This is a genomic window from Microbacterium lacticum, from assembly GCF_006716815.1.
Taxonomy (GTDB): Bacteria; Actinomycetota; Actinomycetes; order Actinomycetales; family Microbacteriaceae; genus Microbacterium; species Microbacterium lacticum.
In genome coordinates this window covers 1-56,779 of sequence record NZ_VFPS01000007.1, presented here as the reverse complement: position 1 = coordinate 56,779, position 56,779 = coordinate 1, and the positions used below count along the sequence as shown (strand labels likewise).

At 73.3% G+C, this 56,779-nt stretch carries 51 protein-coding genes and 1 pseudogene (1 of these 52 cut by a window edge); 15 read left to right on the top strand and 37 right to left on the bottom strand.

Annotation, left to right across the window (positions count from 1 at the left end; translation table 11 throughout):
* Positions 1-485, bottom strand: the 5' portion of a protein-coding gene (locus tag FHX68_RS14180) for a 2-phosphosulfolactate phosphatase (protein WP_141380769.1). The gene continues 172 nt to the left of window position 1, outside the view; only the first 485 of its 657 coding nucleotides appear in the window; the start codon lies at positions 483-485; its stop codon lies off the left edge, out of view.
* Positions 486-557: 72 nt separating this feature from the next.
* On the opposite strand from FHX68_RS14180, the gene FHX68_RS14175 reads away from it, so the two are divergent.
* Complete coding sequence (locus FHX68_RS14175; RefSeq protein WP_141380770.1) at positions 558-1,118, top strand: hypothetical protein; 561 nt, start codon at positions 558-560, stop codon at positions 1,116-1,118.
* Positions 1,119-1,288: 170 nt separating this feature from the next.
* Here FHX68_RS14175 and FHX68_RS14170 read toward each other — a convergent pair whose 3' ends face one another.
* The 5 genes from FHX68_RS14170 to FHX68_RS14150 all read right to left on the bottom strand — a co-directional run bounded on the left by FHX68_RS14170 (position 1,289) and on the right by FHX68_RS14150 (position 6,241).
* Positions 1,289-2,668 (bottom strand): ABC transporter permease, encoded by a 1,380-nt coding sequence (locus FHX68_RS14170; protein WP_141380771.1) that lies wholly within the window; start codon positions 2,666-2,668, stop codon positions 1,289-1,291.
* Positions 2,669-2,787: 119 nt separating this feature from the next.
* Entirely contained in the window at positions 2,788-3,549 is a 762-nt protein-coding gene (locus FHX68_RS14165; protein WP_141380098.1) for an ABC transporter ATP-binding protein, read from the bottom strand.
* Between the two features lie 206 nt (positions 3,550-3,755).
* The gene (locus FHX68_RS14160; protein WP_141380097.1) at positions 3,756-4,415 is read right to left on the bottom strand and encodes a response regulator; all 660 of its coding nucleotides are present in this window, start codon (positions 4,413-4,415) and stop codon (positions 3,756-3,758) included.
* Complete coding sequence (locus FHX68_RS14155; protein WP_141380096.1) at positions 4,412-5,641, bottom strand: sensor histidine kinase; 1,230 nt, start codon at positions 5,639-5,641, stop codon at positions 4,412-4,414. Before FHX68_RS14155 ends, FHX68_RS14160 begins: the two co-directional genes overlap by 4 nt.
* A gap of 144 nt (positions 5,642-5,785) precedes the next feature.
* Entirely contained in the window at positions 5,786-6,241 is a 456-nt protein-coding gene (locus FHX68_RS14150; RefSeq protein ID WP_141380095.1) for an Lrp/AsnC family transcriptional regulator, read from the bottom strand.
* Positions 6,242-6,312: 71 nt separating this feature from the next.
* Here FHX68_RS14150 and FHX68_RS14145 point away from each other — a divergent pair, with 71 nt between their 5' ends.
* Positions 6,313-7,698 (top strand): DUF6421 family protein, encoded by a 1,386-nt coding sequence (locus FHX68_RS14145; protein WP_141380094.1) that lies wholly within the window; start codon positions 6,313-6,315, stop codon positions 7,696-7,698.
* Positions 7,691-8,368, top strand: coding sequence for an SDR family NAD(P)-dependent oxidoreductase (locus FHX68_RS14140; RefSeq protein WP_141380093.1), 678 nt, complete (start codon positions 7,691-7,693; stop codon positions 8,366-8,368). Before FHX68_RS14145 ends, FHX68_RS14140 begins: the two co-directional genes overlap by 8 nt.
* On the opposite strand, the pseudogene FHX68_RS14135 reads toward FHX68_RS14140, so the two are convergent.
* Positions 8,337-9,275: pseudogene (locus FHX68_RS14135) on the bottom strand (MFS transporter); the annotation flags it as partial. The gene FHX68_RS14140 and the pseudogene FHX68_RS14135 overlap by 32 nt on opposite strands.
* Positions 9,276-9,464: 189 nt before the next feature.
* Here FHX68_RS14135 and FHX68_RS14130 point away from each other — a divergent pair.
* A complete protein-coding gene (locus tag FHX68_RS14130; RefSeq protein ID WP_141380091.1) occupies positions 9,465-10,544 on the top strand; it encodes a threonine aldolase family protein in 1,080 nt (359 codons plus the stop codon).
* Positions 10,545-10,620: 76 nt separating this feature from the next.
* Here FHX68_RS14130 and FHX68_RS14125 read toward each other — a convergent pair whose 3' ends face one another.
* From FHX68_RS14125 to FHX68_RS14110, 4 genes are all read right to left on the bottom strand, one after another.
* A complete protein-coding gene (locus FHX68_RS14125; protein ID WP_229661540.1) occupies positions 10,621-11,964 on the bottom strand; it encodes a DivIVA domain-containing protein in 1,344 nt (447 codons plus the stop codon).
* 189 nt (positions 11,965-12,153) lie between these two features.
* A complete protein-coding gene (locus FHX68_RS14120; RefSeq protein ID WP_141380090.1) occupies positions 12,154-14,109 on the bottom strand; it encodes a M3 family metallopeptidase in 1,956 nt (651 codons plus the stop codon).
* Positions 14,110-14,207: 98 nt separating this feature from the next.
* Positions 14,208-14,501 carry an early set domain-containing protein gene (locus tag FHX68_RS14115; RefSeq protein WP_141380089.1) on the bottom strand — a complete coding sequence of 98 codons (294 nt, stop codon included), beginning with the start codon at positions 14,499-14,501 and terminating at the stop codon, positions 14,208-14,210.
* Between the two features lie 52 nt (positions 14,502-14,553).
* Positions 14,554-15,240: an NUDIX hydrolase family protein gene (locus FHX68_RS14110; RefSeq protein WP_141380088.1), complete on the bottom strand. Its 687-nt coding sequence runs from the start codon at positions 15,238-15,240 to the stop codon at positions 14,554-14,556.
* A 77-nt stretch (positions 15,241-15,317) separates the two neighbouring features.
* Between FHX68_RS14110 and FHX68_RS14105 the strand changes: the two genes are divergently transcribed.
* The 5 genes from FHX68_RS14105 to FHX68_RS14085 all read left to right on the top strand — a co-directional run bounded on the left by FHX68_RS14105 (position 15,318) and on the right by FHX68_RS14085 (position 24,186).
* The gene (locus FHX68_RS14105; protein ID WP_141380087.1) at positions 15,318-16,013 is read left to right on the top strand and encodes an alpha/beta hydrolase; all 696 of its coding nucleotides are present in this window, start codon (positions 15,318-15,320) and stop codon (positions 16,011-16,013) included.
* Positions 16,014-16,405: 392 nt separating this feature from the next.
* The gene (locus FHX68_RS14100) at positions 16,406-18,136 is read left to right on the top strand and encodes an ABC-F family ATP-binding cassette domain-containing protein (RefSeq protein ID WP_141380101.1); all 1,731 of its coding nucleotides are present in this window, start codon (positions 16,406-16,408) and stop codon (positions 18,134-18,136) included.
* Between the two features lie 223 nt (positions 18,137-18,359).
* Positions 18,360-23,192 carry an Lhr family ATP-dependent helicase gene (locus FHX68_RS14095; protein ID WP_141380086.1) on the top strand — a complete coding sequence of 1,611 codons (4,833 nt, stop codon included), beginning with the start codon at positions 18,360-18,362 and terminating at the stop codon, positions 23,190-23,192.
* 26 nt (positions 23,193-23,218) lie between these two features.
* Positions 23,219-24,001 (top strand): DNA-formamidopyrimidine glycosylase family protein, encoded by a 783-nt coding sequence (locus FHX68_RS14090; RefSeq protein ID WP_141380085.1) that lies wholly within the window; start codon positions 23,219-23,221, stop codon positions 23,999-24,001.
* Entirely contained in the window at positions 23,980-24,186 is a 207-nt protein-coding gene (locus tag FHX68_RS14085; protein WP_141380084.1) for a type II toxin-antitoxin system VapC family toxin, read from the top strand. Before FHX68_RS14090 ends, FHX68_RS14085 begins: the two co-directional genes overlap by 22 nt.
* A 6-nt stretch (positions 24,187-24,192) precedes the next feature.
* Here FHX68_RS14085 and FHX68_RS14080 read toward each other — a convergent pair whose 3' ends face one another.
* Complete coding sequence (locus FHX68_RS14080; RefSeq protein WP_141380083.1) at positions 24,193-24,855, bottom strand: YitT family protein; 663 nt, start codon at positions 24,853-24,855, stop codon at positions 24,193-24,195.
* A gap of 89 nt (positions 24,856-24,944) precedes the next feature.
* Here FHX68_RS14080 and FHX68_RS14075 point away from each other — a divergent pair, with 89 nt between their 5' ends.
* Both FHX68_RS14075 and FHX68_RS14070 read left to right on the top strand, forming a co-directional pair.
* Positions 24,945-25,352, top strand: coding sequence for a transferase (locus FHX68_RS14075; protein ID WP_141380082.1), 408 nt, complete (start codon positions 24,945-24,947; stop codon positions 25,350-25,352).
* Between the two features lie 351 nt (positions 25,353-25,703).
* Positions 25,704-26,237: a LysR substrate-binding domain-containing protein gene (locus FHX68_RS14070; protein WP_229661532.1), complete on the top strand. Its 534-nt coding sequence runs from the start codon at positions 25,704-25,706 to the stop codon at positions 26,235-26,237.
* Between the two features lie 254 nt (positions 26,238-26,491).
* On the opposite strand, the gene FHX68_RS14065 is transcribed toward FHX68_RS14070, so the two are convergent.
* Genes FHX68_RS14065 through FHX68_RS14050 form a run of 4 tightly spaced genes read right to left on the bottom strand, consistent with a single transcriptional unit; the run spans position 26,492 to position 31,928 of the window.
* Positions 26,492-29,011, bottom strand: a complete 2,520-nt coding sequence (locus FHX68_RS14065) for a CHAT domain-containing protein (RefSeq protein ID WP_141380080.1) — start codon at positions 29,009-29,011, stop codon at positions 26,492-26,494.
* A 45-nt stretch (positions 29,012-29,056) separates the two neighbouring features.
* Positions 29,057-30,724, bottom strand: coding sequence for a S8 family peptidase (locus tag FHX68_RS14060; RefSeq protein WP_141380079.1), 1,668 nt, complete (start codon positions 30,722-30,724; stop codon positions 29,057-29,059).
* 39 nt (positions 30,725-30,763) lie between these two features.
* Positions 30,764-31,285: a hypothetical protein gene (locus tag FHX68_RS14055; protein WP_229661525.1), complete on the bottom strand. Its 522-nt coding sequence runs from the start codon at positions 31,283-31,285 to the stop codon at positions 30,764-30,766.
* Positions 31,275-31,928, bottom strand: coding sequence for an RNA polymerase sigma factor (locus FHX68_RS14050; protein ID WP_141380078.1), 654 nt, complete (start codon positions 31,926-31,928; stop codon positions 31,275-31,277). Before FHX68_RS14050 ends, FHX68_RS14055 begins: the two co-directional genes overlap by 11 nt.
* Before the next feature lie 107 nt (positions 31,929-32,035).
* On the opposite strand from FHX68_RS14050, the gene FHX68_RS14045 reads away from it, so the two are divergent.
* Complete coding sequence (locus FHX68_RS14045) at positions 32,036-32,761, top strand: glutamine amidotransferase-related protein (RefSeq protein ID WP_141380077.1); 726 nt, start codon at positions 32,036-32,038, stop codon at positions 32,759-32,761.
* Positions 32,762-32,766: 5 nt separating this feature from the next.
* Here FHX68_RS14045 and FHX68_RS14040 read toward each other — a convergent pair whose 3' ends face one another.
* The 16 genes from FHX68_RS14040 to FHX68_RS13970 form a co-directional block, all read right to left on the bottom strand.
* Positions 32,767-33,588, bottom strand: a complete 822-nt coding sequence (locus FHX68_RS14040) for a tryptophan-rich sensory protein (RefSeq protein WP_141380076.1) — start codon at positions 33,586-33,588, stop codon at positions 32,767-32,769.
* Positions 33,589-33,651: 63 nt separating this feature from the next.
* On the bottom strand, positions 33,652-35,436 hold the full coding sequence (treZ, locus tag FHX68_RS14035; RefSeq protein ID WP_141380075.1) for a malto-oligosyltrehalose trehalohydrolase: 1,785 nt from the start codon (positions 35,434-35,436) through the stop codon (positions 33,652-33,654).
* A gap of 53 nt (positions 35,437-35,489) precedes the next feature.
* Positions 35,490-35,672: a hypothetical protein gene (locus FHX68_RS16040; RefSeq protein ID WP_229661526.1), complete on the bottom strand. Its 183-nt coding sequence runs from the start codon at positions 35,670-35,672 to the stop codon at positions 35,490-35,492.
* Positions 35,639-36,508 carry a M20/M25/M40 family metallo-hydrolase gene (locus tag FHX68_RS14030; protein WP_229661527.1) on the bottom strand — a complete coding sequence of 290 codons (870 nt, stop codon included), beginning with the start codon at positions 36,506-36,508 and terminating at the stop codon, positions 35,639-35,641. The genes FHX68_RS16040 and FHX68_RS14030 overlap by 34 nt, the downstream gene beginning before the upstream one ends.
* Complete coding sequence (locus tag FHX68_RS14025) at positions 36,505-37,152, bottom strand: VOC family protein (RefSeq protein ID WP_141380074.1); 648 nt, start codon at positions 37,150-37,152, stop codon at positions 36,505-36,507. The genes FHX68_RS14030 and FHX68_RS14025 overlap by 4 nt, the downstream gene beginning before the upstream one ends.
* 66 nt (positions 37,153-37,218) lie before the next feature.
* Positions 37,219-37,833 carry an alkylhydroperoxidase domain protein gene (locus FHX68_RS14020; RefSeq protein ID WP_141380073.1) on the bottom strand — a complete coding sequence of 205 codons (615 nt, stop codon included), beginning with the start codon at positions 37,831-37,833 and terminating at the stop codon, positions 37,219-37,221.
* On the bottom strand, positions 37,830-38,462 hold the full coding sequence (locus FHX68_RS14015) for a CMD domain protein (protein ID WP_141380072.1): 633 nt from the start codon (positions 38,460-38,462) through the stop codon (positions 37,830-37,832). The genes FHX68_RS14020 and FHX68_RS14015 overlap by 4 nt, the downstream gene beginning before the upstream one ends.
* Entirely contained in the window at positions 38,459-39,541 is a 1,083-nt protein-coding gene (locus tag FHX68_RS14010; protein ID WP_141380071.1) for a putative FMN-dependent luciferase-like monooxygenase, read from the bottom strand. Before FHX68_RS14010 ends, FHX68_RS14015 begins: the two co-directional genes overlap by 4 nt.
* Positions 39,538-41,289, bottom strand: a complete 1,752-nt coding sequence (locus FHX68_RS14005) for a dipeptide ABC transporter ATP-binding protein (RefSeq protein WP_141380070.1) — start codon at positions 41,287-41,289, stop codon at positions 39,538-39,540. Before FHX68_RS14005 ends, FHX68_RS14010 begins: the two co-directional genes overlap by 4 nt.
* Positions 41,286-42,158 (bottom strand): ABC transporter permease, encoded by an 873-nt coding sequence (locus FHX68_RS14000; protein ID WP_206694326.1) that lies wholly within the window; start codon positions 42,156-42,158, stop codon positions 41,286-41,288. Before FHX68_RS14000 ends, FHX68_RS14005 begins: the two co-directional genes overlap by 4 nt.
* Positions 42,155-43,219 (bottom strand): ABC transporter permease, encoded by a 1,065-nt coding sequence (locus FHX68_RS13995; protein WP_229661528.1) that lies wholly within the window; start codon positions 43,217-43,219, stop codon positions 42,155-42,157. Before FHX68_RS13995 ends, FHX68_RS14000 begins: the two co-directional genes overlap by 4 nt.
* Positions 43,220-43,225: 6 nt before the next feature.
* Positions 43,226-44,881, bottom strand: coding sequence for a TIGR04028 family ABC transporter substrate-binding protein (locus FHX68_RS13990; RefSeq protein WP_141380069.1), 1,656 nt, complete (start codon positions 44,879-44,881; stop codon positions 43,226-43,228).
* A 126-nt stretch (positions 44,882-45,007) separates the two neighbouring features.
* On the bottom strand, positions 45,008-47,569 hold the full coding sequence (gene treY / locus FHX68_RS13985) for a malto-oligosyltrehalose synthase (protein ID WP_255314013.1): 2,562 nt from the start codon (positions 47,567-47,569) through the stop codon (positions 45,008-45,010).
* 5 nt (positions 47,570-47,574) lie between these two features.
* Entirely contained in the window at positions 47,575-49,785 is a 2,211-nt protein-coding gene (gene glgX / locus FHX68_RS13980) for a glycogen debranching protein GlgX (RefSeq protein WP_141380067.1), read from the bottom strand.
* 177 nt (positions 49,786-49,962) lie between these two features.
* Complete coding sequence (locus tag FHX68_RS13975) at positions 49,963-50,478, bottom strand: glutaminase (RefSeq protein WP_141380066.1); 516 nt, start codon at positions 50,476-50,478, stop codon at positions 49,963-49,965.
* Positions 50,475-51,164, bottom strand: a complete 690-nt coding sequence (locus FHX68_RS13970) for an SDR family oxidoreductase (RefSeq protein ID WP_141380065.1) — start codon at positions 51,162-51,164, stop codon at positions 50,475-50,477. Before FHX68_RS13970 ends, FHX68_RS13975 begins: the two co-directional genes overlap by 4 nt.
* Before the next feature lie 261 nt (positions 51,165-51,425).
* Between FHX68_RS13970 and FHX68_RS13965 the strand changes: the two genes are divergently transcribed.
* Positions 51,426-51,722 (top strand): hypothetical protein, encoded by a 297-nt coding sequence (locus FHX68_RS13965; RefSeq protein ID WP_141380064.1) that lies wholly within the window; start codon positions 51,426-51,428, stop codon positions 51,720-51,722.
* 96 nt (positions 51,723-51,818) lie between these two features.
* Here FHX68_RS13965 and FHX68_RS13960 read toward each other — a convergent pair whose 3' ends face one another.
* Complete coding sequence (locus FHX68_RS13960; RefSeq protein WP_141380063.1) at positions 51,819-52,358, bottom strand: YaeQ family protein; 540 nt, start codon at positions 52,356-52,358, stop codon at positions 51,819-51,821.
* Between the two features lie 78 nt (positions 52,359-52,436).
* On the opposite strand from FHX68_RS13960, the gene FHX68_RS16035 reads away from it, so the two are divergent.
* A complete protein-coding gene (locus tag FHX68_RS16035; RefSeq protein WP_229661529.1) occupies positions 52,437-53,168 on the top strand; it encodes a TetR/AcrR family transcriptional regulator in 732 nt (243 codons plus the stop codon).
* 21 nt (positions 53,169-53,189) lie between these two features.
* On the opposite strand, the gene FHX68_RS13945 is transcribed toward FHX68_RS16035, so the two are convergent.
* The 4 genes from FHX68_RS13945 to FHX68_RS13930 are packed head-to-tail and all read right to left on the bottom strand — an operon-like array spanning position 53,190 to position 56,390.
* Positions 53,190-54,167 (bottom strand): J domain-containing protein, encoded by a 978-nt coding sequence (locus FHX68_RS13945; protein ID WP_141380062.1) that lies wholly within the window; start codon positions 54,165-54,167, stop codon positions 53,190-53,192.
* 8 nt (positions 54,168-54,175) lie between these two features.
* Positions 54,176-54,589, bottom strand: a complete 414-nt coding sequence (locus FHX68_RS13940; protein ID WP_141380061.1) for a hypothetical protein — start codon at positions 54,587-54,589, stop codon at positions 54,176-54,178.
* Entirely contained in the window at positions 54,586-55,269 is a 684-nt protein-coding gene (locus tag FHX68_RS13935; RefSeq protein WP_141380060.1) for an LssY C-terminal domain-containing protein, read from the bottom strand. Before FHX68_RS13935 ends, FHX68_RS13940 begins: the two co-directional genes overlap by 4 nt.
* Before the next feature lie 29 nt (positions 55,270-55,298).
* Positions 55,299-56,390 carry an enoyl-CoA hydratase/isomerase family protein gene (locus FHX68_RS13930; protein WP_229661530.1) on the bottom strand — a complete coding sequence of 364 codons (1,092 nt, stop codon included), beginning with the start codon at positions 56,388-56,390 and terminating at the stop codon, positions 55,299-55,301.
* A gap of 114 nt (positions 56,391-56,504) precedes the next feature.
* On the opposite strand from FHX68_RS13930, the gene FHX68_RS13925 reads away from it, so the two are divergent.
* A partial coding sequence (locus FHX68_RS13925; protein WP_141920318.1) for an ATP-binding cassette domain-containing protein occupies positions 56,505-56,779 on the top strand: 275 nt, incomplete at its 3' end.

Below are 56,779 nucleotides of genomic sequence, written 5' to 3'. Positions count from 1 at the left end.
GCGGCCGCGGCCTCGGGGGAGGTGTGGTCGATGCCGCGCACGCCGAGGGCGTCGACGATCGCGCCGGCGCCGAGCAGGTCTTCGACCGCGAACCGGCGAGCGGTGCGGGCGGCGGCACCCGCGTCGGCAGGGACGAGTTCGTCGCCGGCGATCAGCGCGATGCTCGTGCGCGCGCCGCGGCGGCGCTGCTCGTCGGCGATGGCCTCCGCGACCGCCGACGCGTTCCGCAGACATCCGAGCAGCACGATCGGTGCCGGATCGAGCGCGGCGGCCGCGCGGGAGGTCGCCGCGCCGTTCAGCGAGACGGCGTGCGCCGCGGCATCCAACGGCACGGCGCCCCCGGCCGCGACGCGCGTCGTCACGATCGATGAGAACCGGAGCACGTCGACCACGACGACGACGTCGGATGCCGCGAGCCGCGCGAGCCCGTCGTCACCCCATTCGAGGCGCACCTGATACCGCGACTGATCGAAGGGGGAGCTCACCCTTCCAGGCTAGGCGCCGTCGCCGGGTTCCCTCGCCGTCGACTTCCGAGGGCGCGGTGCGAGACTGGGCGCATGCGGATCATGCTGAAGCTCATCCTCGACTGCGACGCCGACGCCGCCTGGCGGGCGCTCCACTCGCCGCGCGCGATCGCCGATCTCTACGGACCGCTGCTCGATCTCGCCCCGATGGACGCGGCGGGCATGCCCACGCGCCTCGAGCCGGGCGCCGACGTGCCGGTGCGGATGACGCTCGGGGCGGTGGGCGGCGACGGCGCGCGCGGCGGCCTCCCCCTCGGCGATCAGCTGATCCACGTGAGCGAGCGCACCGTGCGCGACACCCGCGGCGCCGTGCGGATCTTCCGCGACAGCGGCATCCCGCTCACCGGCCCGCTCGCCGCGCTCGACGTGTGGGACCACCAGATGGCGGTCAGCCCCGGGCCGGGCGACGGCACCCGCACGCTCTGGCGCGAGCGCCTCGTGATCGGCGGCCGGGCGGCGCCGGCCCTGTGGCCCGTGCTGTGGGCGACATGGCAGTGGCGCGGAGCGCGGCTGCGGAGCCTCGCGCGCACGTGGGCGCACGACCCCGAGCTCGCCGGCGGCGCGGCTGACGACGCCGCCGAGGACGCTCGGTAACGGGGTACGGCCGGGACGTCCGCCGCAGACGACGTCCGCCGCGGAAGACGTCCGCCGCGGAAGACGTCTGCCGCACAAAACAGGGATGCCGCGGTCGAAGCCTGCCCGCGGCATCCCGCACATCGGCGCGTCGCGCGGCACCCGAAGCCGCGAAGCGATGCCGCCGGGATCTATTCGGCCAGCGCCTCGACGGCGGTGACCCGGGTCGCCACACGCGTGGGCACCACGGCCGCGACGACGGTGAGCACCGCGGTGGCGCCCACGACGACGAGCACCGGCAGCCAGGGCACCGCCGGCGCGACCAGCGTCGGCGCCTCCCCCGCGGGCGGCACGCGCACCGCGCCGAGGAGCGACTGCGCCGCGATCCAGCCGTAGAGGATGCCGAGGACGAGGCCGAGCGCGAGCGACGTGATGGTCACGTGCACGGCTTCGAGCAGCACCACCCGCCGCACCTGCCGCGAGGTCAGCCCGAGCGCGCGCAGGAGGCCCAGCTCGCGCCGACGCTGCACGACGCCGATCGTCAGGAGGTTCACGAGACCGACGGCCGCGATGACCGCCGAGACGGCGACGAGGCCCATCATGATGGCCGCGAAGGTGTCCATGAGCTGGTTCATCTCCGCGGGCGGCTCGCCGCCGGCCGAGGCGGAGAGCACGGCCTTCACCGACTCGTTCGCCACGGCGAACATCACGACGAGGGTGACGCCCATCACGACGCCGATCGCCATGCGACTCGACCGCTCGGGGTAGCGCAGCGCGTTCTCCGCCGCGAGACGCGCGGCCGCCGACCGGCCGAACAGGCGCCCGGTGAGGCGCAGCAGCGGCGGCATGATCAGGACGGCGGCGAGCGCGAGCCCGGTGAACGACAGCACTCCGCCGAAGAACGCGACGACGACCCCGAGCGGGCTGACGAGTCCGACCACCACGCCGAGCGCGAGCAGCGCCGCGCCGAAGAGGAGGAGGAGGATCGCGCCGACGCGGCGTCCGCGCGCGCCGGCGAGATCGTCGTGCGAGCGGGGCGTCGACCCCGAGATCGCCTGCAGCGGCGTCACCGCGAGCACCCGCCGCGAGCCCGACCAGGCGCCGGCCCAGGTCGTCAGCGCGACGACGACCGCGGGGATGACGAGAGTCGGCTGCAGCACGGCGTAGTCCGAGGTGATGCCGAGCGAAGCATCCGCCCACCGCAGCAGCACCGCGGCGGCGGCGGTCCCGCTGACGAGCCCGATCACGGCGCCGATGACGCCGACGGCGAAGCCCTGCCCGGCGACCGTGCGACGCTGCGAGCGCGCGGTCGCGCCGATGAGGCGCAGGAGCGCGATGGTGCGGGTGCGTCCGGCGATGATCGTCGCGAACGTGTTCGCCGTCACGATCGACGCGACGTAGACCGCGACGCCGACGAGCAGAACGCTCAGCACCCCGATGATCGCTGTCACCATGTCGCTGCCGCCGAGCGTGGGGTCGGCCGCGAGCCAGGCGCCGATGTAGCCCGTCGCGCTCAGGAGCAGCACGCCGAACGCCGTCGAGATCGCCGCGACGAGCACCGTAGCGCCCATGCCGCGCTCGCGCAGCCACGCCCCCGAGCCGGCCCCGCGGGGCGCCGCGCTGCCGGATGCCACGTCGGGGGATGCTGAGGTTCGCGGCGCGGCGGGCGCCCGCCGCGTCACGGGGGCGCTCACGCCGACACCTCGGCCGCGAGCATGAACGCCGCGATCTGCTCGGCGCTCTGGCGCGGCTTGTCGGCGACGACCCGCCCGTCGCCGAGGAAGAGCACCCGGTCGGCGTGCGAGGCGGCGACGGCGTCGTGGGTGACCATCGCGATCGACTGACCGTGCTCGCGGCTGGCCGCGGCGAGGAGCGTCAGCACCTCGCGCCCGGCGCGCGAGTCGAGGTTGCCGGTCGGCTCGTCGGCGAAGACGAGGTCGGGCGCGGTCGCGAGGGCCCGGGCGATCGCGACGCGCTGCTGCTGACCGCCGGACAACTGGTGCGGGCGGTGGTTCAGCCGGCCGCCGAGCCCGAGCGTGTCGACGAGACCGTCGATCCGTGCGCGCTCGAGCGCGGTCGGGCGACGCCCGTCGAGGTCGAACGGCAGCAGGATGTTGCCGATCGCGTCGAGGGCCGGGACGAGGTTGAACGCCTGGAAGACGAAGCCGACCCGCCGGCGGCGCAGCAGCGTCAGTTCGAGGTCGGACAGGCCCGTGATCTCGCTGTCGCCGATCCAGGCACGTCCGGATGTCGGGGCATCCAACCCCGCCATGATGTGCATGAGCGTCGACTTGCCCGAGCCGGAGGGCCCCATGATGGCGGTGAACTCGCCGCGACGGATGCCCACGGTGACGTCGTCGAGGGCCGCGACCGAGGTCTCACCCGCGCCGTAGGTCTTGCTGAGGTTCTGCACGCGGGCCGCGAGCCCGAGCTGAGTGGTCGTGATCTCCATGCCTTCGACGCTACGAACACGGCGGCATCGCGCGCGTCGGTCTGCGGGTCGCACTCCCGTACATCTCGAGGATGATCTCGCCACGCCCTGAGAAACCACTTCGCGAGCGAGAAGCCACGCGTGCCGTGGTTTCTCGCGGTAGAGGCGGGACGGGCGCGGGCGACGGGGGGCGCGGGCGGCGGGGGCGAGGCGGGGCGGGCGCGGGGTCAGGCGAGGCCGTGCTCGAAGGCGAAGACGACCAGCTGCACGCGGTCGCGCAGACCGAGCTTGGCGAGGATGCGGCTGATGTGTGTCTTCACCGTCGCCTCGGAGAGGAATTCGCGCTGGGCGATCTCGGCGTTGGACAGTCCGCGCGCGGCGAGCGCGAAGATCTCGCGCTCGCGCTCGGTCAGCTCGGCGTAGGAGGGCGGCACCTCCGCGGTCGCGGGGCCGGCGAAGTGGGCGAACAGGTCGCGCGTGGCCGATGCGGCGATGACGGCCGACCCGGCGTGCACGGTGCGGATCGCGGCGAGGAGGAACTCGGGGTCGGCGTCTTTCAGCAGGAACCCGCTCGCCCCCTGCTGGATGGCGCGGGCGGCCGCCTCGTCGAGGTCGAACGTCGTCAGCATGACGATGCGTGGCGGCGCGGCGCCCGGCGCCCCGTCGGCGAGCAGCTCGGCGGTCGCGGCGAGGCCGTCCATCACGGGCATCCGGATGTCCATCAGCACCACGTCCGGCCGCGCGGCGCGCACGACGCGCACGCCTTCGGCCCCGTCGCCCGCCTCGCCGACGACTTCGAGGTCGGGCTGCGAATCGATCACCATGCGGATGCCGGCGCGGAAGAGCGCCTGGTCGTCGACGAGCACGACGCGGGTCGGTTCGGTCATGCGCCGCCCTCCCGGGGAAGCGCGGCGCGCACGACGAAGCGGCCCGCACCGTCGGGGCCGGCTTCGAGGGTGCCGCCTACGAGCTGCGCGCGCTCGCGCATGCCGATGAGCCCGTGCCCGCGCGCGGCGCCGTCGGGCGCGGCCGCCGCACCGATCGGGTTGGTCACGACGACCTCCACCCGCTCATCGTGCCACGAGAACCGCACGTCGACACGGCCGCCGCGGGCTCCCCGGTCGCCCACGGCGCCGTGGCGGAGGGCGTTGGTGAGCGCCTCCTGCAGGATGCGGTAGACCGCCAGCTGCAGGGATGCCGCGGTCTCGCCACGCGGCATCGGGTCGACCTCGACGGCGAGGTCGACGCCCGCCGCACGCACCTGCGCGTAGAGCTGTTCGAGGTCGGCGAGGCTCGGCTGCGGCCCGTCGGCCTGCGTGTGGCGGAGCTGCGTGAGGAGCATGCGCACATCGGCCAGCGCAGCGCGCGCGGTCTGCGAGATGGTCCCGAGCGCGCTCGCGGCGGCGTCGGGATCGGCGGCCGCCGCGTAGCGCGCGCCGTCGGCCTGCGCGATGACGACCGCGAGCGAATGGGCCACGACGTCGTGCATGTCGCGGGCGATGCGCGTGCGCTGCGCCTCGGCGGCGGCCTCGGCCTCGGCGAGCTGCTGCGCGTGCCAGTTCTCGCGGGCACGGATGCCGGTGCGGACGAGCGCCCCGATGGTCCAGGCGAGCAGCAGCGCGAGTGCCGACGCGACGAAGGTCATCACGAAGGCGAAGACGTGCGTCGCGACCGAGGAGGGTTCGCGGTCGCCGGGGACCTGCACGAAGCCCGGGACGATGAGGTACAGCGTCATCGCGGCGGCGCCGCCGAGCGCCGAGGCGAAGCCCGCCCAGAACACCCGTCGGGTGCCGTAGGCGGCGGTGGTGTAGAGCACGGGAAAGATCGCGAGGTTCGCCGGCAGCGGCGGCAGCCCGGTGGCCATCTGGACGAGCGCCGCGCCCCACGAGATCGCGAGGGCGAGGGCCGGAGAGCGGCGTCGCAGCGCCAGCGCGACCGCATAGACCGCCGTCAGCAGCACCGCCACGACGGCCGCCACCCGCTCGTCGACGACGCCCGACCCCACGCCCGAGGATGTCCACGGGATCAGCGTCGCGGCGAGCGCGAACAGCCCGAACAGGGCGGCGACGACGATGTCGACGCGCTGCTGCGTGCGGGTGAGCGGGCGGAACACGCTTCGACGCTACGCGAGTGGGCGCGGCGCGGCATCCGCCGCGGGATGTATCCGCCGTCGCGCGGACCGCGTGCGGCGGGCGCGGGCGCGCGGGCTGAGGCTGGCGCTGGGGCTGCCGGCGGTCGTGGCGGGCGGCTCCGCGGATCAGTCGCCCGCGGCGGGCACGAGCGGCCGGTGCTCGTAGAAGGTCTGCAGCACGACGGTGGTGCGGGTGCGCACGCCCGCCGCGTGACGGATGTCGCGCACGAGGTCTTCGAGGGCGCGCGGCGAGGCGACGCGCGCGAACAGCATGTAGGCGGCGTCGCCGGCGATGGAGTGGCAGGCCTCGATGGCGCCGAGGTGCTCGAGGAGCTCCGGCGCATTGTCGGGCTGGGCGGGGTCGAGCGGCGTGATCTCGATGAAGGCGGCGAGCGGACGACCGACCGCCTCGGCGTCGACCGTGGCGCGGTAGCCGGTGATCACGCCGCGGGCCTCGAGACGCTTCAGGCGTGCCTGCACCGCCGACACCGACAGGCCGACCGCGGCGGACAGGTCGGCGAGCGTCGCCCGACCGTCGCGGGACAGCTCGGCGACGATTCTGGTGTCGACAGCATCTTCCATACATGAAATACTAACGGCGTTCTTACACTCTCGCAGGAAATATTCCTGCACATCGTCGATCGGAGGTTCACATGTCGCTCGCCACTTCGTCCGCGACGTCCATCATCGGAGAACCCGAGGTCGTCGAGGACGGCCGATCCCTCGACCAGCAGCCCGCGTGGCTCGCGCTGAAGACGGCCGCCACGTCGCTGCACGACCTGCAGGCGCAGGACGGATCGATCCCCGACGGAGGCGACCACGAGCGCGCACGCGCGCTCGCGGCGACGATCACCGCGGCGATCGGCGCGCTCGCACCGCTCTTCCCGCACGACGAGGCCTACCTCGCGGCATCCGTCGTCGATGTCGACCGCTGGGCGGACGGCGGCTTCGGCGTGCCCGACTTCCTCGACTCGCTCGTCGCGTTCCAGCCGCAGCAGCACCGGGTCGACGGGCTGGCGCACCTCGTGGTCTTCCCGATGTACACGCAGAACGGCTCGCGCAATCGGTTCGTCGAGGCGGTGCTCTGCGAGGTCATCTGGCCCGAGCTGATCGCCGACATCGAGCAGACCTACACGAACGGCCTGTTCGTGAGCCTGCGGCTGATCGATTTCACGCCGGGATACGACACGAACTCGGCGGTGCTCTTCCCCGAGACCGTCGCGATCCGCGAGATCCCCGCGTTCACCTGGGGCGCGATCTTCCAGGACCGCGAGGCCGCGCGCTTCCGCCGCGTCGTCGGCGCGGCGGCCGAGGTCACGAAGCTCGACGTGCCCGCGGGCACGGCGCGCCTCCTCGCCGACCAGCACCTCGCCGAGGAGACGTTCGTGATGTGGGATCTCATCCACGATCGCTCACACATGCGCGGCGACCTGCCGTTCGACCCGTTCATGATCAAGCAGCGGATGCCGTACTTCCTGTACTCGCTCGAGGAGCTGCGGTGCGATCTCACCGCGTTCCGCGCGTGCGTGACGCTCGGCGAGCGGACCGACGCGGTCGGCGATCGCGCGCGCCTCGTGCAGGAGGCGGTCATCTTCGACCGGATCTTCCGGTTCGCGATCACGGGGTCGCGGGTGCGAAACTACGACGGTCTCGGCGGTCAGCTGCTGTTCGCGTGGCTGCACCAGCGCGGGGTGCTGCACTGGACCGACACGCAGCTCGCGTTCGACTGGAACGAGGTGCCGGCGGCCGTGCTCGCACTGTCGGATGCCATCGACCGCCTGTACTGGGAGTCGATCGATCGTCCGAAGATGGCGCACTGGCTCGCCGCGTACGACCTCGTCGCCTCGGCGCTGACACCGCATCCCGCCTCGCAGTGGGAGCGCGGGCTGCCGGACGAGGTGCTCGCGGGGGCGCCGAAGGGGTACACCGACGCGGTGCTCGACGACGAGTTCCCGCTGTCGATGTTCTTCGAGGCGCTCGACAAGAAGATGCAGGGCGTCATCGCCTCCACGGCGGGGATCACGGGGCGGGATGCCTGAGACGCCGCACGGCGTGCGGGGCCGCACGGTGCTCGTGGCGGGGGCCACGAGCGCCAGCGGCCACGCCGCCACGGGCGCGCTCATCGCGGCCGGCGCGACGGTGATCGCGGCCGGCCGCGACGAGGCCCGACTCGCGCCGCTGGGGGCGCTCGGCGCGCGCACCGCCGCTCTGGACCTCGCCGACGCCGCCTCCGTGGAGGCGTTCGCAGAACAGGTGGATGCCGAGGGCGTGCGCCTCGACGGGATCGTGCACCTCGTCGGCGGGTGGCGCGGCGGGGGCGGTCTGCCCGGACAGACCGACGCGGACTATCGCGCGCTCGAGGCGGGGCTGACCGCGCTCCGCCACGTCACGCGGGCTTTCTGGGACGACCTCGTCGCCTCTCCCGCGGCGCGGGTCTCGATCGTGTCGTCGACGGCCGTGGCGCGCCCGCTGGCCGGCGGCGCGAACTACGCCGCCGTGAAGGCGGCGGAGGAGACGTGGGTGCGCGCGATGGCGCAGGGTTTCGCGAAGGCGGCGCGCGAGGCCGGGGAGCCGCTGCGGGCGGCGGCGGTCGTGTTCCGCGTGCGGGCGCTCGCCGGCCTCGAAGACGATCTCGCGGCGCGGGTCGTGCGTCTGTGGGATGCGGCGGCGGACGAGATCAACGACACCGTGATCCCGCTCGGGGACTGATCCGGATCACTCCTGACTCGACACGCCCCCACGCGCCTGCGTCGCGGACGCGGGACCGGGTGGGCGTGCGGGCGGTCGAGGCGAGGATCGCGGCGATCACCATCGCGATGCCCGCGAAGACGAACACGAGGGCGATGCCGCGCGCCTCGCCGTCGCCGAGCAGCCAGCCCCAGGCCTGCCGGCCCACGTCGGTCTCGAGGTACGGGATGATCCAGAACTGCGCGATCGGGGCGATGAGGAACGAGGTGATGGGCGCGGCCGAGACCTCGAGCGCGGTCGCGGCGCCGAACACGCGCCCCTGCTTCTCGAACGGCACGACCTTCTGGATGACCGTCTGCTCGGCCGACTCGACGACCGGGATGAGCATCATGTAGAGCCAGATGCCGCCGGCGTAGAGCCACCACCAGTCGCGCAGTGTGAAGACGGCGCCGAGCACGCCCATCAGCGCGACCGCGAGCAGCAGAGTGCGGATGGGATTGCGGCCGAGGCCCTTCGCGGCGACGACGGCGCCGCCGATGATGAAGCCGGTCGACGACACGGCGAGGACGACGCCCCAGATCTCGACGGGGAACAGCTCCAGCCCGTACGGGGCCATGAGGGCCATGTACACGCCGCCGATGAGGTTGTTGAACGTCGAGAAGATGATGAGGGCGAACAGTCCGGGAACGGCGCGGATCGCCGCGACCGCGCCGCGGACGTCGACGAACGCCGCCTTCCCCGTTCGCTCCGGGTCCTTCTCGGGGATGCGCAGCGCGAGCAGGTGCACGAGCGCGACGACGGTCAGCCCGATCGCGATCGCGAGCGTCCATCCCATGCCGAGGAGGCCCACGGAGAAGCCGGAGAGCACGCTCGTGACGAGGAACGCGAGGCCGCCCACGGTGCCGACGAGTCCGTTGGCGTTCGCGTGCGGTGTTGACGAGCACGTGCAGGAACGTGCGCATGCCGTTCGGCGGCACCGTGCGCGCGGCCGCTGCCGACGCCTCCGGCACGCTCTCCCCCGGCTCCTCGGACATGCCGACACGGTAGCGCCGCCCTCCGACATCGGACACCCCTGGCGTCGGACAGTGCCCGGACGCGCGAACTAGGCTGGATGCCCGTGACCACCCTGCATGACACGGCCGTGCGCGGCTTTGCGAGCGACAACTACTCCGGCGTCCACCCCGAGATCCTCGCGGCGATCGCCGCGGCGAACGACGGCCATCAGATCGCCTACGGCGAGGATGCCTACACGGCGCGTCTGCAGGAGGTGTTCGCCCACCACTTCGGTGCGGGCGCGCAGGCCTTTCCGGTCTTCAACGGCACGGGCGCGAACGTCACGGGGCTGCAGTCGATGCTGCCCCGCTGGGGCGCGGTCATCGCGGCATCCACCGCCCACATCAACGTCGACGAGGGCGGGGCGCCCGAGCGCGTGGCCGGGATCAAGATCCTGAACGTGCCCACGGACGACGGCAAGCTGACGCCCGAGCTCGTCGACCGCGAGGCGTGGGGCTGGGGCGACGAGCACCGCGCGCAGCCGCTCGTCGTGTCGATCACGCAGTCGACCGAGCTCGGCACGCTGTACACGCCCGACGAGATCCGCGCGCTCGCCGATCACGCGCACGAGCGGGGCATGCGCCTGCACCTCGACGGGGCGCGACTGTCGAACGCGGCGGCCGCCCTCGACCTGCCGCTGCGCGCGTTCACGACCGACGTCGGGGTCGACGTGCTGAGCTTCGGCGGCACGAAGATCGGCGCTCTGGGCGGCGAAGCCGTCGTGGTGCTCGACCCCGCGGCATCCGACGGCCTGCTGTTCCTGCGCAAGCTCAACATGCAGCTCGCGTCGAAGATGCGGTTCATCTCGGCGCAGCTGATCGCCCTGCTCGAGCCGACGAGCGACCCCGCCGGAGAGCTGTATCTGCGGAGCGCCCGGCACGCTAACGCAATGGCGCAGCGCCTGCGCGCCGGCGTCGAGGCGGGCCTCGCCGACGGGTCGATCGCGGGCGTCGCGTTCACGCAGCCGACGCAGTCGAACGGCGTGTTCGCGACGCTCCCCGACGGTGTCGCCGAGCGCCTCCGCGCGGCGTTCCGGTTCTACGACTGGGACGCCAGCCGCAACGAGGTGCGCTGGATGTGCTCGTTCGACACGACCGAGGCCGACGTCGACGCGTTCGTGGCGGAGCTCGCCCGGCTCACCTGACCGGCGCGGGCGGGGCGGCGGCCGCCGGGCTCACCGGCCCGGGCGGGGCGCCCGGGCTGTCCGGTCCGTCCGCCGCTCAGGCCTCGGTGGTCTCGTCGAACCCGGAGTCGGTGAGCGGTGCGGGCTCGGGAGCCGCCGCGTCGATCACGGCCGCGGCCGAGTCGCCCGCGCCCTCCGAGCGCATGAGCTCCTTGACCTCGGACATGAAGCTCGTCAGCTGCTGCTGCTGCCAGCGGAGGTTCCGCGTGCGGTCCTCGGCGTCGCGCAGCACCGACTGGGAGTGCTGGGTGACCGTGTCGATGATCTTCTGCGCCTTCGTGCTCGCGCGGTCGAGGATCTCGCGCGAGCGGAGCTTCGCGTCAGCCTCGAGCTGCTGCGACTGCGCCCGCATGAGCTTGTCGAAGTCGTCGGCCTTCGCGGTGATGCGCTGGGCGTGCTCGATCGAGGCGGCGACCTGGTCGTTGGCGTCCTTCGTGATGCGCTCGGCGTGCGCGACGGCCTGGTTGTGCAGCATGAGGAACTCCTGCTGCGCGTCGTCCTGCCGGCGCGTGAGCGCTTCTTCGAACTCGAGGGCGCGCATCCGCTGCTCGCGCACGGCGTCTTCGGCCTCGGCACGCGCCTGCTCGCTCTCCCGGGCGACGAGGGAGCGCAGCGCCGCCGCGCCCTTCTCCGCCTCGGTGCGGATCGCGGCGGCCTCCTGATCGGCCTGGGCCACCTTCTCGGCGGCGTGGGCGGCTTCGCGCTCGAGCTGCGCGCCGTGCGCGGTCAGCTCGGTGTCGATCCGCAGCCGTGCCTGCGCGGCATCCGTCTCGGCCTGCGAGCGCAGCGTGTCGGCGTCGGCCTGCGCGGCGGCGCGCTGCGCGGCGATCTCGTCGCGGGCGGCCTCGAGCAGGCGGTCGGCCTGCACGCTGGCGTTCTTGATGATGACGGATGCCTGGTCTTCGGCCACCCGCAGCACCTCTTCGAAGCGCTCACGGCCCTTCGTCGACTCGTCGGCGGCGTTGACGAGCTCGTCGGTGAGGGTCTGCACCTTGTCTTCGGCGTTCGTGGAGCGCGCCTGCTCGACCGCGAGGTCGGCCTCGAGGCTCGACAGCTTCGCCTCGAGCTCGTCGATGGTCGACAGGTGCGTCTTGATCGTGACGGCCGCGCGGCGGTACTTGTCCTTCAGCTGGGCGAGCTCCTCCGAGCTGCCGCTCTGCCGGCGGGTGAGCTCGGCGATCGCCGCGTCGACCTCGGCCTTGTCGTACCCGCGGAACGTCGTCGTGAACTCCGCCTGACCGCCGGTGCTCGTTCGCGCCGCGCTGCTCCCCGCCGCAGAGCCGGCACCGGCCATCAGCTCGTCGAACGGCGACACCGACGAATCGTCTGCATCGGCGCCCCGCGCTCCGGCGTTGTCGTGGTTTTCGGGCAGGTCGGACACGGGCACTCCGCTTCGAGGCAGGCGCCGGAGGCGCCGGGGTGGGGATGGCGGCTCGGGTCAGCCGACACCACGAATCGTACCGGAACGACGGCGTGTTCCCGCGGCCTCGCGCTGGAGCTCATCGGGGCACGGTCGCGCCCCGATCGGGACCGCCTCACGAGTCACCTCGCGCGTCGCCTCACCTGTCGGTCACGCCCCGGTCAGCCACGCCCGATACGCGTCGAAGGCGAACGGCCGGCCGAGGAAGGCGTCCACGAGATCGCCGGCGTCGCGGCTGCCGCCGGGTTCGAGGATCTCGCGGCGATACCGCGTCGCGGCCTCCGGGTCCATGAGGTCGCCGCCGAAGCCCGACAGCAGGTCGCGGGCGATCACGAGGCTCCACTGATACGTGTAGTAGCAGGCGCCGTAGCCGGTGAGGTGACCGAACCCGGCGTACGGGTGCAGCCCGGGCAGCGGCCGCACGGGCGACGTCACGCGGTACCAGTGCTCGGTCGCCGCCTGCAGATCGGCCGGCCGGTCGACGTGCAGGTGATACGACACGTTCGCGTGCCCGAGCTGGCGACGCACCTCCAGCGCACGTCCGAATCGGTCGGCGACGGCCATCTTCTCCACGAGATCGGCGGGGATCGGCTCGCCGTCGGGACCGGCGGTGAAGGTCGCCAGCACCTCGGCATCCCACGCCCACTCCTCGAGCAGCTGGCTCGGCGCCTCGACGAAGTCCCACTCGGTCGCGACGCCGGAGAAGCGGGCGAAGCGCTGCCGGCCGCCGAGGATGTCGTGCACGAGGTGGCCGAACTCGTGGAAGAACGTCGTGACCTCGTCGTGGGTCATGAGCCCGCGGGAGAAGTTGCACAGCAGGGCCGCTTCGGGGACGACCCGACCGGTGATCCCCGGGGCGATGCCGAAGCAGGCGGCGTGGTTGTACTTGCCCTCGCGCGGGTGCAGGTCGAGGTGGATGCGGCCGAGCACCTCTCCCTGCCGGACCACGTCGTACGAGTGCACGTCGGCGTGCCAGGTGGGGACGTCGACGGGCACGTACTCGACGTCGAGCAGCCGGCCGGTGGTGGCGAGCACCCCGGGCAGCACCCGATCGAAGGTGAAGTACGAGCGGACCAGCTGCGCGTCGACGTCGTGACGCTCACGGCGGAGTGCGCCGAGCAGGTAGAAGAGGTCGGCGACGGTGACCTCGGATGCCTCGGGCTCGTCTTCGCGCAGACGCGCGAGCAGCACGGGATACTCCGCGTCGGCCGCGGCGGCGGACACCTCGTCGAGGCGCGCCAGGAACTCGGCGATCCTCGCGCCGCCGCCGGTGGCGCCGGCCCCGCGCCCGATCATGCGCGTCTCGGTCTCGTAGTCGGCCCACGAGCCGTAGCCGAGGAGCGTCGCGAGCTCCTGGCGCAGGGCGAGCAGTTCGGCGAGCACGGCGTCGTTCTCGGGCCAGGCCAGGTCGTTGTACGCCGCGACGATGGCGGTGCGGGTCGCCCGGTCGGTGGCGTATTCCCGCACCGGCATGAGGTCGGGATAGTCGGTCGTGAGGACGACGAGGCCGTCGTCGCCGGGCGGGTGCTCGTCGATGAAGTCCTGCGGAAGCCCGGCGAGCGCCTCCGGCGCCACCCGGATCTCGCGCCTGCTCTCGCGCAGGTTGCGCGAGAACTCCAGGCTCAGCTCGGTCTCGCGCTCGGTGAGCGCCCGGACCCGCGCGCGCTCCGCCTCCGGCAGGTCGACGCCGCCACGACGGAAGTCGCGCAGCACCTCGTCGAGCAGGCGCCGCTGTTCGTCGTCGAGGGGTCCGCGGCCCTCGTCGGTGTCGACCGCGGCGAACGGTGCGAACAGCGCCGGGTCGAGCAGTCGCCCGGACGCGAGGGTCTCGAGCTGCTGCACGCGCTCCTCGGCGGCGCCCCGCACCGAGGCGTCCGGGTGCGCCTCGCTCAGCAGATAAACCTCGCTCGTCGCCTGGCGGAGTGCCAGGTCGGCGTCGTTCCAGAGATCGAGGCGTGCCGCAGCATCCAGCCCGTCCTCGTCCGCGCGGCCGAGGCGCGCGTCGACGTCGGCGACCCGCGAGATCGCCGCCTCCGGCCGTTCGGCGACGAACGCGCGCCACCCGTCGAGGTCGGTCGGATAGACGATCGGAGCGGGAGCAGTCATACCGGCGAGCCTACGCGGCGGGGTGGGCACGGCCGGGTGGGCACGGCCGGGTGGGCACGAGGCGCGGGGGCGTCGGGAAGCGCCCCCGCGCCTCGTGGTCAGTGGGTCACCGCGACCGAGAGGGGCGCGCTGACGGTGACGCCGGCGGCATTTCGGAACTCGACCGTGTAGACGTTCGTCCCCTTCGGCTTGCCGGAGACCTGCAACATCGCGCGCTGCGCGTTCGGCGTTGCCGCCGTCAGGCTGCCCGACGACACCTCGACTCCGTTCTCGAGGAACCGGGACGACGTGGCGTTCGTGCCCCACCACAGGTCGGCGGCGACGGTGTACCGTCCGTCGCCGTCCCAGTTGTCCGCCGACAGCACCGCCCTCGCCGGCGAGGCATCCGTCACGCGCACCGTCAGTGGTGCGGTCGCCGTCTTTTCAGCGCAGCCCGCGGGCCGGTCAGCGCAACGCGCCGACCGAGGCGAGCGCCTGACGCACGAGGGTCGAGCGGCCGCCCTCCATCTCGGCGGCGAGCGAGTCCGAGGATGCCTCTTCGGGAGTCATCCAGGTCACTTCGAGGGCGTCCTGACGCGGCTCGCACGTGCCGGTGACGGGCACGACGAAGGCGAGCGACACCGCGTGTTGGCGGTCGTCGTGGAAGGCGCTCAGCCCCGGCATCGGGAAGTACTCGGCCACCGTGAACGGCACCGGCTGCGGCGGGAGGAGCGGGAACGCCATCGGCCCGAGGTCGTTCTCGAGATGGCGGAACAGCGCGTCGCGCACGGTCTCGCCGTAGCGCACCCGGCCGGAGACGATCGAGCGGGTGATCTCGCCGAGCGGCGTCGCGCGCAGCAGCACGCCGACCTGGGTGACCTGGCCCATGCCGTCGGTGCGGACGGGGATCGCCTCGACGTAGAGGATCGGGAGCCGCCGGCGCGCCTCGGCCAGTTCGACGTCGGTCAGCCAGCCGGGGTTGGCGGCGTTGCCCGGAGCGGGCGAGCCGAACGAGCCGTCGCCGAGAGGATGCCCCGGAGAGCCCGCGCCCAGACCCCCGGCAGCGCCGCCGCCGAGTCCGCGCAGCGGATCGCGGGGGTTCCCGTCGTCGTCGCGCTCGTCGGGATCGGGGTCGGGGGTGCGGACGGCCATGCCTCCTGTATACCCCGAAGCTCGCCCGGAACGGGGCATCCGTGCGCGACGTCGTACCCGGCTGTCAAGATGTGGGCATGACCGATGCACCGCGTGAGACCGGCCCGGGCGCCGACCTGCCGCAGCTCGACGACGATGCCGTGCTGTGGTCGGCGCCGCCCGAGGAGCGCGCCGGGCGACCGCTGCTCGTGCTGCTGCACGGCTACGGCTCGAACGAGAACGACCTCTTCGCGCTCGCGCCGTACCTGCCGCCCGCGTTCGTGATCGCCGCCGTGCGCGCCCCGCTCTCCCCGCCGTTCCCGACGCCCGGCTGGTCGTGGTTCCCGATCGAGGGACTGCACGCTTCGGACGCCACCGCGGCCACGGCGGCGGCCAAGGCATTCGCCGCGTGGCTGCGCGGGGCGACGGATGCCACGACGCCGGTGGGTCTCCTCGGATTCTCGCAGGGCTCGGTCATCGCCCTGCAGGCGCTGCGGCTCGATCCGAGCCGCTTCGCGTTCGTCGTCAACCTCGCCGGCTTCGTCGCCGACGGCGACCTGCCGACCGACGGCGAGCTGGCCGAGCTCCGCCCGCCGGTCTTCTGGGGGCGTGGGGCCCGTGACGAGGTGATCCCCGCGGCGCGCGTCGCGCACACGATCGACTGGCTGCCGCGGCACGTCGAACTGAGCGGGCGCGTCTACCCCGGCCTCACGCACAGCGTGTCGGAGGAGGAGCTCGCCGACGTCGTCGCCTTTCTCGGCAAGCAGCTCGACGCCCTTCCGGCGCGGGAGTGAGGGCCCACACGGGCCGGGGTGCCGACGGGCCTGACTGTCGCTTCGGCGAGGCATCCGTTAGAATCGATGCGTTCCCCGTCCCGAGTGTGAGGAAGACCGTTGAAGGGTTTCGACGCCGCGCTGTGATCTCGCGCTGAGCCGTCGACCCTCCGTCTCCTGACGATCGCCTCCTGCGGCGATGCCCCACCCGTTCCCGGGCCGAGTATCCGCGGAGCCTTTCCGGGCCGCCCCGATCGGGGCCACGAGAGAGTCACCCCGACCGGGGCCGTCGACGCGCCGCGCATCCATCCCCGCGTCGGCCGTCGACTCTCTCGCATGCCCGCGCGCTCACGCGCCGGAGGTGTAGCGAAGGAGGGAGGATGCGCCGGCGCCTCGCCACCACCGGAGGACTCATGCCCACCCCCATCCCATCCCCCGCGGTCGTGCTCGACCGCCTCACCTTCACCTGGCCCGACGGCACACCCGCCCTCACCGAGGTGTCCGGCGCCTTCGGCGCGGGCCGCACCGGTCTCATCGGCCGGAACGGCTCGGGCAAATCGACGCTGCTCTCGCTCATCGCCGGGGCGCACGCCCCGGCATCCGGCTCGCTCACCGTCGGCGGCGAGGTCGACCTGCTGCCGCAGCAGCTCACCCTGCAAACCGATCGACGCGTCGCCGACGTGCTCGGCGTCGGCCGCGCCCTCGACGCGGTGCGCGCCATCGCGGCGGGCGACGTCGACCCGCGCCAGTTCGACGCCGTCGGCGACGATTGGGACGTCGAGGCGCGCGCGGGCGCCGCGCTCGCCGACACGGGGCTGCCCGACGGAGCCCTCGACCGGCGCGTCGGCGAGCTCTCCGGCGGCGAGGCGGTGCTCGTCGCGCTCGTCGGCGTGCGACTGCGCGCCCGGCCGATCGCGCTACTCGACGAGCCGACGAACAACCTCGACCGAGCCGCGCGGGCTCGCGTCTACGACATGGTGCGGCGCTGGCGGGGCGCGCTGATCGTGGTCAGCCACGACCTCGCCCTGCTCGAGCTGATGGACGAGACCGCCGAGCTCTACGGCGGCGCCCTGACGACGTTCGGCGGGCCCTACTCGCAGTGGCGGGCCGCGATGGATGCCGAACAGGCCACGGCCCGTCAGGCCGAGACCGCCGCCCGCCAGGCGGTGCGGCGCGAGAAGCGCGACCGCATCCACCAGGAGCAGGTGCTCGCGACGCGGGCCGCCATCGGGCGCAAGGCCGCCATGGAGAAGCGCGTGCCCGGCATCGTCGCGAACGCGCGCAAGCGTGCGGCGCAGGAGTCGGCGGGACGTCTGCGCATCGAGGCATCCGGCAAGGAGGCCGAGGCGCGGGCCGCGCTCGACCTCGCCGGACGCCGCGTGCGCGACGACGACGCGGTGCGCATCGACCTGCCCGACCCGGGGGTCGGTTCGGGCCGGCGGCTCGCGACGCTCGGCAGCGAGGGACGGTCCTGGGTACTGCAGGGACCGGAGCGGGTCGCCCTCGTCGGCCCGAACGGCGCGGGCAAGACGACGCTGCTGCGGCGGCTCGTCGCGGCGGCGGGGGGCGTGCCGGCGGGCGTCCCGGCGCGAGGTGAGTCGGCGGGCGGCGTGACGATTGCAGGAGAAGAGCCCGGCATCGACGGCGGCGGCCCCGGAATCCCGCAGGAGGCGCGCCCGGACGACGCAGAAATCCTGCAATCGTCACACGCGGAGTTGCACACCGACCGGATCGGGTACCTGTCGCAGCGGGTCGACGGCCTCGACGATGCCGCCTCTCCCCTCGAGAATCTGCGCCGCGCGGCGCCGGGCGTCGGCGACGTCGAGTTGCGCAACCGGCTGGCGCGGTTCCTGCTGCGCGGCGACACGGTGCTGCGCCCCGTCGCGGCGCTGTCCGGCGGGGAGAGGTTCCGGCTGGCGCTCGCGTGCCTGCTGATGGCCGATCCGCCCCCGCAGCTGCTGGTGCTCGACGAGCCGACCAACAACCTCGACATCGACACCGTCGACCAGCTCGTCGGGGCGCTCAGCGCGTACCGGGGCGGCGTGCTCGTCGTCAGCCACGACGACGCTTTCCTGCGGCGGCTCGCGCCGAGTCTCGTGCTCGAGCTGGACCACGGCGTGCTGCGGGAGGCGACCGTGGGGTGACGACAGGCGAGGGTGCCGGGGCGCGGCGTACCGTTTGCAGGATCGTTGAGCCAGAAGCGGCCGCGGCCGCGGCGAGAACCGCGTAATTCCGCGGGTACCCGGCCGCCGCGGCCCGATCGATCCTGCAAACGGTGCAGCCGATGCGACCGCCGGGCGGCGGGCGGGACCCGAGGCCGAGAGCAGGACCGGGCCCGATGTCGGCGGGGCAGGCGAAGATGGAGAGATGAGCGATGTGCTCGAGCGGTTCAGTCCTGCGACGCAGGACTGGTTCCGTGGCGCCTTCGCACAGCCCACCAACGCGCAGGCGGGCGCGTGGGAGGCGATCTCGCACGGGCGCCACGCGCTCGTGGTCGCGCCCACCGGCTCCGGCAAGACGCTGTCGGCCTTCCTCTGGGCGATCGACCGGGTGTTCCGGGAGAAGCCGGTCGTGGCGACGGCACCCCCACCGCACCCCGACGACAAACCGGGCAAGCGCACCCGAGGCCGCGCGAAGGACCGCGACGCCCGACGCACGAGCATCCTCTACGTCTCGCCGCTGAAGGCGCTCGGCGTCGACGTGGAGCGGAACCTCCGCTCGCCGCTCGTCGGCATCGGCCAGTCGGCCCGGCGGCTCGGCATCGCGGTGCCCGACGTGACGGTCGGGGTCCGTTCGGGCGACACCCCCTCCGCCGACCGGCGCAAACTCGTCGCCGAACCGCCCGACATCCTCATCACGACGCCCGAGTCGCTCTACCTGATGCTCACGAGCCAGGCATCCGAGACCCTCCGCGGGGTGCACACCGTCATCGTCGACGAGGTGCACGCGGTGGCCGCGACCAAGCGTGGTGCGCACCTGGCGGTCAGCCTCGAGCGCCTCGACGCTCTGCTCGAGACGCCCGCGCAGCGGATCGGCCTGTCGGCGACGGTGCGGCCGATCGACGAGGTCGCGCGCTTCCTCGGCGGGGCGGCTCCCGTGGAGATCGTCGCTCCCCGCGCGACGAAGGCGTTCGACCTCAAGGTCGTCGTGCCGATGGACGACATGCTCAACCCGCCGCCTCCCCCGGCGCGCGAGGACGAGACCGCGACGGATGCCCCGGACGAGGGCGACGCCGCATCGCCGCCCGGCGGCACCACGCTGCCCGATGACGACGGCGACTGGTTCTCGGCGCCGTCGCAGCCCTCCGAGGTGACCGGCTCGGTGTGGCCGCACGTCGAGGAGGCGATCGTCGACCGCGTGCTCGCGCATCGCTCGACGATCGTGTTCGCGAACTCACGTCGCCTCGCCGAGCGGCTGACGGGCCGGCTCAACGAGATCTACCTCGAGCGCCTCGCCGGAGAGCCCGGAGCGGCAGCCGCGGCGGCCCCGGGGGCCACCCCGAAGCCCACGCAGAAGCCCCCGGCGGCGATGATGGCGCAGGCCGGCGCGTCGGCGGGGGCGGAGCCCGTGCTGGCGAAGGCGCACCACGGATCGGTGTCCAAGGAGCAGCGCGCGCAGGTCGAGGACGAGCTGAAGAGCGGCATCCTGCGCTGCGTCGTCGCGACGAGCTCGCTCGAGCTCGGCATCGACATGGGCGCCGTCGACCTCGTCATCCAGGTCGAGGCTCCCCCGTCGGCGGCGTCCGGTCTGCAGCGTGTGGGCCGGGCGGGGCACCAGGTCGGCGAGATCAGCCGCGCGGCGCTGTTCCCGAAGCACCGCGGCGACGTGCTGCACACGGCGGTCGTCACCGAGCGGATGCTCGCGGGCCAGATCGAGGCCATCGCGGTGCCGGCGAACCCGCTCGACATCCTCGCCCAGCAGACCATCGCGGCCTGCGCGACCGGGGCGATCGACGTCGAGGAGTGGTTCGAGACGGTGCGGCGTTCGGCGCCGTTCCGCACGCTGCCGCGCTCGGCGTACGAGGCGACGCTCGATCTGCTCGCCGGCAAGTATCCTTCCGACGAGTTCGCCGAGCTGCGACCGCGCCTCGTCTGGGATCGCGACCACGGCACCCTCACCGGCCGCCCGGGGGCACAGCGGGTCGCCGTCACGAGCGGCGGGACGATCCCCGACCGCGGCCTGTTCGGGGTGTTCGTCGCCGGCGAGACCCGCAATGCCCGCGTCGGCGAGCTCGACGAGGAGATGGTCTACGAGTCGCGCGTGAACGACGTGTTCACCCTCGGGACGACGAGTTGGCGGATCGTCGAGATCACACACGACCGTGTCAACGTACTGCCCGCGTTCGGACAGCCCGGCAAGCTGCCGTTCTGGCACGGCGACGGGCTCGGGCGGCCGGCCGAGCTCGGCGAGGCGCTCGGCAAGTTCTCGCGCGAGATCGCGGGCGCAGCCGGCGAGAAGGCGACCGCCCGACTGCGCGAGTCGGGCCTCGACGACAACGCGATCAGCAATCTGCTCGCCTACCTGTCGGAGCAGAAGGAGGCGACCGGCACGCTGCCGACCGACCGCACTCTCACGGTGGAACGCTCGCGCGACGAGGTCGGCGACTGGCGGATCATCCTGCATTCCCCGTACGGCATGCACGTGCACGGACCCTGGGCGCTCGCGGTGAACGCGCGCATCCGTGAACGGCTCGGGGTCGAGGGCTCGGCGGTGGCGAGCGACGACGGCATCATCGTGCGGGTGCCCGACGCGGAGAGCGAGCCGCCGGGCGCGGAGCTGTTCGTCTTCGAGCCCGACGAGCTCGAGCAGATCGTCACCGACGAGGTCGGCGGGTCGGCCCTGTTCGCCTCCCGGTTCCGCGAGTGCGCGGCGCGCGCTCTGCTGCTGCCGCGCCTCAATCCGAACAAGCGCTCCCCGCTCTGGCAGCAGCGCCAGAAGTCGGCGCAGCTGCTCGAGGTCGCGAAGAACCATCCGACGTTCCCGATCATCCTCGAGACGCTCCGCGAGGTGCTGCAGGATGTCTACGACCTGCCGTCTCTGCTGCGCATCGCGCGGTCGATCGGCGACCGGCGCATACGCCTCGTCGAGACGACGACGAGCCAGCCGTCGCCGTTCGCGCGCGATCTGCTCTTCGGATATGTCGGCGCGTTCATGTACGAAGGCGACTCGCCGCTCGCGGAGCGGCGCGCGGCGGCGCTCTCGGTCGATCCGGCGCTACTGTCCGAGCTCCTCGGCAAGGTCGAGATGCGCGAGCTGCTCGACCCGGGCGTCATCGCCCAGTTCGAGGCCGAGGCGCAGCGGCTCGCGCCCGATCGCCGCGTGCGCGGCGTCGAAGGTGTCGCCGATCTGCTGCGCCTGCTCGGCCCGCTCAGCGCCGACGAGGTGGCGCTGCGCCTGCAGGGCGAGGCGGCCTCCGAGGTCGACGCGCCCGCCCCGACACCGGTGGCGGCCGGATTCCTCGACGAGCTCGTCACGGCGCGGCGGGCGATCCCGGTCACGATCGCGGGCCACGCGAGGGTGGCTCAGATCGAGGATGCCGGGCGCCTCCGCGACGCGTTGGGGATCGCGCTGCCCGTCGGCATCCCGAATGCCTTCCTCGAGCCGATCGCCGACCCGCTCGGCGAACTCGTGGCGCGGTTCGCCCGCACGCACGGGCCGTTCCGCACCGCCGACGTGGCGACGCGCTTCGGCATCGGAGCCGCCGTCGCCCGGCAGGCGCTGCAGCGGCTCGAGTCGCAGGGCCGCGTCGCGAGCGGGTTCTTCCTGCCCGGCCCGGCGGCGCCCGGCCCCCCATCTCCCGGCGCGACCGAGACGCCCGGAACTCCGACGGATGACCTGGAGTGGTGCGACGCCGAGGTGCTGCGGCGACTGCGGCTGCGCTCGCTCGCGGCCATCCGCGGCACGGTCGAACCGGTCTCGCCCGAGGCGTTCGCGCGCTTCCTCCCCTCCTGGCAGCACGTCGCCGGATCGTCGGGCGGTCGACCCCTCGAGGGCATCGACGGCGTGCTCGCCGCGATCGAGCAGCTCGCGGGCGCGCCCCTGCCGGCGAGCGCCTGGGAGTCGCTCATCCTGCCGTCGCGGGTGTCCGACTACAGCCCCACGATGCTCGACGAGCTGACCGCGACCGGCGAGGTCGTCTGGTCGGGGCACGGTTCGCTCCCCGGCCGCGACGGCTGGATCGCCCTGCATCCCGCCGACACGGTCGGCCTCACGCTCACCCTCCCCGACGATCCCGAGCCGCCGACCGGTCTCGAGCAGCGCGTGCTCGACCAGCTCACCTCCGGGGGCGCCTACTTCGCGGCGCAGCTGGCCGCCGCGGCAGGCGCGGAGAACGAGCAGTCGGTCGTGGATGCCCTGTGGAACCTCACCTGGACGGGGCGTGTCACCAACGACACGTTCGCGCCCGTGCGCGCGCTCCTCGGCGGCGGCTCGCAGGCGCACCGCACGGTGCGGCGCACCCCGCGCGCGCGGATGTTCCGCGGCATGCCGCTGCCCGCCCGCACTGGCGGGTCGGCCCCGCCGCAGCGGCCGCCGCTGATCGGTGGACGATGGTCGATCCTGCCCGAGCCGAGCGGTGACGGGGCGCTCCGCGCGACGGCGTCGGCGGGCCTCCTGCTCGACCGCTACGGCGTGGTCACCCGCGGCAGCGTGCAGGCAGAGGGGATGCCCGGCGGTTTCGCCCAGGCGTATCGGATCCTCGCCGGCTTCGAAGACTCCGGCCACACCCGCCGCGGGTACTTCATCGAGCAGCTGGGCGCGGCGCAGTTCGCCGCGTCGGCCACCGTCGACCGGCTGCGCGAGTTCGCGGCGCTCCCCGACCCGGCACCGCTCGGCGCGCTAACCCTCGCCGCGACCGACCCCGCCAACCCGTACGGCGCGGCTCTCGCCTGGCCCGCGCTCGAGGGCGTCGCGCATCGCCCCGGGCGCAAGGCGGGCGGTCTCGTGACCCTGGTCGACGGGGCGCTCGTGCTCTACCTCGAGCGGGGCGGCCGCTCGGCGCTCGCTTTCAGCGATGACGAGGAGGTGCTGGCCGCCGCGGCACGGAGCCTCGTCGAGACGTCGCGCGCCCGGCGACTGGACACGCTGACCGTCGAGCAGGTCTCGGGGGTGTTCGTCTACGGCACGGCGGTCGGCCGCGCGCTGCTGGCCGCCGGCTTCGTCGAGTCGAGCCGTGGCCTCACCCTGCGGCGGCAGCGATGACCCCCGCCCAGATCGGGTGGTGAGCCGTGCCTGAGGGCGATACCGTCTTCCGCACCGCCCGCCGACTGCACGAGGCGCTCGCGGGGCACGAGGTGACCCGGTTCGACCTGCGGGTGCCCGCGCACGCGAACGCCGACCTCACCGGCGAGACGGTGCACGGGGTCGTGCCGCGGGGGAAGCATCTGCTGATGCGGATCGGCGAGTACACACTCCATTCGCACCTCAAGATGGAAGGCCGCTGGCTCGTCTTCAGGCCCGGCGAGCGCTGGCGCTCCCCCGCGTTCCAGGCGCGCGCGATCGTCGGCACCGTGCGGGCGACGGCGGTCGGCTTCGAGATCGCGATGGTCGATCTCGTCCGCACCGCCGACGAGGCCGAGCTCGTCGGGCATCTGGGTCCCGACCTTCTCGGCCCCGACTGGGACCCCGTCGAGGCCGGGCGGCGCGTGGCATCCGACCCCCGCCCGGTGCACGTGGCGATCCTCGATCAGCGGAACCTCGCCGGGCTCGGCAACGAGTATGCGAACGAGCTCCTGTTCGTCCGCGGCATCCTCCCCATGCGCCCGGCGAACGAGCTGGATGCCTCGGCCGCCGCCGGCCTCGTCGACACGGCCGCCCGCATGATCCGCGCCAACCGCGACCGGTCGGGGCGCACCTTCACCGGCGACACCCGCCCCGGGCAGCAGACCTGGGTGTACCGCCGCGAGCGGAAGCCGTGCCGCCGGTGCGGCACCCCGATCCGCCGCACCGAGTTCGGCGCCACCGACACGAGCGAGCGGATCGTGTTCTGGTGCCCGGTCTGCCAGACCTGACCGGCCGCCGCCGCCGCCGCATCGACGAGCGTCTGCCAGCGTCGTTCGAGGGCATCGAGGGCGTCCTCCTCGCCGGCGTCGTGCTGCCGTTCGCCGCATCACTCGCGACCCGCGATATCCGCGACTTCGCGGGCCTCGGGCTGAGCGTCATCGACCCGTGGTCGCTGCCGCCCGGATCGGAGTAGCCCCGGTCAGTGCCCGAGGTACCGCCCGGGCCGGTGGTTGAGGGCGAGCACGAGGTTCAGCAGCACGGCGCCGACCGCGCTCATCACGACGTTCTGCCACGGCACGACCAGCAGGGCGCTCAGGATGATCACGAGGTCGAAGATCATCATCGTCCAGCCCGCACGAAAGCCGGTGCGGTCCTGCACCTCGAGCCCGATGATGTTGATGCCGCCGACGCTCGAGCGGTGCCGGAACAGGATCAGCACACCGACGCCGGCGAGCAGGTTGCCAGCGAGCGTGCCGTACCAGGGCTCGATCTGCACGATCGGGAACAGGGCGGCGTGCACGGGCGCCCACGCCGAGACGAGCACGATCGAGATGACCGTGCGGATCGTGAAGCTCCACCCGCGCCGCCACACCGCGAGCAGCGCGAACGGCACGTTGATGAGGGTGAACAGGGCCCAGAACGGCCAGCCGGTCGCATAGCCGAGCAGGAGCGACAGACCCGCCGTACCGCCCGTGACCGCGTGCGCGGCGTGCAGCAGGTGCAGGCCGAGGGATGCCAGGAACGTGCCCGTCGCGATGCCGAGCACGTCCTCGGCCACCGAGTGCGCGTGTGCGCGGTCGTCGAAGACGAGCGAGGGGGCGGTGTCGGGATCGGGTCGGGGCGCGTCGGTCACGGCATCCATCATCGCAACCCCGCGCGCCCCGCCTCGCCGCGTCTCTCCCCGGGAATGATCCGGGCCCGGGTGCCGTTGCAGTGGACAGGAGGATCTCTGTGGGCAAGAACTACGTCGACATCGAAGACGATCAGGGCCGGACGCTCCGTTACCGCAAGCACGTCAACGGACGCGGCCTCATCGCCGATGGTGCCAAGGTGCACGCGAGCGCGCTCGTCGAAGCGGGCGCGTACATCGAACCGGGCGCCCAGATCGCTGCGGGCGCGCACATCGGCCGCGGCGTGTGGGTCGAGCCCGACGCCGTCATCGGCCAGAACGCCGAAATCGCCCCGCACGCGCACATCGGCTCGGGCGCCGCGATCGGATCGGGCGCGAAGATCGGCGTGCGCGCCGTCGTCGGCGCGGGCGCCCGCGTCGCGGGCGGGTCGCTCATCGGCGACGACTCCCAGATCGCCGACGGCGAGAAGGTCGCCACTGACCAGCGGGGGCTGCGCCTGGCGGCCTGAGCGGGCGACAGCTCGTCGACCCCGAGCCGCTGCCCGGGGCGCCGGGGTCGCGGTTACGCTTTCCCCATGGCAGCATCCGGCGCGCGCAGTGGCCGCAGCGGCACGTCCCCGCGGCGCGGCAGCGGCGGGGCCAAACCCCGACCGGCCGCCGGCAAAGCCTCGAGCGGCAAAGCCTCGAGCGGTAAGGCCTCGAGCGGCAAAGGCTCAGGCGCGCGCGCGAGCGGAGATCGGGGCGCCACGCGCAAGAACTCCCCCGGCTCCGGCTCCACACCGACGGCCCGCACACCCGCACCCACCGGCCCGTTCCGCCTCGGTGCGATCGAGGGCGCCACACCGGGCAGGTGGATCGACGTGTGGAAGGAACGGATGCCTGGCATCCCCCTCGAGCTCGTCCCGCTGGAGATCTCGGATCAGCGCCGGGCGGTCACCGAGGCATCCGTCGACGCGGCGCTCGTGCGCCTGCCGATCGACCGCACGGGGCTGCAGGCGATCACGCTCTATGAGGAGACTCCCGTCGTCGTCTGCGCCGCCGACGCGCACCTGACCGCCGCCGGCGAGCTCACCCTCGCCGACCTCGCCGGCGAGGTCGTCATCGTGCCGCAGAATCCGCCGGTCACGGTCGTCGTCGACGGGGCGGTGCCGCCGACCTTCGACGCCCCGGCGACGGTCGCCGAGGCGATCGCGATCGCTGCCACCGGCGTCGGCGTCGTCATCGTGCCGATGTCGCTCGCGCGCCTGCACCACCGCAAAGACGCCGCGTACCGCCCGCTCGTCGACGGCCCCCTCTCACCTGTCGCGCTCGTCTGGCCCGACGGCGAGACGCCGCCCCTCGTCGACACGTTCATCGGCATCGTGCGCGGACGCACCGCCAACTCGTCGCGCTGAGAACGGTCGCGCCGCCGCGCATCCGGACCCGCCAACGACGACCTCCCGCCCCGCGGGCGCGCGGGAGGGGCCGGCGACTCCCCAGCCCACCGGCCCCTGACGGGTGCGAAATCCCCCCGGCTGCACCTGCCACGCGAAACGACCGAGTCGCCGCCCCCAGCGGCGCTTTCGAGGTCACTGAGACGTCCGAAGCGGTCCTTTCAGAGGTGAAGAGGGCGGGGCGGACGGCCTGATACATCCGGGTGAGAAATTCTTCAGAATCCGTTTCCGTGGCACAGGAAGGGCGCTCGGATGCCGGTGCGCTCCGCCGCGGCGGCGAGCGCGGCCGCCGGCGCCTCGCCCCGCGCGAGCCCCGTGTGCAGCGCCCCCAGGAGGTCGCACGCGTCGTCGTCGGCGACGACGACGGGCGCCGCGATGACCGCCTGCGCCCCGGCGTGCAGCCACGCCCGAGTCATCCCCACCGCCTCCTCACCCCACCGCACGGCGGAGCGGCCGGCCTCGCACGCCGACAGCACGACCACCTCGGGAACGCGCGCCATCCGGTCGATGTCGTACCCGAAGAGGGCGCCGTCGTGAAGCTGCAGGCCCGAGAAGAGCGGGTTGTCGAGCGCATGCCGCCCGTGCGCGCTGACGTGCAGCACCCGCGCCGCGCCGGCGCTCTCCGTGGCCGCGGCGACCGTCGCCGTCTCGCCCGAGACGACCTCCGCGCGGGACCAGGCCGCGGCTCCCGCGGTGGCCTCTTCGAGACCGCGCGCGACGCGCGGGCCGACGACGAACGCCGCGCCGCCGCGCGGGGGCAGGTCGGCCACCGCCGCCGCACGCCCGTGCACCCAGCGCGATGCCGACGCCGCGACGGTGGCCGCCCGGCCGCGCACACCGGGAAGCATCGTCCACGGCAGTCCCGCGAGCACCCCGGGCGCGGTGATGACGAGGCGCCGCGCATCGAGGTGACGGAGCGGCCCGTCGACGATCACCGTCGACAGCCGTTCGAGACGGGCCTCGAGCGAGCGGCGCACGACCTCCGCCATCGGGCCCGACCGCACCGCCGCGCTCATGTCGAGGTCGGAGCGGAGGGCCGGCAGATCGGTGCGCGCCTCGTTCCAGCCGCGCAGCGGAACGACCTCGGCGCCCGCGGCGGTGACGACGACGCACGACAGCCCCTCGGGGCTGAACACGTAGGACAGGAGCGCCGTGTCGGCGGTCAGGGCGTCCGCCGCCTCGGCGAGGCCGACGGGCCGCTCGATGTCGGCGGCGCCCGTCGTGGTCCACTGCCGGCGGCGGAGCCGCTCGCCGAGTTCGACCGCCCGCGGGTCGTCGGACCACTCCCCGCTCCCGGCATCGGCGCGCAGCATGCGCAGCTCGCCGAGCTCGGCCGCCTGCGCGGGGTCGGCAGGCGGCCGCAGCGGCACGACCTGCAGGCTCAAGTGCCGCGCACGCTCCGACCACTCGAACAGCACATCGGGTCGCCCCGACCGCACCGCCGCGCCGAGCCCGGTGAGCATGAGCGTGTTGTCGTGCATCGCGAGCGAGGTCTGCAGGTCGAGGCTGCCGAACGACGAGCGCCACGCCGTGAGCTCGTCGAGCCCCTGCGCCGCGTGCCGCCGCGCCTGCGCATCGGCGCCCGACCGCGCCGCCCGCTCCGCCCGCACCTCGAAGGCCAGCATGCGGACCTCGAGGGGCGCGGTGGGCGCGACCCGTGGCGCCCTGCCGGCCTGCACGCCGTGCCGGGCGCGCCACAGCTCCCGGGTGAGACGCAGCGCCGTGGCATCCGAGGCGAACCCCGCCCGATCGAGGGCCGCGGCGACCGCGGTGACCTCCGCGTCTTCGATGCTGGTCTCACCGATCACACGCCCGCGCCGGTCGATCGCGCCCGCCGACAGTCGGGCACGGGCACGGATGCCTCGCGCCCGGTCGCCCCACGAGGTCGCCCCGAGGGCGTCGAAGTGGCGCGCCGCCGAGGCGGCGACCTTCGCGGCCTCCGCCGGTTCGTGGCGCAGGAGCGACCACGCGAGGTGCAGCTCAGCTTCGGCGCGCGCCTGCGGCATGCCGTTCGCCCGGAACGCGCGCGCGGCGCCGCGCAGCAGCCGTTCCGCCTCGGTGACGAGCCCCGCGTCGCGGAGGGCCTCGGCCATGTCGACGTCGCAGATCGCGGCGTTCGCCTCGGATGCCGCGGCGACGACGGGGCGGGCCGCGCCCATCTCGCGGAGGGCCCGCACGAGATCGCCGGCGAGGAGCGCCGTGTAGCCGAGGTTGTGGCGCGCCTCGGCGACGTCGACGTCGGTGCCGAGCGCCTCGAACACCGCGATCGCCGCCTCGACGTCCGCCGCCGCGGCGACGAGATCGCGGCGCTGCATGCCGACGAGGCTGCGGTTCATGCGCAGATTGGCCACGGCCAGCGGATCGCCCGGGATCGTCTCGATCGCCCGGCCGAGCCAGGTGTCCGCCTCCTCGAGCCGGCCGCGGTGCAGGAGGATCGTGCCGAGCTGGCCTTCGACGACGCCGCGCGTGTGCTCGCTCATCCGTGATCCGCCGGCGAGCGTGGCGCGGCAGAGCTCCTCGGCATCTCCGGGGCGCCCCAGCTGGTCGAGCACGTAGGCGCGGGTGCCGGCGATGCGCGCGCGAAGGTCGTCGCCCCCGCCGTCGGATGCCTCCCGCGCCGCCTGCTCGTCGAGCGCCGCGTCGGCTTCGTCGAGCGCCGCCTCGGCCTCGCGGTACCGACGCTCGTTGGCGAGGGCGCGCGCCGCGTCGTAACGGGCGGTGGGATCGACGGGCACGCACCCAGCATGCCGTGTCGGGCGCCCGACGCGCGATCTCCGGGCTCAGGCGAGGGTCTGCAGCACCTCCGTCGCCGCCGTGCCGGCCGCCGCCACGGCCTCCGCCGCCGCGTCGGCACCGGGCTCGGCGGACGGCGCGAGCCGGGCGGCCACGAGTCCGGCGACCAGCGGCGCGGCGAACGAGGTGCCGCTCCACACGGCGAAGCCGCCGCGGTAGTCCTCGGGCCCGATCGTCAGGCGGCGCCGGTCGTAGCGGTCGTTCCGCGCGGTGGCCTGCAGGCCGCCGCTGAAGTCGGGCAGGGTGCTGAGCACCGCGGCACCGACGGCGTACGTGCGCACCCACGGCCCGACGTTCGAGAAGAGCGCCGTCGTCCGGGCATCCGGATTCAGCGCGCCCACCGACAGGTGCGGGGCGAGGTCGTCGGGGGTCAGGCCGTTGTCCGCGCCGGGCCACGGCCAGAGCGACGCCGGAAAGGTCGGCCGGTCGGTGGCGTCGTTGCCCGCCGAGACGACGACCGTCGTGCCGAGCCCGCGCAGCACCGCGAGCAGGTCGTAGAGGTCCTTCGTGTAGAGACCGTCTTCGGGCGTCTCGTGGTAGTAGCCGAGCGAGAGGTTGACGACGTCGATCGGGCGTCCGCCGTCCTTCCCGTCGCGGTATCGCTGCACGAGCGCGCCGAGGTCTTCGACCACCCGCAGCAGATTCGACTCCTCGACCATTCCGAGCGCGTCGGCGACCCGCACGGCCAGCAGATCGGCGTCCGGCGCCAGCTGCCGCACGATGCCGGCGATGAACGTGCCGTGCCCGGCGACGTCGTCGAGCTCGCCGTCGAGCGGCCCGTACAGGTCGGGATAGACCTCCGGGTTCCTCTCGTCGTGGAGGCCCACCGGCACGCCGTCGAGCCGCACGTCTCGATCGACGACGGCGTCCGGCAGCCAGGTGTGCGCGCCGATGCCGGTGTCGAGCACCGCGACCACCGCGCGCCGCCGCCCCTTGCCCGGCTCGGTGCGCCGCGGCTCGGGGCCGACCCAGGCGACCGGCTGCCGGCCGCCCGACCCGCGGTCGCCGTACTCGCCCACCGGGTTGGTCTTGGTGAACGGGTTCGTCTTCGTGAACGGGTCGGTCTTCGTGAAGGGGTTGGTCTTCGTGAACGGGTTGGTCTTGGTGAACGGATTGACCCCGATCGGATCGATCGTGAGGATGTGGTCGAGCCCGATCCGGTCGACGCCGGCGGCGCGCAGGCTCTCGGCGGCATCGACCGTGCCGTCTGCACGTCTGACGAGCTCGCGGCCGCGCAGCACACCGCGCCGCACCTGCTGCAGCACGCGCCACGCGTCCGGCAGCGCCGGCGAGACGGTGTCGTCGCGCTCGGGTGTCGTCAGGCGCACGAGCGTGATGATCGGAGCCCCCGGCAGGCGCCGTTCCGGAGATTCGCCGTCGCCGAGCTCGCTGTGGTCGAGCCGCTCCCGCACGATCCCCCAGCCGAACACGGCCGCGGCGGCGCGCACCCGATCCAGGTTGCGCTCCGGGAGGCCCGCTCCCCCGTCGGACACGATCAGCCGGTCGGGCACGTACGCCGTGGGGAACGCCTCCACCCCGTCGAGGGGCTCCGCGCCCGGGTCGAGGATCGTCGCCCGGACGACCGAACCGCGCGCACGGTCGCGCCACGACCATCCCTTGGGCTGCGCGGTGGGGTCGAGATCGTCGGTGGCCATGCGTGCTCCTCGGTGGATGCCTGTGGTGCGGGTCGGTGGTCAGATCTCGAAGCGCGGGGTGAGCAGCTCGGTCGAGCCGCCGTCGACGGGCGGCGCGGCGAGCAGCACACGCAGCCGTGCGATGCCGGGGGCGAGGTCGTCGAACGAGAACCGTCCGCCGTCGGCGGTGGCCTCGCGCACGTCGCCCTCCTGCAGGAGGCGCACCTCGGCGGCCTCACCGTCGACCCAGCCGTCGAGGCGCCGGGTGCCCTGCTCGGCGGGGGTGATGTGCACGAGCACGCTCGTCTGCCCGTCGCTGAACTGCATCGTGAGCATGTCGGCGTCGCCGCGCACCGCCGAGGTCGCGTCGCTCTCGACGAGGGTGAGCAGTGCGTACTCGCGGCCGAGATCGGCGCTCGCCACGGCGGCCACCATGTCGTCGACGAACCCGGCCGGCACCGGGTCGACGTGCTGCCAGGTGCGCCGCAGCGCGGCGAGCAGCGCCGCGTCGTCGGCCGTGGCATCCACCGGATCGGAATCGCCGGGCACGCGCGGATCGGGGTGAGGGCGCTCAGAGGTCATGGGTGTCCCCTCTCCATCCATCCGCCGCGAGGGCGGCGCGGAGCTTGCCGAGGCAGCGTCCGCGGGTCGGGCCGATCGAGCCGATCGGCATCTGCAGGTCACGGGCGATGTGCGCATAATCGGGGCGGTCGTCGAAGGCGACGATGCGCAGCAGCCGGCGGCACCGGGCATCCAGCGACTCGACCGCCGACCACAGCCGCCGGTCGCGCTCGCTCTGGTGCACGCGCTGCTCGGCGGACGCGTCGGCCTCGAGCATCGGTTCGAGATGGACGGTGTCGGTCGGGCGCACGCGCTGCTGCGCGCGGCCGGCGCGCCACGCCTCGCGGCGGGCGCACATGGTGAGCCACCCGCCGATCGCGTGCGGATCGTGGATCGACTCGTGCCGGCGGACGAGGGTCAGCCACGTCGCCTGCACGACGTCTTCGGCGAGCATGCGATCGAGCCCGTATGCGCGCACGACGTGCCAGAGCACCGGGGTCATCACCTGCACGAGCTCGTCCATCGCGCGCGGGTCGCCGCGCCGCCACCGCGCGAAGCTCACCGCGGCGCGGTCCCAGATCGAGGGCGCGCCGGCCTCCCCGCGGGCGTCTCGCTGCGCGCCGTCGTCCGCGCCCTGCGAGGCCCGTGGATCGGTGGCGGTCATAGCGCCCATTCTGGCCATACCTGAAGGAGGAGGCGAGCGCCCCCGTGATACATGACGGGCGCCTTCTCTCTCCGATTCCCGGACGCCCTCGCTCTAGACTCGTCGTCATGGCCCCGCTCGTCTATCTGTGCGCCCGTCCGCAGGAGGGCGCGGCCGCCGCGGAGTGCGCCTCGTTCCGCACCGCGATGCACCTCGACGAGCAGGGTCTCGAGCGGTGGGATCTCGTGCGCGAGCCGCTGCCGGCCGATTTCGCGACCCGCTGGCGCGGTGCCGTGGTGGGCGGCAGCCCGTTCAACGTGAGCGACCCCGAGTCGAGCAAGACCGACGCGCAGCGCGCGCTCGAGGACGGCCTCGCACGTCTCGCGCTCGCCGCGGCCGCAGGCGAGACGGCGGCGCTGTTCACCTGTTACGGCATCGGCGTCGCGACCCGCGCCCTCGGCGGCGAGGTGACCCGCGCGTACCCGGAGGACACCGGCCCCACGGCGATCACCCTCACCGACGACGGGCGCCGCGACCGACTGTTCGGCGCGCTCGCGACGACCTTCTCCGCTTTGACGGCGCACAAGGAGGGCACCGGCGTGCTCCCCGCGGGTGCGGTGCTGCTGGCCGAGAACGAGGGATGCCCCGTGCAGGCCTACCGCGTCGGCGACACCCTGTACGCCACCCAGTTCCACCCGGAGCCGACCGGCCGCGCCTTCACCGAGCGGATGGCCGTGTACCGCGACGACGGATACTTCGACCGCGGCGACTACGACGCGATCGCCGCGCGCGTGCTCGCGGCCTCGCTCAGCGAGCCGCCGCGGATCCTCCGGGCCTTCGCCGAGACGTTCTGACCCGCTCAGCGCACCGCGACGGGGCTCCGCTGCGGCAGCCGCACGAGCGGTGCGGCGACGATGACCACGGCGACGATGAACGCCGTCACGGCGACGCCGACGGTGTGCGGCTGACCGGTGAGCCGGGCGACGCCGATCCAGACGAGCCCCCACGCCATCGCGAGGGCGGGGGCGGTCCGCGTCACGATGCCCGCTCCGCGGGTGCCGAGGGCGATGCCCAGCCCGACGAGCGCGACCACGATGAGCACGATCACGCCCCACACGACCTGCGTGCGGGCGTCGAGGTCCGGCACGACGTCGGCGGCGAGCCAGGCGGTGACGTTCGCGACCGTCGCGAGCGACACCCAGCCGAGGTGCATGCCGACGGTGACGTCCATCAGGATGCGATCGCCCCAGCCCTCGGCGGGCACGAGCACGAGCAGCCGATAGGTGGCGGCGAGCGCCACGAGCAGGATGACGATGGCGACGACGGTGGCGAACAGGTTCAGGAACTGCGCTGTGAGCAGCCACAGGCCGTTGAGCACCGCCGTGAGGGCGATCCACCACCCGGCGCGGCGCTGGCGCTGCCGCGCGCGCTGTCCGGGGAGCGCCTGCCACACCGCGTACGCGATCATCAGCAGGTAGATCACCGACCAGATCGAGAACGCCTGACGGCCCGGCGCGAGCACCGTGGCATCCGCGTCGAGCGCCCCGCCCTGCAGATCGCGCACATTGGTGCCGCCGAACAGCCCGACGCCGACCATCGCCGCGATGATCATGAACACCACCGCCGAGATGACGACGATCTGGCGGGCGAGGTCTGATCCTGAGCGGGCCGCGGCGTTCATGCCCTCAACGGTATGCGCCGGGGCCGTCTCGCGGCAGACCCTTGACAGTCCCGGGCGTGCGCGTCACTCGGCCTGGACGTACTCCGCGTACCCCCGCGACATCGGCGGGGTGAGGCGCGGTCCGATGACGGCGACGGAGTCGGGCGAGAGCGTCACCGGGCCCTCCTCGACCGGTGCCCCGTCGTGCGCGGTCGTGGTCGCCAGCCAGATCTCCTGGTCGTCGCCGACCTCGACCGCCCAGTCGGTCTCCGAGAGGTTGACGTACACCGCCGCCGCGCCGCGGTGGAGCACCCAGCGCCCCGGCGCGACGTGTTCGCCGGTGTGGCCCGCGCGGTCCGGATCGGTGAGCTCGGGGCGCTCTCGGCGGAGCCGCGCGAGCATGCGGTAGCCCTGCAGCAGCCGGCGGTGGTCGCCGCCGGTCGCCTCGGCCCAGTCGAGCTTCGAGCGCTCGAACGTCGCCGGGTCGTTCGGGTCGGGCACGAGCGACTCATCCCAGCCCATCGCGGCGAACTCGGCTGTGCGCCCCTTGCGGGTGGCTTCGGCGAGCTCGGGCTCGGGGTGCGAGGTGAAGAACTGCCACGGGGTCGAGGCGCCCCACTCCTCGCCCATGAACAGCATCGGCGTGCCCGGCGCCGTCATCGTCAGCACCGCGGCGATCTGCAGCCGCGCGAACGAGAGGCGCTGGCTGAGCCGGTCGCCGGCGGCGCGGTTGCCGATCTGGTCGTGGTCCTGCGCGAACTCGACGAACCGCGTCGAGGGCACCTCGGGCGGCACCGGCGCCCCCCAGTTCTTGCCGCGGAACGACGAGTAGGTGCCGTCGTGGTAGAAACCGCCCGCCCACGTCTTCGGCAGCGCCTGCGGGTCGGCGAAGTCGGCGTAGTACCCGGCGGTCTCGCCGGTGAGCGCGACGTGCACGGCGTGATGCCAGTCGTCGACCCACTGCGCGCTGAGGCCGTATCCGCCGGCGCTGCGCGGCAGGATCATGACCGGGTCGTTGAGGTCGCTCTCGGCGATGAGGCTGAGCGGTCGCCCGAGCTCGGCGCTGAGCGCATCGGAGCGCTCGGCGATCTCCTGCAGGAGGTGCGTGGGGCTCCCCGCCGACTCGTGCAGGGCGTGCACGGCGTCGAGCCGCAGACCGTCGACGTGGTAGTCGCGCAGCCACATCAGGGCGTTGTCCGTGATGTAGTCGCGCACGGCCCGCTCGTCGAGGTTGACGCTCGCGCCCCACGTGGTGTTCTGCCCGTCGCGCAGGTACGGACCGTACTCGGGTAGGTAGTTGCCGGAGGGTCCGAGGTGGTTGTACACGACGTCCTGGATCACGGCGATGCCGGCCGCGTGCGCGGCATCCACGAAGCGCCGGTAGGCCTCCGGCCCGCCGTAGTCCTCCTGCACGGTGTACCAGAGCACGCCGTCGTAGCCCCAGTTGTGCGTACCGTTGAAGCCGTTGACGGGGAGGAGCTCCACGTGGGTCACCCCGAGCTCGACGAGGTGCGGCAGCTTGCCGATCGCGGCGTCGAGCGTGCCCTCGGGGGTGAACGTGCCGAGGTGCAGCTCGTAGATCAGAGCGGATGCCAGGTCGCGCCCGGTCCACTCGCCGTCGGTCCAGGCGAACGACGTGCCGTCGTCCCAGGCCGAGAGCTCGTGCACGCCGCGGGGCTGGCGCCGCGAGCGCGGATCGGGCCGGGCCGCCTCCGCGTCCCCCAGCACGAAGCCGTACTCGTCGCCGCCTTCGAGAGTCACGTCGACGCTCCACCACCCGGCATCCCCCGCCGTCAGCTCGACGTCGTCGTGCCCCGGCCGCCGCAGTCGCACTCGCGCCGCGCGCGGCGCCCACACCTCGATACCCATGTGTCCATCCTGCCCGGGCGAGCCGTGCCGCGCGCGGGTCGGGTGCGTGCCGGTCAGCTCTCCCCGCGGAACGGACCGCCGGATGCCTCGAACTCCGCCGCCGCCGCGGCGCGCAGGTCGGGGTCGGCGACGTAGTCCACGGCGGTCGCGGCGAGCGCGGCAGCCGCATCGACGAGGGCGTCGAGCGCCGGCGGCAGCACCGTCAGATCGGCGAAGTCGGCGTTGTGCGGGAACACGTCGTCGGGACCGCCGAGCCCGATCGAGGGATGGATCGACGGGACGACGCGACTGACGTTGCCCATGTCGGTCGAGGGTCCGCCCTGCGGCACCACGGCCGGGGGCGGCGGGGGAGGATGTGCTGGCGCAGCTGCGCGACGCCCTGATACCCCGTGACGACCCCGTCGAGGGCGTTCCGGCCGAGCCACGGCGCCCCCGCGGCGTGCGCGGCGCGGCCGTGGTAGGTCACCGCGACGCGGCGCACCCCGGTCGTGCGCTGGCCGAGCACCGGCGTGGTGCCTGCTCCCGAGCTCGGATGCACCATGCCCGCGGCATCCACGTCGTCGAACCCGCCGGCGCGGATGATCAGCTCTTTGCCACCGCCGTTCTCTTCGGCGGGCGTGCCGATCAGCGACAGCCGGCCGCCGAGCCGTGCGACGATCGGCGCGGCCGCGAGGAAGGCGCCCACCGCCACTCCGGCGATGATGTTGTGCCCGCACGCGTGGCCGATGCCGGGCAGCGCGTCGTACTCCGCGATGATCGCGAAGTGCGGGGCGGATGCCTCCGGGTCGGATGCCTCGACGTCGGATGCCTCGACGTCGGATGTCTCCGCGGCCGGCGCCCCGCCGTCGGCGGCGGGGAACGTCGCGCGGAGCGCGGTCGGCAGCCCGAACACGCCGACCTCGACCTCGGCGCCGTGGCTCGTGAGCAGCGCCGCGAGGCGCGCGGCCGACGCGTGCTCGGCGAACCCGATCTCCGGCTCGTCGTAGAGCTCGCGCGCGAGGCGGGCGAGCTCGGGGCGCAGGGTCGCCAGCGTCGCCGCGACCTCGGCGTCGACGCTCGCCGCTCCGGTCACAGCTCGACGAGCTCGCCGTCGGCGCGGCGGAGCGTGAGGCGATAGCCCGAGGCATCCGTCTGCTCGACGGCGGCGACGCCGTCGCCGAGGTCGAACGCGTCGAGCACGGCCCGAAGCGGCGCCGGGTCGGCCTCGGCGCGCACGAGGGAGACGAGCTCGATCGACGGGATGTCGCTCAGCCCCGGCTGCGGCGTCGCGCCCCAGTCGATGAGGAAGGGCACGTCGAGCCGCCGCGACTCGCCGCGCGTCAGACGCCATTCGAGCAGCGTGCCGTCGGGGGTGCGCCGCGACAGATCGCTGACGTCGCCGGGGTCGTATCCGCCCGCGCGCGCCGCGGCGACGGTGGCCTCGATGTCGGCGGGATGCACGGCGTACGCCTGCACGCTCGGGCTCTCGAGGGTCGCGATGCCGAAGGTCTCGGGCAGCTCCGGTTCGGGGCGGTCGGGGTTCGGGCCGATGAGCTCGATGTACTGCGGCCCCCGTTCGCCGTCGATCGTGAGGGCGACGAGAGCGTTGGCGGTGCCGGTCGGGTGCGCGCCACCGGGCGCCGCGACGACGCCGGTGCGCTCGGCGAACCAGTCGATCAGGGCGCCCAGGTCGGGGCCGGCGATCACGACGTGGTCGAGGAGGGTGGGGATGCTCACGGGATGCCTGTCTGCTGAAAGGTCGGGAAGAAGGGATCGGGAAGGGGAGAGGATGCCGCGGCGCGCTCAGTGGCGCCGGGCGGGCACTTCGGGCTCGCCGAGCGAGAGCATGAGCCGGTTCGCCCAGTTGAAGAACGCCGCACCGCCGATGACGTCGACGATCTCGGCGTCGCCGAGCCCCGCGGCGCGGAGGCGCGCGATGTGGTCGGGGCCGAAGTCGAGGGGCGTGTCGGCGAGGGCGACGGATGCCTCGACGACGGCGTTCCAGGTATCGTCGCCGAGATCGGCGCCGGTGCCCTCGTCGAGCAGGCGCTGCACGTCGGCCTCCCGGCCCGACTCGCGGGTCGCGGCGGCGGCGTGCACCGAGGCGCAGAAGACGCAGCCGTTGCGTCGGGAGGTGGCCGCCGCGGCGAGCTCGCGCTCGGCCCGTCCGAGGCCGCCCGAGACGTTGTAGAAGATGTCGAGGTCGGTGAGGGTGCGGGCTCGCAGCGCCTCGGGGTCGCGGGCGAGCAGCCGGAAGTACGGCATCGCCGCGCGCGCCGGCTCGATCAGCGCGTCGCGCTGCAGGTCGGTGAGGGCGTCCTCGTCGACCGGCGCGAGCCAGGGCACCCAGCCGAGACCCTGCTGGGTGAACGCCTCGGGGCGGGCGAGTTCGTCGTACTCGGTGATGATCGCGGTCATCGGTCGGCTCCTTCCAGAACGGTGGCGGCGGATGCCGGCGCCGCGGCCAGCACGCGGAGCCCCCACGCCACCCGCAGCTGGAAGGTGAGGAAGGCGATCAGCTGGGAGAGCGAGACGATGTCGTCGGCCGACCACCCGGCATCCACGAGCGCCTGGAGCGCCGCAGCCCGCGCCTCGCGAGGGCGGAAGACGAGCAGGTGCGCGTGCGTCAGGGCCGCGGCGAGTCGGCCACCGAGGGCGGCGGTGAGCTCGGGCTCGGGCTCCCAGCGCGGTCCCTCGACCGATTCGCCGGCGAGGTTCGGCTCTCGGTACGCGCCGTAGGGTCCGTCCGCACGGCCCGACGCGGCCGCCGCGGCGACCCGGGTCGCCAGCTCGGGCGCCTCGTCGGCGAGCAGGTCGTCGTAGAAGTCGGCGGCCGCGTCGAAGCCGTGCAGCCGGGCGACGAAAGCGGCGACGGCGTAGCGCTCGGCGAGCGGGAACGTGCCGGGCTCGGCGGGTTCGAGCAGCGCCTCGAAGCTGCGCTGCGCGTTCTCGCGGGCCTGGGCGCGCTGGTCGCGCACGGCGGCGAGCGCGTCGCCGGGGGCGATGCCGGCGAGCAGGTCGATGATGTCGGCGGACGCGGTCGTCATGAGATCTCCCTCGGGGTGTCGCCCGGGCGCGCGGTCACGAGCGGGCGGTGGGCGTGGCGGAGTGCGTCGGCGGCCTCGGGGCCGGTCGACAGGCCGAGGCGCGGCGCGACCTCGTCGGCGAGCAGCTGCAGCGAGCGCAGGGTGAGCTCGTGCGTCGCGGCGACCGAGTGCACCTGGAAGGAGACGTCGGTCGCGGCGGCGAGGGTCTGGTCGGCGCCGAGCGAGGCGACCACCTCGTCGACGGTGCCGACGTGCGTGTCGGTGATGCGGGCGAGCTCGTCGATCGAGAGGCCGTCGGTGTCGAGCCCGAACATCGTGCGGGCGAGCTGGCGCAGGCCCGCGTCGGCCAGCTCCAGCGCGCGGGTGCGGTTCTCGGGGTCGACGACGAGCGCGGTGCGCGAGGCGAGCACTCGCACGGGGGCGCCGTCCGGCAGCGCGTCGCGGTAGGCCGCGATGATCGGCAGCTGCAGGTCGTGCAGGGGCGCGTCCGGGGCATCCGCCGGTCGCGGCTGCGTGCGCGAGAGGAGCAGTCCGTCGCCGCGCTCGCCCGCGCGACGACCGCCGTCGACCGAGAACGTGGCCTGCCAGACGCGTTCGCCGAGATCGCCGGCGGCGGGGTAGATGCGGGAGGACGTGCCGCGGATGCCCCGTCCTTCGAGCGCGTCGAGGAGCACCTCGACATGGTCGGCGAAGATCTCGCGTCGGCGGTCGGAGTCGCGCCCGAACGCCGCGAACGACGATGGGGTGCCGCCGGTGGCGAGCCCCAGCTGCACGCGCCCGTCGCTCAGCTGGTCGAGCACGACGGCGTCTTCGGCGACCCGCAGCGGGTCGTCGATCGGGAGGGTCACGACGGCCGTGCCGAGCCCGATCCGCGAGGTGCGCTCGGCGGCGGCGGCGAGCAGCACGAACGGCGAGGGCAGACCGCCCTCGTGCTCGCCGAAGTGGTGCTGCGCGACCCACGCGGAGGCGAAGCCGCTGCGCTCGGCCTGCTCGATCTGTTCGAGCGCGAACCGGTAGCGGTCGGCGGCGGAGGCCTCTTCGAGCAGGCGGGTGAAGAACCCGAGACGGGGTCCGGTCATGCGTGCACCTCTTCTGATGGGAGCTCGTCGGGTGTGGGGTCGGGGGTGGGTTCGGCGGCGTGTTCGGCACCGGCGCGGAGCGACCGTCCCGGGATCGCGGCGAGCAGCTGCCGCGTGTACGGGTGCTGCGGATGCGTGAAGACGTCCTCGGCCGTGCCGTGCTCGACCTGGCGGCCGCGCTGCAGCACCGACACCGTGTCGGAGATCTGCCGCACGACCGCGAGGTCGTGCGAGATGAACACGTAGGTGAGACCGAGCTCCTCCTGCAGTCGCGCGAGGAGGCGCAGGATCTGCGCCTGCACGGTGACATCGAGCGCCGACACCGCCTCGTCGAGCACGACGAGCTCGGGTTCGACGATCAGCGCCCGCGCGATCGCGACGCGCTGGCGCTGCCCGCCGGAGAGCTCACGCGGATGCCTCGACGCGAGCTCGGGCGCGAGCGAGACGAGCTCGAGGTGGTGCGCGACGCGGTCGGCGCGCTCCGCGCGGGTGTCGAGGGAGAAGTTCCGCAGCGGCTCGGCGAGGATGTCGGCGATGCGCTGGCGCGGGTCGAGCGACGCGTACGGGTTCTGGTAGACGAGCTGCGTGCGGCGGTGGAACGCCCGCCGCTCCCGCGCCCCGGTGAGCGCGGTCACGTCGGTGTCGCCCACGCGGATCGTCCCGCTCGTCGGGCGGTTGAACCCGGCGATCGAGCGCCCCGTGGTCGTCTTCCCCGATCCCGATTCGCCCACGAGGGCGTGCGTCGTGCCGCGCGCGACGGTGAAGCTCACGTCGTCGACGGCGCGCAGCGGCGGCCGGCCGGGGCGGCGGAACTCCTGCGTGAGCGCGGTCACCTCGACGAGGGAGCGCTCCGCCGCGGCGGCGGCCGAGGCATCCGGCGCGCGGCGCTCGACGACGCGGGCGAGCGAGGGGGCGTCGGCGAGCAGGGTGCGGGTGTACTCCGAGGTCGGAGTGGCGAGCACGCGGGCAGTCTCGCCCTGCTCCTGCACCTGGCCGCCGCGCATGACGACGATACGGTCGGAGCGGTCGGCCGCGACGGCGAGATCGTGCGTGATGAACAGGATGCCCGTGCCCGACTCGGCACGCAGATCGTCGAGCAGGTCGAGTACCGTGCGGGCGACGGTGACATCGAGGGCGCTCGTGGGCTCGTCGGCGATGATCAGCTCGGGCTCGAGCGCGATGGCCGCGGCGATGAGCACGCGCTGCCGCATGCCGCCCGACAGCTCGTGCGGGTATTGCCGCGACCGCGCTTCGGGGTCGTCGATGCCGACCCGGCCGAGCAGATCGATCACGCGCGCGTGGATCGCGGCGCGGTCTGTCCAGCCGTGGATGCGCAGCGACTCGCCGACGCTCCACCCGATCGTCGCGACCGGATTCAGCGAGTTGCCGGGGTCTTGCGGGATGAGGGCGATGCACCGGCCGCGCAGGCGCCGCCAGCGCCGCTCGGACAGCCCGACGAGCTCGGTGAGGCCGTCGGTGCGCTCGTTCAGCGCGATGCTGCCCGCCGAGACGTGCCCGTTCGCGGCGAGCAGGCCGATCACCGACTGGGCGACGGTGGTCTTCCCCGATCCCGACTCGCCGACGAGAGCGGTGACGGCGCCCGCCTCGACATCGAACGAGACGCCGCGGACGGCCTCGACGACCCCGGTGCGGGTGCGGTACTGCACCGCGAGATCGCGGATCGACAAGAGCGGCGCGGTGGTCGTGGCACCGGGCGTGGCCGCGCCCGTCGTCGTGTCGGTGCTCATGAGGCATCCCCTCCGCGCAGCGCCTGGCTGAGCCTGTTGGTGGCGAGCACGACCAGCACGACGACGATGCCCGGCAGCACCGTCAGCCACCACGCCGTCGCGACGTAGTTGCGGCCCTCGGCGATGAGCAGGCCCCACTCCGGAGTCGGCGGGGGGGCGCCGTAGCCGAGGAACCCGAGGGTCGAGATCTGCAGGATCGCCGAGCCGAACTGGAGCGCGGCGAGCGCGATCACGGGCGTCAGGGAGTTCGGCAGGATGTGTCGCCACAGCACGCCGAAGAACGTGCCGCCCGAGCCGTACGCCGCCTCGACGAAGTCGGTGACGCGCACGCTCACCACCCGCGAGCGGGCCAGGCGGGCGAACACCGCGATCGAGGTGACTCCGACCGCGATCGCCGCGCTCGTCGTGCCGAATCCGAGCAGGATCACGACGCTGAGCGACAGCAGCAGCGCGGGGATCGCCAGCAGCACGTCGACGACGCGCATCAGCACCTCGTCGACCGCGCCCCCGATCGCGCCCGCGGCGAGGCCCATCGCCGTGCCGACGACGAGGCCGACGAGCACCGCCACCAGCGCGCCGACGATCGACTGCGACGCCCCGTAGACGACGCGGGCGTACAGGTCGCGGCCCGTGGCATCCGTGCCGAACCAGTGCTCTGCGCTCGGCGCCTGCAGCGACGGGGCGACCGTGTCGGTCGGGCTCTGCCCGGTGAACAGGGCCGGGAAGAGCGCCCACGCGAGGGCGAGCAGGATGACGAGCACCGGCAGCGCGAGCCCGACGCGGGAGAGGGTGCGCGCGCCGGAACCCGAAGAGGAGGGGCCCGGCGACGGGGCGACGCGGGTGGCAGCGCCCGGGGCGGCGAGGGTCATCGGCGGTCTCCGTCCGAGATGCCGGCGGTGACGACCGCGGCGAGGTCCGGCTGGGCGGCGGGAACGTCGCCGTCGAGCTCCGACGCCGAGGTGAGCTCGCTGGCGACGGTGGTGGGTGCGTGGCGCGTCGCCCGGCCGGGGCCGCGCAGCCGCGCATCGAGCACGGGGTAGAGGAGGTCGACGATCAGGTTGATCAGGACGAAGGCGACGGTCGAGATCACGACGACGGCCAGGAGCACCGGGGTGTCGCGGTTCGCGACGGCCTGCGCGGTGAGCTGGCCGATGCCGGCGCGCGCGAACACGGTCTCGGTCACCACGGCGCCGCCGACGAGCTCGCCGAACAGCAGACCCGCCATCGTGAGGGTGGGCAGCAGCGCGTTCCGCGCGACGTTCCGCCACAGCAGCCACGAGGTCGACGCGCCGCGGGCGCGCACGACGGTGACGAACGGCTGCTCGCGCACCTCGTCGATCGAGCGCATCAGCACCTGCGCGAGCGGCGCCGCGATCGGGATCGCCAGCGTGATCACCGGCAGGATCAGCGCCTGCGCCGGATCGGCGCCGATCACCGGCACCCAGCCGAGGCGGAAGGAGAAGATCTGGATGAGGACGATGCCGATCCAGAAGACCGGCAGCGAGACGAACAGCGGCGGGATGCCCCGGAACGCGCGCCGCAGCGGCTGGGTCGCGCCGTAGGTCGCGGTGAAGGCGATCGTGACGGCGAGGATGATCGCGAGCACGAGCCCCAGCACGGCGAGGACGAGCGTCTGCGGCAGCGCCGTGGCGATGAGGTCGGAGACGGCCGCGCCGCTCGCGACCGAGGAGCCGAAGTCACCCGTGACGAAGCCCGCGATCGAGCGGCCGTACTGCACGATCAGCGGCTGGTCGGCGCCCAGCGATTCGCGGATCGCCTGGATCTGGTCGGGGGTGAGCCCGAGCTCGGGGCTGGCGTAGCGCGCGATGATCGCGTCGCCGGGGAGCGCGGCCAGGAGCAGATAGGCCGCCGTGTAGGCCAGGACGAGCACGAGGATCGCCTGGCCCACACGACGGAGGACATACGTCATGACAGGTCAGCCCGCCAGCCAGGTCGCGTAGAACGAGGGGCGCCCGACCGACTCGGTGGCGAAGCCGTGCACCTTCGCGGTGAGGCCGAACACCTGCGGCTCCTCGAAGATCGGCAGGATGTACGCCTTGTCGGCGAGGTAGCGCTGCGCCGCCTCCGAGGCCGCCTGGCGCTCGGGCGTGGTCGCCTCCGACGCGATCGCGAGCAGCAGCGCGTCGAGCTCGGGGTCGCCCACGCTCTGGTCGGCAGGGTTGAGGTTCAGCAGCGTGTTGCGGTTCTTCGAGAAGTACTGCGACTTCAGCACATCGAAGTCGGCGCGCCCCACCATCGAGTGGTACACCTGGATCGTCGACTGATCGGTGGATGCCTTGGTCTGCGCGGCCATGTCGCCGGCGAAGAGCGACACCTCCACCCCGAGCTTGCCGAGCTGCTCCTGGATGAGGGTCACGACCTCCTTCGACCGCGGCTGCGGCAGCGCCTCGTTGAACGTGAGCGAGAGCTTCTCGCCGTCCTTCTCGCGCACCCCGTCGCTGCCGCGCTTCCAGCCGGCCTCGTCGAGCAGCTTCTCGGCCTTGTCGGGGTCGTAGGCGTAGTACTCGGAGGTGTCGACGTAGCCGAGCGCGGTGGTCGCGAGCGCGCCGGTGGCGAGGGGGTAGTTCTTCGTGAACAGGGTGTCGACGATCTGCTGGCGGTCGATGCCGGCGATGAGCGCCTGGCGCACCCGGACATCTTCGAGCCGCGGCTCGCGGAAGCGGAAGCTCAGACCGTTGTTGACGCCGTTGGTCGCGGCGGCGTGCAGCGACAGACCGGATGCCGAGAACTGCGCCTCGTCGGGCGCCTCGATGCCACGGGCGATATCGGCCTGCCCGGCGACGACCGTGCCGACGCGCACGCTGTCCTCAGCCGCGACGACGTAGTCGATGCCGTCGAGGTAGGCGGCGCCCTGGTGGGCGAGCGAGGGCGGCGCCCAGTCGTAGTCCTTCCGCGCCGTGACGGAGGTCTTGGTGCCGATCTCCTCGGCGGAGACGACGAACGGGCCGCTGCCGATGATGTCCTTCGCGTTGCCGGGACCGTAGCCTTCGCTCGCGCGGTCGAGCGTGGCATCCGACAGCAGTCCGGAGTTGATCGTCGACACCGCCTGCGCGAAGCCCGGCGACGGGGCGGTGAAATGGAAGACGACGGTGTCGTCGTCGACGACCTCGCCGTGGTCGTAGTTGTTGATCGCCTCGGAGACGGGGAGCGCGCGGTCCTTGTCGCCCTTGCCGTACAGGTCGATGTTCTTCACGACGTTGGCGGCCGTCAGCTTCGTGCCGTCGGAGTAGGTGACGTCGGTGCGGAGGTCGAACGAGTACTGGGTGGCGTCGTCGTTGACCGTGTAGTCGGTCGCGATCCACGGCTCGAGTTCGAGCGTCTCGGGGTTCTGGTAGAGCAGGCGGTCGGTGATGTTGTTGACGAGGCCGCCGTTGGGGTAGAAGCCGGCCGACGGCGGGTACAGCGTCGACCAGGCCTGCGGCTCGAGGTAGCTGAGCGTGCCGCCCTGCTGCGGCTCGGCGGCGGCGTCCGACGCGGCGGGTGCGGTGCCGCCGGAGGAGCATGCGGTGATGAGGGCGGCGACCGCGAGGGCGGATGCCCCGGCGAGGGCCGTGCGAGTGAAGCGGGACATGGGCGTCTCCTGGACTGCGCAGCCCTCACGGGCGCGCGCTGCGGTGTGCGGGATGCCTCAGCCCATCACGGCACCCACGACGACACCACTCGTAGGTCACGGTTCGTAAGCAACCGTCACGGAACGTCACACACGCGTGAGGAGCGCGACCGGGTAGCGGTCGTGCAGCGTCGCGAGCGGCACGGCGCCGCCGGCGACCTCGGCGCCGGCGACCTCGGCGCCGGTGAGCTCGTCGCGCCACAGGCCCGTCGGCACGAGCACGGCGGTGTCGCCCCAGCCGCCGCGGCGGGCGAGCCCCACCGGCAGCCGGGTCGCGACGGCGATCACGCCGCCCCGGTCGAACGCGAGGGCGTGCGCGGATGCCTCGCCGACGACGGGCAGCGGCGTGTAACGCGCGAAGAGCTCCGGTCGGTCGCGCCGCAGCCGCAGCGCGCGGGTCACGACGAGCAGCTTCGCGGCGCCGGTGGCGTCGACCGCCGGCATCCACCCCTCGTCGAGGCGACCGAGGAGCGCCCGGCGTGCGTCGAAGTCGACGAGCCGGCGGTTGTCGGGGTCGACGAGCGAGTGGTCCCACAACTCGGTGCCCTGGTAGACGTCGGGGACGCCCGGACCGGTCAGCTGCAGCAGCTTCGCGGAGAGCCCGTTCGAGCGGCCGGCGTCGGCGATCTCGCCCACGAACCCCTCGACGATCGGGCGCGCATGTCGGAAGGCCGTGTCGACGAGCGCGTGCACGCGACCCTCGAACGAGGCATCCGGGTCTTCCCACGTCGTCCCGACGCCGCCCTCGCGCGCCGCCTTCTCGGCGTAGGCGTGCAGGCGATCGGCGAGATCGGGGGCGTCCGACCACGCGCCGACGACCGCCTGCCAGAGCAGCGCGTCGAGCGGGCCGTCGCCGGTCGAGGCGACCTCGCGCAGATCGCCGAGCACCGCCGTCCAGCGCTCCGGCACCTCGGCGAGCACCGCGAGGCGCGCGCGGGTGTCTTCCGAGCGCTTCGTGTCGTGCGTCGTCAGCGCGGTGAGGGCGTGCGGCCACGCCGCCTGGCGGCGCGCGAACGCCTCGTGCAGCTCGTCGACCGACGCGGAGAAGTGCGCGGGATCGCCGCCGACCTCGGTGAGCGAGGTGAGCCGGCTGTACCGGTAGAACGCGCGATCCTCCACGCCCTTGGCCATCACGGGGCCGGTCGTCTGCATGAACCGGCGCGAGAACTCGGTGCCCGCCTCGGCCGCGAGGGGCGCGAGCGCGTCGATGGCGGCGGCCAGGTCGGGGCGGCGCGTGGATGCCTCGGCCGCGGCGTGCGCGACATGATCGGTGCCGGCGGGGAGGTACGCGCGGTACACCGGGAACGCGGCGAGCAGCTCGGCGAGCGCGTCTCGGGCGAGGTCGTCGCCGAGGCCCGCTCGGACGGGCGCGGGCAGGTTGCGGACGAGCCGGCCGACCTCGGCGGCCTGCGACGTGTCGGCGATCTCGCGCTTGGTCGTCGCGATGAGCTCCGCCCAGGGCTCGGCGTGCCCGCGCAGCGCGGTGTCGAGGTCGGTGAGGGGCGCTTCGCCGGCGGGGTCGACGAGCACGCGGTCGATCTCGCCGAGGGCGTCGTATCCGGTGGTGCCGTCGGTCTGCCACCAGCCCGGCAGCTGCTCGCCCGGCTCGAGGATCTTCTCGACGTAGATCGGCATCGCCGCGGCGGCGCGGCTCGTCACGGCGCGGGCCGTCTCGGCGGCGGCCGCCGCGGCGCGGCTCGTCTCGGCGGCGAGGCGGTCGAGGTAGCCGCCGGGATCGGCGAGCCCGTCGGGGTGGTCGATGCGCAGCCCGTCGACGAGGCCCTCGCGCACCCAGCGCAGCACCTCGGTGTGGCTGGCGTCGAACACCTCGGGTCTTTCGACGCGCACCCCGGCGAGCGAGGTCACGGTAAAGAACCGCCGGTAGTTGAGCACGTCCTCGGCGCGGCGCCAGAACGCGAGCTGCCAGTGCTGACGGGCGAGCACGTCGCGCACGGCAGAGGCATCCGACGTCTCCCGCAGCGGCGCCGTGCCCGGCGCGAGCGGCAGCACCAGGTCGTAGTACCGTGCCGTGCCGTACGGGGCTTCCTCCGGCGAGGTCTCCTCGTCTGCCGCCGGTTCCTGAGGAGTAGGAGGTTGCTGAGGATGCCTGGGCGCGGTCGCGTCCTCAGAATCCGCCATCTCCTCAGCATCCGACACCCCGCCCCCGCCCCCCGGCGGCGCGACGACAAGCTCGCCCGCGGCGATCACCTCGTCGAGCTCGGCGCCGAGCACCGGGAGCACGACGCGACCGTCGCCGTGGTCCCAGTCGATGTCGAATGACTCGGCATGGCGCGAGGCGCGGCCGAAGGTGAGCACGTCCCACCACCACGGGTTCTGCTCCGGTGCGGCGACGCCCTGGTGGTTGGGCACGAGGTCGATGAGCGTGCCGAGCCCGGCGGCGCGGGCGGCGGCGGAGAACCGGGCGAGAGCCTCGGGGCCGCCGCGCGAGGCATCCACGCGGGTGGGATCGACGACGTCGTAGCCGTGGTCCGACCCCTCGGTCGCCTGCAGGATCGGCGACAGGTACGCCCAGTCGACGCCGAGGTCGCGCAGGTACGGCACGACGTCCGCCGCGGCATCCAGGTCGAACTCCGCGCGCACCTGCAGGCGACAGGTCGATGCGGGCGCACTCTCCCGTCGAGGGCTCACGGGGATCAGTGGGCCAGTTCGGCTTGCGGGGCGGGAGCGGGAACGATGTCGATGGGCGTTGTCAGCGCCGTGAGCGAGGCGGCGACCGAGTGGTCGACCTCAGGCACGTCCGGGTCGTGCTCACACAGCACCATGAGCGATCGCGGTGCGACGTCAACCACGTCGCCGCCGCGCAGTGGCGCCTTGTCCGTGCGCTGACCCGCCGTGTCGACGAGCACTTCCCATTCGGGGCTGAACTCCGCCTTCGGGATCGTGAACTGCACGTCGTCGTCGCCGGCGTTGAACAGCACGAAGAAGTGCTGATCGTGGATCTCCTGGCCCCGCCGATCCCGCTCGCGGATGCCGTCGCCGTTCAAGAACACCCCGATCGCGCGCCCGAAACCCGACTCCCAGTCATCCGGCTGCATCTCGGTGCCGTCGGGCCGCAGCCACGCGATGTCGGGGACGGGCGCCCCCGCCTCGCGGCGCACCGGCCGCCCGTTGAAGAAGCGGCTGCGCCGGAACGTCGGGTGCTCGCGGCGCAGGCGGGCCAGGGCGGCGGTGAACTCGATGAGCGGCTGGTCGATGTGCTCCCAGTCGACCCACGTGATCTCGTTGTCCTGCGCGTAGCCGTTGTTGTTGCCGCCCTGCGTGCGGCCGAGTTCGTCGCCGTGGCTGATCATCGGGACGCCCTGGCTGATCAGCAGCGTCGCGAGGAAGTTGCGTTGCTGCCGGGCGCGCAACGTCAAGACGGCGGGGTCGTCGGTCGGGCCTTCGACGCCGCAGTTCCACGAGCGGTTGTGCGATTCGCCGTCGTTGTTCTGCTCGCCGTTGGCCTCGTTGTGCTTCTCGTTGTACGACACCAGATCGCGCAGCGTGAAGCCGTCGTGCGCCGTCACGAAGTTGATGGATGCCACGGGGCGGCGGCCGTCGTGCTCGTAGAGATCGGCCGATCCCGTCAGTCGCGACGCGAACTCGCCGAGCGTCGAAGGCTCGCCGCGCCAGAAGTCGCGCACGGTGTCGCGGTACTTGCCGTTCCACTCCGTCCACTGCGGCGGGAAGTTGCCGACCTGGTAGCCGCCGGGGCCGAGGTCCCACGGTTCGGCGATGAGCTTCACCTGGCTCACTACAGGATCCTGCTGGACGAGTTCGAAGAATGCGGAGAGCCGGTCGACGTCGTAGAACTCGCGCGCGAGCGTGGCGGCGAGGTCGAACCGGAACCCGTCGACGTGCATCTCGAGCACCCAATAGCGCAGCGAGTCCATGATCAGCTGCAGCGTGTGCGGGTTGCCGACGTTGAGGCTGTTCCCGGTGCCGGTGTAGTCCGTGTAATAGCGCTTGTCGGTCTCGTCGAGGCGGTAGTAGGCCTCGTTGTCGATGCCGCGCATCGACAGGGTGGGGCCCAGGTGGTTGCCCTCGGCGGTGTGGTTGTAGACGACGTCGAGGATGACCTCGATGCCTGCCGCGTGCAGAGCCCGCACCATCCCCTTGAACTCCTGCACCTGCTGGCCCAGCTGGCCGGCCGAGGAGTAGGTGTTCTGCGGTGCGAGGAAGGCGATCGTGTTGTAGCCCCAGTAGTTCGACAGCCCTTTCTCCTGCAGCGTCGAGTCGTTGACGAACTGGTGCACCGGCATGAGCTCGATCGCCGTCACGCCGATCCGCTTGAGGTGCTCGATGATGACCGGATGCGCGATCGCGCTGTACGTCCCGCGGATCTCCTCCGGAATGTCCGGATGCCGCTCGGTGAGGCCCTTCACGTGCGCCTCGTAGATGACGCTCTCGGCGTAGGGCGTCTTCGGCTGCCGGTCGCCCGCCCAGTCGAAGAACGGGTTGATCACGACGCCCTTCATCATCGCCTTCGCGGAGTCGTCGTCGTTGCGCGAGTCGGGATCGCCGAAGTTGTAGCCGAACACCGACTGGCCCCACTCGACCTGGCCATCGACGGCCTTGGCGTACGGGTCGAGCAGCAGCTTGTGCGGGTTGAACCGCTGCCCGTTCTCGGGATCGTTGGGCCCGTACACGCGATAGCCGTAGCGCTGCCCCGGCTGGACCGTCGGCAGATACGCGTGCCAGACGTGCGCGTCGACGTCGCGCAGCTCGACGCGGGTCTCCTTCCCGCGGTCGCCGAACAGGCACAGCTCGACCCGCTCGGCGCCCTCGCTGAACAGCGCGAAGTTCGTGCCGCTGCCGTCGAAGGTCGCCCCGAGGGGGTACGCGGATCCGGGCCACACCTGCATGCGAGACTCCCCTGGTCGAAGACACTGGATGACGCTGATCGATCAGTCCGCCGGATTCACCGGCGGACGACATCAGCCTAGGCTCTCGCCTCGCCCCGGGGATATCGTGCGGCGGGGCTGGACGAGGGGGCCCATCGCTTGCTATGCGATTCGGCGCAGCCGGCACGCTCCGCGCACTCAGCGCAGCGCGAGCTGCTCGTCGAGGTAGTCCGCGAGCGGGCGCGGGGCGCCCGACGCGCTCCAGCGCACGTGCACGACACCCGCGACCACCGAGAGCGGGCCGGATGCCTCGCCCCGCCGGAGTGCCCCGAGGTCGAGCGGCTCCGCTCCGAGATGCACCACCTCTCCGTCGGCGAACCCGCCGCGGGCCGCCGCGGCAGCGCGCTCCGACCGCTCGCGCTGGGCCTCGGCGGTGTAGCCACGCGGCGCCTCGGTGCGGGCGCGCAGCACCTCGCCCGTGGCGTAGACCTCGGCATCCGCGATCAGCAGCACGCCCACGTGCCACACGTCTCCGACGGGCACGATGCGCGGCGCGCGCCCGAATCCGAGCAGCCGGCGCGCCTGCACCCAGTCGCCCCGCCGCTCGCGCGGCGACCCGGCGAGCCGTCGCCGCGCGTCCTCGAGCAGGGCGTCGATCGTCGGACGCTCGCCGTTCTCACCTGCGGCGTCGGTCTCGCCCGCCGCACCGCTCATCGCGGGCCGGGGCGCACCGTGAGGTCGGAGATCACGGCGTCGCGCGGCAGGTCGAGCGCGGTGAGGATGACGGTCGCCACCGACTCCGGGTCGATCCAGCGGTCGGGGTCGTAGGCGGCGCCCTCCTGCGCGTGCACGGTCTCCTGCATGGGGGTGGCGGTGCGGCCGGGGTAGACGGTCGTCACCCGCACGCTGTGCTCCGCCTCCTCGCTGCGGAGGGCATCGGCGAGCGCCTTGAGGCCGTGCTTGGATGCCGCGTACGCGGCCCATCCCGCGTGCGCGGTGAGCCCCGCGCCCGAGTTGACGAACACGATCTGCCCGCGCGCGGCGCGGACGCGCGGTAGGAGGAGCCGTGTCAGCTCGGCGGGGGCGACGAGGTTGACCGTCAGCTGGCTCGTCCAGGCATCCACCGGCAGCTCGGCGACGGTGCCGAGCTCGACGATGCCGGCGGCGTGCACGATGCCGTCGATCGCCTCCGGCAGCGCGGCGGCGACGGCGTCCGCGAGGGCGGTGGGGTCAGCCAGGTCGCTCGCGACGGCGACGGCACCCGGGAACGCGGCGGTGAGGTCGGCGGCGCGGCGGTCGTCGCGGGCGATGAGGATCAGGGTGTCGCCGCGGGCGTGCAGCCGCTCGGCGACGAGCCGGCCGATCCCCGAGCCGGCCCCCGTGAGGACGTAGGTGGACATGGCATCCATCCTCGCACCGCGCCCAGCGGCTCTTCTGCGTCCGCCGAGAGTTCACACACCACCCCTTTCGCAGAGCACCCGAACGGGGCAAGGCTGGGGACCGGCGGCTCCGATGAGCGGAGCGCCGTCCGATCCAGAATCGAGGAACCACATGTCTGAGAACGTCGTTGTGAGGGCGGCACGGCGACGATCGGCGGCTCGCTGATCGGCACGCTCGGCGGCGCGCTCGTCGACGGATCGCGCCTCGACAAGGGCGACGACGTGCTGTCGCAGTTCGCCGAGACGGTTCCCCCGGGAACGAACGCGATTATCGCCGAGACGGTCGAGGAGGACGTCTCGATCCTCAACAACGCGGTTGCCGAGCGCGGCGGAACGGTCGTGCGCTGGACGCTCGACGAGGTGCTCGATGCGCTCGACGCGCAGCAGGATGCCGCGGAGGAGGCCTCGCGCGCCGCGCACAAGGTCCTCAAGGAGGAGCGTCACGAAGAGCGCAAGGCCTCGCGCGAAGAGCGTCTCGACAAGCTGAAGGCCACGTTCCACCACGGCGACGACACGTAAGACCCACGCCTCGAAGGCCCCGCCGAGCATCCGCCCGGCGGGGCCTTCGTCGTCCGCGGCGGCGGTGCGGGGCGGATCGGGAGCGGTCGCGCCGGCTCAGGCGATCGGGTGCCGGTGCAGTGTCGAGGTGAGGCTCGTGCCGTTCACGTCGAGGTAGAGCTGCCCCTCGGTCACCGACAGGGCGACCGTGTTGCGGCGCTCGATCGCGTCGGCCACGGCATCCACGAACCCGGGGTCGAAGGAGGTGAGCGCGATGTTCTCGGCGTCGTGGATCTTCTTGCCCGCCCACTGCGGCAGCACCCGCGCCGGGTCGCGGTGCGTGTAGACGGCGACGTGGCCGGTGAGCTTGCTGCCGTAGTGCAGCCGCTCGGCGTCGGGGGCGCCGACCTCGATCCACGCGGTCTGCGCGCCGGTCGCATCGCGCACGAGCACCGCCGGCGCGTTCGTCGCGGCGACGCCCTCGCTGAACGCGATGCCCTCGGCGTACTCGAGGCAGTAGGCGAGGAGCCGCGTGACCATGAACGCCGCCGTCTCCGACGGGTGCTGCGCGAGGCGCAGGGTCAGGTCGTCGTAGACGCCGCGGTCGAGATCGGCCAGCTGCACGTCGAAGGTGTGCATCACAACGCCGATCGCCATGCTCCGAGCCTAACCGGGCACGGATGCCACGCAGAACCTCCGCTTGGAGGTTTTCGAGCCCGCCGATAGGCTCTGCGCATGAGTCCCTCCGGCGCCGAGACCCCGCGCTCCCGCGGGACGTACGCGAAGGGCGTCGCCCGGCGGCAGGAGATCCTCGACCGGGCGATCGAGGTGTTCGCCCAGCGGGGCGGCAGCCGCACGAGCCTGCGCGCGATCGCGCAGGAGGTCGGGGTCACGCACGCGGCGCTCACCCACTACTTCGGCTCGCTCGACGAACTGCTCGTCGCGGTGTATCGCGAGTCGGCGCAGCGCCTCGAGGAGGCGGCTGCCAGCCGCGACAACGACGGGGGCGCCGATCCGCGTGGCGGCGCCGATGGACGCGGCGGCGATCCGGCCGACGACACGCGCGGCGGCGCCGATCCGGCCGACGATGCTGGGAGGGCCGGCGACGCGGACGCGCTGATCAGCCCTGCGGAGGCGATGCGGATCTCGGCGGCCGAGAACCGTGAGATCCCGGGCATGGTGCAGCTGTACTCGACGCTCGTCGCGTCGGCTCTCGACGGCGCGCACCCCGCGGCGCAGGCCTTCGCGACCGACCGCTTCTCGCGCCTGCGCGACGAGCTCGCCGCGCGGGTGCGCGCGCTGCAGGCGTCCGGATCTCTCCGCGCCGACCTCGACCCCGCGCTCGTCGCGGCGCTCGTCATCGCGGCCTCCGACGGACTGCAGACGCAGTGGCTGCTCGACGCGAGCGTCGACCACGAGGCCGCTCTCGCACTGCTCGACCGGCTGCTGGCGCCGCCCGCGGTGTGACCCGGCCGCCGGGGCGTCCTCTCAGACGAAACGCACGACCGACTGCAGCCGGGTGCGCACGTCGAACAGCTCGTTGCCGCCGATGTCGCGCGCGCCGGTGAGGCCGCGTCGCAGCACCGTCGACAGGGCTGAGCGCCGCACGATCGCGACGGGCTGACCGCGCATCTTGCCGATCTCGTCGATCGCGGTCGCGAGGTCTTCGTCGGGGAGCACGACGACCACGCCGCTGAAGCGCACCCGCGCGGCGCGCGCGACGGCGCGGGTCGCGGCAACCAGGTCGCCGATGGGCGCGCCGGTCACCCCGTCGCCGATCAGTTCGCCGCGGCGCACCCGCGCGGGCCCGCCGAAGTCCTCGCTGAGCACCGCGTAGAGCCCGCTCGGACCGAGCACGATGTGATCGAGCTTGAGCGCCGCATCGCGCGGGTCGGCGGCGACGTCGTGCCAGACCGTATAGCCCATGCCGAGGTCGGCGATGATGCGCGCGGATGCCTCTTCGGCGAGCGCGTCGGCGAGCAGCCGCTTCAGCTCGCGCGGCGCCGTGCGCACGAGCGCCGGGTCGTACGGGTCGGCGAGCTCGGTCCCGCGGCCCGCCCACTCGCGCATGAGGGTCAGGTAGCGTTCCCGGCGCCACCCGCCCGGGTGGCCGAACGATCGTGCCCGCGGACGCGTGTCGGCGGGGCGAGGCCGCCAGCCGGACGAGGCATCCGCACCGGCACCACCGGCGCCCCCCGCACCGGCACCACCCGCGCCCCCCGCACCGTCCGGCGCATACCGCGCGTCGGCGAACCCGTGCCCGCGGTCGTAGGCGGCGCGCGCCTCGACCGTGCCGACGAGCTCCCACGCCCGCTGCACCTGCACGAACACGACGGCGTCGCCCCCGGTGTCGGGATGCGTCTGACGCAGGCGCAGCCGATACGCCTTGCGGAGATCCTCGTGCGAGGCATCCGCATCGATCTGCAGCACCTCGTAGGCCGAGGCGGAGAGCGGACTGTCGAACATGGCGGGCCTCAGTGCTTCTCGGCGCGGCGGGCATAGGCGGCAGCGCTGCGGCTCGACAGCGCCAGCAGGACCAGGATGTCGACGGCGAGCGAGAGGAGCGTCGTCTGCAGCGTGATCTCCTGATCGCGCGCCCACCAGCTGACGAACGCCGTCGAGATCGAGATCGCCGTGACGACCATGACGAGCACCCGCGCCGCGTTGCTGCCGCGGAAGATGAGGATGCCGCACACCAACTCGATCACCGTGACGACGCCCAACCCGACGAGCACGACCCAGAGCGACGCGTCGTACACGTCGGCGGTGGGGCTGAGCCCGTCGATGTCGCGGCTGAGGCCCTCGAGGTAGGTGCGCCAGTGCAGCGCCACGTCGAGCATCGTCAACACGCTGACGAGCGCGCCCGCGCCCACGTCATCCGCACTCATGCCGTCACCTGCCGCACGTCGACGATCGGCAGGTCGCCGTCGGTGCGGATCGAGTCGCCGCCGCACAGCGATGACCCGACCGACGTGTCGAACGTGCCCGCCGCGAGCCAGTCGACCCGCCGGCCGCCCGGCAGCAGCCAGCCGTCCGGGCACCGCCAGAAGCGCACGTGGTGACGCTTCTCGGGGCTGCCGTCGACCTCCTGCTGGTAGGCGAAGTCCTGCTGCCGCCCGAAGAGGAAGAGCGGGCTCACCGGCGCCTCGTCGTAGCTGCGGCGGCGGAGGGTCGAGGAGACGATGCGCCACGACGTGCCGACGGTCACCGGGTCGGCGCGCACCCAGCCCGCGCGCGCCAGCGCCGCGCGCACCTGGTCGGCCTCGCCCATGGAGGCGAGGTTGATGGGGTCGCCGAGCAGCCCGTCGCTCGTGCGTGCGCGGCCGATGAAGTAGTCGGGCACGTAGATCGTCGTGAGGATGCGGTGCAGCCGCGGCAGCACGAGGTAGGCCAGCAGCACCCAGAAGACGATGCCCGCAGCGATGCCCCACCACCCGATCGCGAACGTCTCGGTGAAGCTGAGGTAGGCGAGCCAGATCGCCGCGAGCCCCGCGAAGACGAAGAAGAACTGGTCGACGGCCGTGCCGATCGACCAGCGCCGTGCGCGACGGCCCGTTCCCTCGCTCATCGCGTTCCCACCCGGCGCTCGATCCCCGCTCAGTCCGCGTCCCGGTCGACGCCCCAGAGCGGGTCGGTCGGCGCCGCGGCGAGCGCGTCGGCGGCGAGGTCCGGCGCCACGGCATCCAGGGTGCTCGGGTTCCAGTGCGGGTCGCGGTCCTTGTCCACCAGTTGCGCGCGGATGCCCTCGACGAGGTCGGACTGGGTGCCGGCGAACCACAGCACGAGGCCGTACTCCTGCGCGAGCGCGGCGCGCAGGTCGGGCAGCTCGCGCGCGGCGCGGACGGCCGCGAGGGTCACGGTCAGCGCCGTCGGCGAGAGCTCCTCGAGCGTGTCGGCGGTCGTGGATGCCTCGGCCTCGGGCCGCGCGCGCAGGCGCGCGACGATCTCGGCGACGGTGTCGGCGGAGAACGCGTCGTCGATCCACGGTCGGGCCGCGGCGAGGCGCGAGGGCGCGGGCGTCTCGTCGAACAGGAGCACCAGTTCGGCGGGCGTCGCGGGGTCGGCGCGGGTGAGCAGCGCATCGCACAGGTCGGTGAGCCGGTCGCTCGGCACGAGCGCGTCGGCGAAGCCGGCGTAGATCGCGTCGGAGGCATCCATCGTGCCGCCGGTGAGGGCGAGGTACTCCCCCGTGCGGCCAGGCGCCCGCCCGAGCAGCCACGAGCCGCCCACGTCGGGGGTGAAGCCGATGCGGGTCTCGGGCATGGCCAGGCGCGAGCGCTCGGTCACCACCCGCACCGCGGCGTGGCCGGCGAGGCCGATGCCGCCGCCCATCGTGACGCCGTCGGCGATCGCGACGATCGGCTTCGGGTACTCGGCGATGCGGGCGTTCAGCGCGTACTCGGTGCGGAAGAACACCGCGACCTCGCTCCCCCGGCCCTCGACGATCTGCTCGCGCAGGCCGCGCACGTCGCCGCCGGCGCACAGGCCCCGCTCGCCGGCGCCGTCGAGCAGCACGACGTCGATGTCGGGGTCGTGCTCCCAGGCATCCAGCGCCGCGCTCAGTTGCAGGATCATGTCGAGGTCGAGCGCGTTGATCGCCCGCGGACGGTTGAGGGTCAGGTGCCCGACGCCGCGCTCGGCGCGCGCGAGGACGGTCGGCTCGGGCGCGGTGACGTCGAGGGTGCTCACCCGCCCCACGTTACCCGCGGTGGCCTCTCCGCCCCGGATGGGCGCGGCATCCCCCGGTCCGGGGCCTTTTTCGGCCAGGATGGACTCACCGCCCCCACCGACGAGAGGCCCCCCATGCCCGAAGGACATGTCCTCGAGTTCACCGACGTGACGAAGCGCTTCGGATCCGTCGCCGCCGTCGACGGACTCACCGCCCGCGTCGAACCCGGAACGGTCACCGGATTCCTCGGCCCCAACGGCGCCGGAAAGACGACGAGCCTGCGCATCCTGCTCGGCCTCGTGACGGCCACCTCGGGCACCGCGACGATCGCCGGCCGCCGCTACGCCGACCTCACGAGGCCGCTGCAGACGGTCGGGGCGGCGCTCGAGGCATCCAGCTTCCACCCCGG

Bases quoted from the DNA above. Each gene is read 5' to 3' on its own strand.
- FHX68_RS14175 (WP_141380770.1), top strand. From the start codon at position 558: ATGCGGATCATGCTGAAGCTCATCCTCGACTGCGACGCCGACGCCGCC.
- FHX68_RS14170 (WP_141380771.1), bottom strand. From the start codon at position 2,668: ATGGGCGCTACGGTGCTCGTCGCGGCGATCTCGACGGCGTTCGGCGTG.
- FHX68_RS14165 (WP_141380098.1), bottom strand. From the start codon at position 3,549: ATGGAGATCACGACCACTCAGCTCGGGCTCGCGGCCCGCGTGCAGAAC.
- FHX68_RS14160 (WP_141380097.1), bottom strand. From the start codon at position 4,415: ATGACCGAACCGACCCGCGTCGTGCTCGTCGACGACCAGGCGCTCTTC.
- FHX68_RS14150 (WP_141380095.1), bottom strand. From the start codon at position 6,241: ATGGAAGATGCTGTCGACACCAGAATCGTCGCCGAGCTGTCCCGCGAC.
- FHX68_RS14145 (WP_141380094.1), top strand. From the start codon at position 6,313: ATGTCGCTCGCCACTTCGTCCGCGACGTCCATCATCGGAGAACCCGAG.
- FHX68_RS14140 (WP_141380093.1), top strand. From the start codon at position 7,691: ATGCCTGAGACGCCGCACGGCGTGCGGGGCCGCACGGTGCTCGTGGCG.
- FHX68_RS14120 (WP_141380090.1), bottom strand. From the start codon at position 14,109: ATGACTGCTCCCGCTCCGATCGTCTATCCGACCGACCTCGACGGGTGG.
- FHX68_RS14110 (WP_141380088.1), bottom strand. From the start codon at position 15,240: ATGGCCGTCCGCACCCCCGACCCCGATCCCGACGAGCGCGACGACGAC.
- FHX68_RS14105 (WP_141380087.1), top strand. From the start codon at position 15,318: ATGACCGATGCACCGCGTGAGACCGGCCCGGGCGCCGACCTGCCGCAG.
- FHX68_RS14100 (WP_141380101.1), top strand. From the start codon at position 16,406: ATGCCCACCCCCATCCCATCCCCCGCGGTCGTGCTCGACCGCCTCACC.
- FHX68_RS14095 (WP_141380086.1), top strand. From the start codon at position 18,360: ATGAGCGATGTGCTCGAGCGGTTCAGTCCTGCGACGCAGGACTGGTTC.
- FHX68_RS14080 (WP_141380083.1), bottom strand. From the start codon at position 24,855: ATGGATGCCGTGACCGACGCGCCCCGACCCGATCCCGACACCGCCCCC.
- FHX68_RS14060 (WP_141380079.1), bottom strand. From the start codon at position 30,724: ATGGCCACCGACGATCTCGACCCCACCGCGCAGCCCAAGGGATGGTCG.
- FHX68_RS14055 (WP_229661525.1), bottom strand. From the start codon at position 31,285: ATGACCTCTGAGCGCCCTCACCCCGATCCGCGCGTGCCCGGCGATTCC.
- FHX68_RS14050 (WP_141380078.1), bottom strand. From the start codon at position 31,928: ATGACCGCCACCGATCCACGGGCCTCGCAGGGCGCGGACGACGGCGCG.
- FHX68_RS14045 (WP_141380077.1), top strand. From the start codon at position 32,036: ATGGCCCCGCTCGTCTATCTGTGCGCCCGTCCGCAGGAGGGCGCGGCC.
- FHX68_RS14040 (WP_141380076.1), bottom strand. From the start codon at position 33,588: ATGAACGCCGCGGCCCGCTCAGGATCAGACCTCGCCCGCCAGATCGTC.
- treZ (WP_141380075.1), bottom strand. From the start codon at position 35,436: ATGGGTATCGAGGTGTGGGCGCCGCGCGCGGCGCGAGTGCGACTGCGG.
- FHX68_RS14020 (WP_141380073.1), bottom strand. From the start codon at position 37,833: ATGACCGCGATCATCACCGAGTACGACGAACTCGCCCGCCCCGAGGCG.
- FHX68_RS14015 (WP_141380072.1), bottom strand. From the start codon at position 38,462: ATGACGACCGCGTCCGCCGACATCATCGACCTGCTCGCCGGCATCGCC.
- FHX68_RS14010 (WP_141380071.1), bottom strand. From the start codon at position 39,541: ATGACCGGACCCCGTCTCGGGTTCTTCACCCGCCTGCTCGAAGAGGCC.
- FHX68_RS14005 (WP_141380070.1), bottom strand. From the start codon at position 41,289: ATGAGCACCGACACGACGACGGGCGCGGCCACGCCCGGTGCCACGACC.
- FHX68_RS14000 (WP_206694326.1), bottom strand. From the start codon at position 42,158: ATGACCCTCGCCGCCCCGGGCGCTGCCACCCGCGTCGCCCCGTCGCCG.
- FHX68_RS13995 (WP_229661528.1), bottom strand. From the start codon at position 43,219: ATGACGTATGTCCTCCGTCGTGTGGGCCAGGCGATCCTCGTGCTCGTC.
- FHX68_RS13990 (WP_141380069.1), bottom strand. From the start codon at position 44,881: ATGTCCCGCTTCACTCGCACGGCCCTCGCCGGGGCATCCGCCCTCGCG.
- glgX (WP_141380067.1), bottom strand. From the start codon at position 49,785: ATGCAGGTGTGGCCCGGATCCGCGTACCCCCTCGGGGCGACCTTCGAC.
- FHX68_RS13975 (WP_141380066.1), bottom strand. From the start codon at position 50,478: ATGAGCGGTGCGGCGGGCGAGACCGACGCCGCAGGTGAGAACGGCGAG.
- FHX68_RS13970 (WP_141380065.1), bottom strand. From the start codon at position 51,164: ATGTCCACCTACGTCCTCACGGGGGCCGGCTCGGGGATCGGCCGGCTC.
- FHX68_RS13960 (WP_141380063.1), bottom strand. From the start codon at position 52,358: ATGGCGATCGGCGTTGTGATGCACACCTTCGACGTGCAGCTGGCCGAT.
- FHX68_RS16035 (WP_229661529.1), top strand. From the start codon at position 52,437: ATGAGTCCCTCCGGCGCCGAGACCCCGCGCTCCCGCGGGACGTACGCG.
- FHX68_RS13945 (WP_141380062.1), bottom strand. From the start codon at position 54,167: ATGTTCGACAGTCCGCTCTCCGCCTCGGCCTACGAGGTGCTGCAGATC.
- FHX68_RS13940 (WP_141380061.1), bottom strand. From the start codon at position 54,589: ATGAGTGCGGATGACGTGGGCGCGGGCGCGCTCGTCAGCGTGTTGACG.
- FHX68_RS13935 (WP_141380060.1), bottom strand. From the start codon at position 55,269: ATGAGCGAGGGAACGGGCCGTCGCGCACGGCGCTGGTCGATCGGCACG.